Here is a 56271-nt window from a genome sequence, read left to right as displayed (position 1 = left end):
AAAACTCAGTTCGTTGTTGCAAACCACGACTATATTCGCGCGTTGGGCTTTACGGCTGACCATTCGCTGGCACAAGTGGGAAACCGCAACTTCGTCGAAATTTACGGATCTCCTGCTTGGGATGACTTAACATTTCAACGGTTGCAGCAAGCCCTGGGCAGTACTAACGGGCACTAAATGCCGACAAGAATCTGTTTGATTAAAAACAGTCTGTTCAGCCCAAAATAAAATATACTATAGTGGAGTTTCATTAGGGCAGAAGATGACACTCCACTATAAGGCATGCAGCTTCCTGCTTTTATCCCGAACGCTGTCGGCTAAACAGGAGCCTGTGCTCGCCAAATGTCCGCAACATCAAAAAAGCTTGGGTTTGTAGAGCAAATCATCCTGCTCGCATTCATGATTTCCATGGTCGCGTTGGCGATTGATGTGATGCTTCCTGCCCTTTTCGATATTAGTCGGGATCTTCAGGCGGAGAACCCGAACGACCGCCAGTATGTCATTGCCGCCGTTTTTCTGGGCCTCGCAATAGGTCAGCTGTTTTATGGTCCACTCTCCGACAGCATCGGGAGAAAGCCCGCTATTTATATGGGGTTTGGCCTGTTTCTCATAGGCTGTCTCTTATCCATTTTTGCCCAGAACTTTACAATCATGCTGGTCGGCCGCTTGTTACAGGGACTAGGTGTCGCTTCGCCGCGGATCGTCTCACTCGCCCTTATACGTGATCAATATCAGGGGCGTGAAATGGCGCGCTTTGTCTCCTTGGTAATGACAGTGTTTATTCTGGTGCCGGTATTGGCGCCGGCGCTTGGCCAACTCATCCTTTATTTTGCTGAATGGCGGATGATTTTTGTCGCTTTATTTGTCCTCGGACTGGCGACACTCATTTGGTTCGGCCTGCGGCAGGAAGAGACACTGGCGCTCGAACATCGCGCGCCGCTCTCTCTCAAGCGTATCTGGCGGGCGGTCAAGGAAGTGGTTCGCACGCGCGCTGCTTTTGGCTTTACCATGGTTGGCGGCTTTATTTTTAGCGCTTTTCTTGGCTACCTCACCATGTCACAGCAGATTTTCCAGGACCAATACGGTGTGGGCGATATGTTTGCCGTTTATTTTGGAGTGCTGGCCTTGGCGCTAGGGACAGCCTCGTTCGTGAACGCCCGCCTGGTGATGCGTTTTGGCATGCGCAAGCTCTCCTATCACGCACTAGTCGCGCTGACCGTGCTGTCCATGCTGTTTATGGTGTACACCTATCTTTGGAACGGCCAGCCTCCGCTTTGGGCGCTGGTTTCCTTCTTTATGGTGATCTTCTTCTGCATCGGCATCCTGTTCGGGAATTTCAACGCCATGGCAATGGAACCGCTCGGACATATTGCCGGTGTTGCCGCAGCCGTGATCGGCTCCATTACAACTTTTGTTTCCATGGGCCTTGGTACGGTGATTGCGCAGCTCTATGATGGCACTGTTCTTCCGCTCGTCGCCAGCTTTGCCGTGCTCGGCGCTTTATCGATCGCTGCGATGGCTTGGACCGTGCGGACATCACAAACCGTTACCGGATCCGGCTGATGATATGGAGCTCAATTAAATCCGTCGCCTCCCTTCTGGCAAGCTATGGCCTGCTGATGGTCGCCAACGCGATGTTCGGGACTCTACTAGGTCTGCGCAGCAAGCTTGAAGGGTTTTCGACGGAAATTACTGGCTTGATCATGGCCGGATTTTTCATTGGCATGTTGCTGGGCGCCTTTTATGCCGTGCGGGTAGTGGCAAGCGCGGGTCACATCCGAAGTTTTGCCGCCTTCGCCTCTGTCATGTCTGTTGCCGTGCTCGCGCATGTACTTATCATCGATCCGGTTGCCTGGTTCATTTTGCGGGCAATTACCGGGTTTTGCATGGCCGGCATGGTGATGATCGTTGAGAGCTGGCTGAACGAACGCTCGACCAACGCGACGCGCGGCCGTGTTCTCTCGCTATATATGATCACGAACTATCTTGGCGCCGGCTCCGGCCAGTTCCTGATCACGATTGCGAACCCCGACAGCTTCCAACTCTTCTCCGTCGCATCAATTATTTTCTCCATCGCGCTTGTCCCCATTCTTCTGACCCGGGCAACCGCGCCTAAACCATCAGCTCCGGAGAGGATGAAATTCCGCGATCTGGTCAGGATTTCGCCTGTTGGCGTTGCAGGTACCCTTGTTGCGGGGCTCACAAATTCCGCCATCAACAGTATGGGCCCTATCTTTGCGGCCACCATCGGCTTGACCCTTGGCCAGATATCCACCTTCATGGCGACGATCCTCCTGGGGGGCATGCTCCTGCAGTTTCCGGTAGGCCGGCTGTCTGACCTCTTTGATCGGCGGACAATCCTGATCAGTTCCGCGCTTGCCACCGCGCTCGTCAGCGGCGGCATTATTTGGGCCGCCGAAGAGCACTATATTCTGGCCCTGTTTGGCTTTTGCCTTATCTATGGTGGCTTTTGCTATACCATTTATCCGATGTCGTCCGCACAGGTGAATGACCTCGCGGATCAGGATCGGCTGGTCCAGGTTTCCGCGGGTCTCTTGCTGGCCTATGGTACGGGTGCCAGCATCGGACCGATTGCCGCCTCGCAAATCATGGGGCAGGTCGGACCGAACGGCCTGTTTTACTATATAATGGGCTGCACATTGTTTCTTACGGCATTGACAATTGTCCGTGTCATTCAGCGTCCCTCCGGCAAGAAAAAAGCGGAGTTCTTGCCTCTTGGCAGCCTCGGCTCATCAAGCAAGCAGCTCTACAGTTCTGTCGCACAGAAGGCCTATGGGCGGAAGGAAAATCCTGATGACGATTGAGCAGCTGAATAAATTGCGATTGCCCTGCCCGCAAAAGCGCATACACTTTTCAACGCCAATGAATATCTAATACGGGAAAATACCATTATGAGTGTCAGAAACGGCCGCCAATTTTTGAGCATACCTGGTCCAACAACCGTTCCCGATGAAGTCTTGGCGGCAATGCACCGTCCGGCTGTGGATATTCGCAAGGGCGAGCTCGTCAATGTGACCGCCCGCCTTAAAGATGATCTACGCATGATCAGCAAATCCAATGGTACACCCTTCATTTACATCGCCAACGGCCATGGTGCATGGGAAGCTGCACTCAGCAATGTTCTCAGCCGGAATGAAAAAGTGCTGGTGCTCGAGAGCGGCTCATTTGCTGCTGGCTGGGGACAATCTGGCGGCACCATCGGACTGGATGTGGAAGTCCTGCCCGGTAATTGGCGAAAAGCAGTCGACCCAGATGCGGTCGAGGCCCGGCTAAAAGCGGACAAGAGCGGCGACATCAAGGCCGTCCTTGTTGTACAGGTCGACACAGCCTCCAGCGTATTTAATGATATCCCGGCGATTCGCCGCGCAATTGACAATGCCGGTCATGACGCCTTGCTGATGGTGGATACAATTGCCTCCCTGGGAACGATGGACTATCGGATGGATGAATGGGGGGTCGACGTTACCGTCGCCGCCTGTCAAAAGGGCTTGATGATGTCACCAGGCGTTAGCTTCACAATCGCCAATAAAAAGGCCATGGCACGCCACCAAAACGCCAATCTTCGAACGGCCTATTGGGACTGGACCAGTCGACAGGGCGCAGAGCATTACCAAAATTATGCCGGCACCCCACCCGTCCACATGCTTTTCGGCCTGCAAAAAGCGTTTGAAATAATCCGCGAGGAAGGGCTGAATCAGATTTTCACCCGTCATCAACTGCTTGCGGGCGCGACGCGAGCGGCCGTTGAAAAATGGTCCGAACAAGGCGAATTCGCTTTTAATATTACAGAACCGAAGGAACGGGCGAATTCTGTTACGACTGTCCTTGTCAGCAACGAGGAAAACCTCGGCCCCATCCATGACTACTGCAGTGAGAAATGCGGAGTTGTGGTAGGCGTCGGTATCGCGGCCCTTTCGGGAAAAGCACTTCGGATTGCGCATATGGGACATATCAATGCGCCGATGCTACTGGGGACGCTAAGCTCCATAGAAATGAGTCTGAAAGCCCTGAAAATTCCCCATGGAACGGGCGGAACGCAGGCAGCAATCGAATATCTCGCGGCCAATGTTCCGCAATAGCAGCCGTTTGTGACGCGCGACACGGATACATTGCCTCTTTTTTGCTAATATTAAGCAGCTTATAAGGGAGGCACCGATGTCTAAACCTGATAACGCCGGAGTGAAAATTCCTCCGCCGCTTTGTTTCCTGGCATTTCTTGCAGTTGGGATTCTTTTAGATTCAGCCTGGATTGATAGCCGTCTTTCCTCAAATTACCTGACCATACTCGGCGGCGTAATTGCTGTCCTTTCCGCCATCTACCTGTTCGTCGCGGCACGAAAACACAATACCGCCGGTTCTAATGTCGAACCCTGGAAACCCACCACGACCATTATTTCCGATGGAGCCTATAAATACTCCCGCAATCCTATTTACCTCGCTATGGCCGTGCTATATGCCGGTATTGCCATTGCCGCTGGCAGTTGGCTGGCCGTTATTCTTCTTCCCTTCTGTCTCGTCGTAATTCGCTATTATGTCATTGCCCGGGAAGAGGCCTACCTTGAAGATAAGTTTGGCAAGGAATATCTAGACTACAAGGCAAGGGTTCGGCGCTGGCTTTAAGCAGCCTGAAATGCGTGGATATTCCTGCCGCAACTTATTGACCATCTCAAGGGGTGCTACCGATGACGGATGACGTAAAGAAACACGTTAAATCGAAAACGACATGGACGAGATTAATTTACCTGATCCTCTACGCGATCATTTTCCGGGTGGCCAGCATTGTCCTTTTTGCTATCACCATCATACAATTCCTCAAGGCCCTGCTGACCGGCTCTCCTTTTGAACGCGTACAATCCTTTGGCGGGGCACTTGCAGAGTATAACAAGCAGCTCGTCGCCTTTTTGTCCTACCAGAGCGATGAAAAGCCTTTCCCCGTTGGGCCCTGGCCGCCGGAAACACCCCCTGCAACCGGGAATGACACTAGTGATGACGTGATCATCGTGGCCGACGAAGCGTCTGATAAGCCGAAACCATCAGAAGACGCAAATAATGACAAGGGCTCAAATAATGCGTAGTCTTTCTGGAGCTTTTTCATAGGACAAAAAGATGGTCAATAAACTTCAACAGCTTCTGGACAGCAAGCCCTTCTTGCTGGCTGATGGCGCGGTCGGAACAAATCTTTTTGCCGTCGGCCTCCAGTCGGGGGACGCGCCGGAGCTGTGGAATATCGACGCACCGGAAAAAATCCATGATTTGCACCGGGGTTTTGTCGACGCCGGCTCGGATATCATCCTGACCAACAGTTTCGGCGGAACAAGTTACCGGCTCAAGCTTCATAATGCGCAAGATCGCGTTCGAGAGCTAAATCTGTCGGCCGCAATAATTGCCCGCGCGGAAGCGGACCGAATTGACCGCACCGTGATTGTGGCAGGGTCCATGGGACCGACAGGAGAGTTGATGGAGCCAATGGGCGCATTGACGCATGACAGCGCCGTTCACGCCTTCAAGGCGCAGGCCGATGCATTGGTTGAAGGCGGTGTCGATGTGCTCTGGATTGAGACGATGTCCTCCAAAGAGGAAGTTGCCGCCGCCGTTAAAGCAGCCGAAGCCACGGGACATCCCTTCGTCTGCACCATGTCATTCGATACGAACCGGCGGACGATGATGGGCATTAAGCCCGCTGACTTTACAGAGTTTTGTCATGAGCTGCCAGCGCGCCCGATTGGCTGGGGCGCCAATTGCGGGGTTGGCGCGGGTGAGTTGCTGGAAACGGTCCTGGGACTTAAATCCACCGCGGAAGAAGGCGATGTCATTGTTGCCAAAGCCAACTGCGGCATTCCGGAATTCAAGGATGGCAAGCTTCATTATAGCGGAACGCTGGACGTGATGGCTGATTATGCGCGTCTCGCGGCGGACGCTGGCGCGCGGATCATTGGCGGTTGTTGCGGGACCAGCCATGCGCATCTGAAAGCGATGGCCGATGCCCTTGACGGGTATACGCCTCAGCGGGACATCAATATCTCGGATATAGAGGCGCGCTTCGGTCCCGTTTGGCAGGTGAAGCTACCGGCGGAAGCGTCTCACGGAGCGGCCCCTGCAAGTGGCAGGGGTAGTCGCCGCGGTCGCCGCCGCCAGAGTTAGTTTACATTATGCGCTCGCGCTCGGACGGGCGGACACTGCATCGTGCCAGCGTTTGAGATTGTTCAGACCGTCCGGCATCTCGATCTTTGCCATGCCGGTTGCGAAGTCCACGACAACCATGGCACCGATATCTGCGACGGAATAGTTGTCTCCCGCCACAAACTCCTGCCCCTCAAGCTGCTTGTTCATATCCTCGAAGAAATAAACTACGCGTTGACGGCCGCGTTCCGCGAGTTCAGCGATCTGTTCAACATTTCGTGGTCCGGTTATGGCCCGATGGGCGAGCCGTGGCGCGGAATTTCGGAGGGCTTCCGCAACAGCCATAAAGCCATTAACATTGACATAATGATTACAATCATTGATACGCGCCCGCTCCTCCGGTGATTTACCGAATAGCGGCGGTTCGGGGAATTTTTCCTCAAGATAGCGATTGATCGCGTCGATCGAGGAGATCCGGCTGCCGTCGTCCAATTCCAGTACCGGTACAGTACAGTGCGGATTTATTTTCTTGAATTCCTCGCTCAATTGCTCTCCATCGCGCATATTGACGATCACTTTTTCAAGATCAATACCCTTCTCCGCCATAAAGATTCGTACACGACGTGGGCTCGGCGGTCCCGGACAATCATATAATTTCATTTTTCTTTTTCCTCATCCAGTGTTGCGCCCCGGACTATTTAGCTATCCTGTAAATTGAGAAATCCTTCAAAAATTTCATCGTCGCCAATCATACCGATAAGTTTTTCTTCCTCAACAAACAATACCGGCGAACCTGAACGACGTCTAATCTCGATCACATCCCTCAGCATGATATCCGCGGGCGCGGTAACAAACTGGTTATACTGAATGCCCTCTATCCCCTCCGGACCGGAAAAAGAGATTATTTCCGAGGGCTCTCCATTAGACGTCGCAGACAAAATGGCAGACTTCTCGTCTATTTTCAGCCGGCAGTATCCCGCGCGATCCAGAATAAGTTCCTCAGCACGTCTTGGAATTTTATCTGTTGTCGTCATCAGTGTCCTGCCTTTCAGAACATTGAGCGGATTCATATGCCCCACAAAATCGGCAACATACTTATTCGCCGGATTACGGACAATTTCTTCCGCGGTGTCATACTGGACGATACGTGCCTGATCCATGATCGCAATTTTATTGCCAATTTTAAGCGCCTCATCAAGATCATGGCTAACAAAAATGATGGTCTTGTGCATTCTCTCCTGAAGTTGCAGAAGTTCATCCTGCAACCGGTTACGGATCAATGGGTCAAGCGCGGAAAAAGGCTCGTCCATCAGCAGAATATCGGCATCGGTTGCGAAAGCCCGGGCAAGGCCGACACGCTGTTGCATACCCCCAGAAAGCTCATGGACGAACTTGTCCTTCCATTGGTCGAGCTGCACCAGTTCCAGCTTTTCTTCGACAATACGGTTTCGTTCTCGCTTGGTCACGCCCCGCAGTTCCAGGCCAAAGCCGACATTTTCCGACACGGTTCGCCAGGGCAGCAACGCAAATTGCTGAAAGACCATCGAAATACGGTGCATTCTGAGATACCGAAGTGTCACAGCATCACATTCGGGCAGATTTATCTGGCGTCCCTCATGCTCTACCAGTACCTTTCCGCGTGTGACCTTGTTCAGCCCGTTGACGGCACGCAGCAAGGTTGACTTGCCCGATCCGGACAACCCCATCAGGACACATATCTCCCCTGCTTCAACGGAAAGCGACGCCCCCGCCACACCAAGCACATTTCCCGTTTCCGTGAGAATATTTTCCCGGTCCGCGCCCTGATCCAGGAGCGTGAGAGCCGGCGCCGGATTCGATCCGAAAATAATATCGACATCCCTGAATTCTACGACGGCCATGTTATTTCTTCTCCGTCTTGGAGGGTTGCTTGCAGAGGCGGTCGAGCAATATGGCGATAATCACGATAGCGAGGCCAGCCTCAAACCCTTTCGCAATATTCACCGTATTGAGGGCGCGCAAGACAGGAACACCAAGCCCCGGCGCGCCGACCATTGCCGCAATGACCACCATTGATAGACACAGCATTATGCATTGCGTCACGCCGGCCATTATGGTCGGTGCCGCATGGGGCAGCTCAATTTTCCAGAGTATCTGCCGCTTCGTCGCGCCGAAAGCCTCCCCCGCCTCGATGAGGGGCTTGGGCACGTTGGAAACGCCCAGATATGTAAGACGGATGGGCGCGGGGATGGCGAAGATTACGGTAGAAATCAGGCCCGGCACCACACCTAGACCAAACATGATCATTGTCGGAATTAGATAGACGAATGTCGGTATGGTCTGCATGAGATCGAGGATGGGCCGCAATACCGTATAAAATCCCTGACGATGCGCGGCCAATATTCCAAGCGGTACACCAACAATGACGCAGCTTAACGTCGCGAATATTATCAGGCCCAGTGTTCGAACTGTTTCCTCCCAATATCCGAGATTGATGACAAGCAGCAGGGAAATCAGGATCAGGAGAGAAAGCTTCCAGCTTCGATGCAGCGCATAGGCCAATCCTGCGAAGATTGCCACCAGAAGAAGTGGTGGGCACCAAAGCATCAGATCCACCAGCGCGTTGATCAGAAATGCCAGCCCGTCGGCAAAACTGTCAAATATCCACGCCCCGTGATCGAGCAGCAGATCAACGCCGTCGCTGATCCATCTTCCGAGTGGAATTTTATGATCGGTAAGCCACTCCATCTCACGCCCCCCTATTCTACGCGGTCAGAATACGCCGAATAACGAAAATGGCGGCAGGGTGATTACCCTACCGCCATTTTTCAATTACATACCGAGATCCTTGTTGAGGGCCGCGGCTGCATCTCCGCCATCGAATGTGGTGACACCCGCCACCCAAGCCGCAGGAACGTCCGGATGAGCTTTCAGCCAGGCCTTGGCTGCCTTTTTCGGATCCTCGCCATCATCAAGGATCGCTCCCATAATCTCGTTTTCCATTGCCAGCGTGAATTTCAGATTGGAAATGAGCTTCCCGGCATTCGGACAGTCAGCGAGATATCCCTTGCGCACATTCGTATAGACTTCTGCACCGCCGAAATTCGGCCCGAAATAATCGTCACCACCCGCAAGATAGGTCAGCTCAAAATTGGCGTTCATCGGATGGGGTTCCCAGCCCAGAAATACGACCCATTCGTCTTTCCGGTCTGCACGGGCAACTTGGGCCAACATCCCCTGCTCGCTCGACTCGACGACCTCAAAGCCTTTCAGCCCGAAAGCATCCTTATCGATCATGTCCTGAATCAGGCGATTACCATCGTTACCGGGCTCGATCCCATATATCTTGCCATCCAGCTTGTCCTTAAACTTGGCAATATCGGCAAAACTCTTGATACCGCCGTCTGCTGCCGCTTTATTGACGGCAAGGGTATATTTCGCGCCGGAAAGGTTCATCCCCGTCGTTTCTACTGAACCATCTGCGCGATAAGGCGCTATGTCCGCCTCCATTGTCGGCATCCAGTTTCCAAGAAATACGTCAATATCCCCGTTCTTCAGGCTGGCGTATGTAACCGGAACGGATAGAACCGTCGCAGTCGGTTCATACCCCAAGGCATCCAGGACAACAGATGCTGCCGCCGTAGTTGCCGTAATATCCGTCCAGCCAACGTCGGAGAATCTTACTTTCTTGCATGCTTCAGAATCCGCTGCATACGCAGCCGGGCTGAATGCCAACGCTGCCACGGCGGTAACAAATAGAGTCCGTGAAATTTTTTTTAGCATATTGTCGCTCCCTGTTTTTATACATCTAAATATCTGCACGCGATAATCTGTATCTCCCCTCCCTTACCGCCAGATACTATAAAGAAGTCGACGTCCGGGCTCTTGTTATGTTTTCAACCAATACTCTCCGTTTTCTTTCTTTTTAAGATGCCCGGCTGTCGGCGTCGCAAAATGAGTACCAATAATCAGTGTATCCGAATTGCCGTATTTCTCCAAAAATGCTTCCCGAGTTGCCTGAGCGGCACCTGCATCGGCATCCACGGCGCTCGACCACTCCGGATGTGCAATCTGGCAGGGGTGGTGCATGCTGTCGCCGGTAATGATTGCTTCTTCTCCAGCGGACCGGATTTGGACGCAGACATGGCCCGGCGTATGACCGGGTGACGGGAACAAACTTACCTCGTCGCAAATTTTATGATCCATCGCCACCAGGTCAGCAAGACCGGCGTCAACAACTGGTGCAACCGAATCGCCGATCACATCCCCGAATTCCTCCTGTGCCGTGGCTTGCCAATATTCCCATTCCTTCGCACCGAACAGATAGCGCGCATTCGGGAATGTCGGGACCCATTGACCGTCAACCAACATCGTGTTCCAGCCAACATGGTCGACATGAAGATGTGTACAGAGAACGGTGTCAATACTTTCCCGCGGATATCCAGCCGCTTCAAGATCTTCCAGGAAGGTAGTTTGCAGCATGTTCCATGCGGGAATTTCACGTTTTTTATCATTGCCCAAACAAGTATCGACGATTATCCGGCGTTCTCCCGTGTCGATGATAAGCGCATGGATACTCATGATCAGCTTGCCTTCCGCCGTCGCAAAATGCGGGACGAGCCAGTCGATTGGCTGTATTGCATCTGGGCTTGCCTGCGGCAGAAGGAATCGAGTGCCGCCCGTTGCCTCCACCTCAACAACACGGGTAATCTTTACATTGCCAACTTGCCAATTGCCCATTCAGGATCCTCCTTCATTTTTATTATTCTTTTACTGTCGGTTGAGTATAGCGGTTCCGGGCCGCCAAACAATGCCGATCAGTTGGATTTACCAAAAGTCAGCCAGGCGGCATAGATCCGTGTAACTGTCGTAATCCAGCACATGGCGCCAAATACGAGCGCGATGATCAAAAAATAATCCGGGAATACGCACATCAACAACATTGCTGCAATTGTCTCCCCGCCTTCAGCAAGACCGCCGAGATAATAGAGCGATTTGCGCCCCTGAATATCCGTCGATATGCCGTATTTTTCTGCCATTATTGCGTAAGTCAGAAAGCTCGAACCTGTTCCCATAAAACTGAAAATGAGAAAGGCTGCATAAAGCGCATTTTCGGGGCGGGCCAGCGCAAACCCAAAAACAACCGCCGCGTAAAAAATGAAGTCACAGACAATATCAAGATAGCCCCCGAAATTCGTCAACAGCGAATGGCGCGCAACAGCGCCATCCAGGCCGTCGAATACCCGGTTCAGCACAATAAGTATAAGGGCTACGCTATAATACTCTGTCGCAATAAAGGGGACAGACAACATGCCGAGGAGAAAGCCAACGACCGTGACAGTATTCGCGGAAACTCCAATGGCGGCAATTTTCGTTCCCATCGCATTCAGGGGCGGATCAATGATATTTCGCAGCGCTGCATCAAACATTTTTTCTTCGAAATACCCTATTGATTCACCCAAATAACCGTGAGATCGTGAATTCAAAAGTTACATAGTTGTATTCTAATAACAAGGCAAAGCGATATCGCTCCTGCTCCCGATAATGTGAATTAGCGTGAAACGGTTAAACAATGGCACATACACATGAATTTGTTGCGCTTATTGACTGGAAAGGCGCGGTCAACGGCCCAACGACGGACTATAAAAGCTATTCCCGCGACTATGATATTGCAATCGGTGGACGACCGGTCATCAAGGGATCGGCGGCCCCTGTATTTCTTGGTACGGATGACCGCTACAATCCGGAAGATCTGCTGGTTGCGTCGCTTTCCGCCTGTCACATGCTGAGCTATCTGGCACTCTGTGCGCGAAAGAATATCTCTGTCACCGCGTATCACGACGAAGCCTGGGGAAAAATGGAAATGCTTGACGGTAAACTTAGGTTCTCTGAGATTATATTGCGGCCTGTTGTGACCATTACCAAGACAAGCAATCTAGACAAGGCAAGACGTCTTCATCACGACGCTCATGAAACTTGTTTTATCGCCAATTCAGTGAATTTTCCTGTCCTCAATGAAGCAATTGTGGAGTACGCTGACTAACCAAATTTTAATTCAAAAATGCAAGAATCTTTGAAGTAATAACATTAGGCGAGACCGGGAATGCAGCTGAAATTTGAAGCAGCTATTTTTAACGAGGAAGTTCTTGACGCACTCCAGGAGGGCGAGCACCATAAAAACCTCTCAGATAGCTGGGCAGAAACGCATTATTTTGACGTCTATGCGGAAAGTCTCGAACAGGCATGGGAAAAAATGCGCCGCAAATATAGTGCGGAGCGCGGCTTCGTTATCAAATCCATAGAAGAAGTTGACTAGGCGTCGCGGCGCTTAATATCCCACATAATAGGGATTTGCGCCGCCTGCATGATCAGTGACATCCAAAACCCGTTCGATTGCCGGTACGGCGGATTTGATTTCCACTTCCACACCCTGCTTTAGCGTCGCATCGGCCATTCCACACCCTTGGCAACCACCCGCCATTTCAACAAAGGCGGTGTTGTCCTTAATGTCGATGAGGGTGATGTATCCGCCGTGCGCCGCAATCGCGGGATTGATCCGTGTCTCTAGAAGGACGCGGATTTGATCCGCCTCTTCAGTTTGAAGGCCCGGTCGATCCGTCGCAGATGCGGCCTCTTCTTCGACCATGCGTTCAAACCGCACCCGGTGAATTTCGGGGACATAGTGCTTCAGCGTATTTTCGATTTTGATTTGCGTGCCGAATGCGGGCGTTGACAGACCGGAACTGTCCATCTCCAACACGACAACGCCTTCCGTGGGATCAAAGGATTTAAACGCGACTTCACCTCCGTCCTCACGAAGCTGCGGCTGGACACGTGTGTCGATCAGATCAACTATGGAATCAACGATCTTCTGATCATCTTCAGAATAGCTGGCGCTTGCTACCTGCTGATCCCCGTTCAAAACGGGCATACCACTCATATAATGATCCATGATTGCGGCCAGAACCATCGGCTTGAGCTGTATCCACAGAGTCTTGTGCTCGTCGTCTGTCAGTTTAACGATTGTCACATAATCTTCCCCAAGCTCCACAGAGCGGACGCCGGGGATATCAAATAGACGTGCCGCAAGGGGAGAGCGCGCGCGCCCTTCCTTTTCGTCCTCAAACAGAATGGATCCTGTCGCCAGAACCTGACGCCCAGGCAGAAACTTCATCCTGTCTTCATTTTCATGCGGCAAGGTCTGAATAAACATTAAGAACTCCTGTTCCCTTTGTCGGGGAAATTGATATACGGCCGTCAGCTAGCAGAATAAATTTGCGTGGGCAAGCTACAAGGGTAACATAATGCGCCCGCCCACACATGCAATAGCCGTAGAAATCGCAATTTACTATACTGTTGCGACCGGATTGGCAGGAGACCCAACCGCGCCCGGCAAGCGGATTGGTGGTGCAGTCAACATGAAACGTGAACGTTTATTTGCCTTTAGCCAATTATTCAAGGGCGTCAGATACCAAAGTTCCCCAAGATGTATGCCGAGCTTGAACAGGCAATGCTCATGGATCGGAAGGAAGGCGCAGCTTCCCTGTCCGGGCACAGACGGGTGCGCCTCAACCGCATAGTTATCAGCGATCAGCAGGGAAAGGCCTGAATCAGTGATCCAGTTAAGAAGCTTGCCGTCGCGTCCATTGAGCGCGGCACAGGACCCGTGTAGCTTGTCCTTATCCGGATTTCCGTTCATCTCCATAATCATCTGGGCAAATCCGGTATGCAGGCAAACCATATCCCCTTCCTCGACCGTCACATTGTCTTTTTCCATGACACGCATTAGGTCGTCATAACCGACAAGCGTCTGGGCCCGACCGAATTCGCCTTCCAGATCAATCATCACGCCGCGTCCCTGAACGCCGGCGGCAGCCATATTCTCGATACCAAGGGCTAATGCGCGCGGACCGCCCTCATCTTCCGGTCCCTGGATATGCTCCCCACCACGATAGCCGTTATAATAGACAATCTCTGCCACGCCATCGCCATCGGCGTCGAACTCCTGCCCGACATGAGCCAGACTATCCCACTGCGACGAATATTGCGTATGCAGGACAACCAAGTCATCACAGATCACATCAATCATGTTTGGGTCATCTTGTGACAGGTTATAGTTCATGTTCGGCCGGTCACCGGACCTGACGGTCGGTGAAATTTTCGGAGGGTGACGACGGGGATTGAGGAGATTCCCACCCGGCAGATCAAGGGGCAAACTAAGGCAGAAACGCTCTCCTGTTTTAATTTCTGCCGCGGCAGCGCGAATTTTCTCTGGCGTAATAAGGTTCAGGCGACCTATCTGATCATTTTCTCCAAAATCGCCCCAGTTTGATCCATCCGGTCGTTTCTGCCATCTAGCCATCTTTTTTTTCCTTATGTTATTATTTTCCCGTCAGCATACCTGCAAGACGGTCGCCTGCAAAGCCCTACTGCGACACGAATTGACCTTGGGCGCGCAACCTGCTAGCTCTAATAAAAAGTAGGTTCGGGCGCGATAAAAATGAAGAATGAAACGGCGAACGCCATCAAGCTTATCACGACACTGTCGATTGTTTATGTCGCGAGTAATTTTTACCGTTCTTCCATTGCCGTAATTGCGCCAAATATGATGGATGAGCTCGGGCTCACTCACGAGCAACTCGGTGTTGTCGGCGGCACCTTCTTTATTGCCTTTGCAATTTTTCAGGTACCAGTCGGCATTTTCCTTGATCGCTATGGCCCCCGAAAAACCATCTGCGGGTTGATGCTGTTTGCCGTCCTCGGGTCGGCTGGGTTCGCTTTGGCGACGGATTTCCTTGAACTTACCGCGGCCCGCTTCTTTATCGGTGTAGGGTGCGCCCCGGTTCTGATGGGATCGCTCGTCATTATATCGAGATGGCTATCGGCGGAAAGGTTCGCCCTCTATATGTCACTAATTGTTGGCATGGGAGGGCTTGGCAATATTCTGGCCACAACACCAACAGCAATCCTGACCGATATGATCGGTTGGCGTGATGTTTTCTGGATCGCCAGCCTGTTCAGTGCGGTTTCTATCATTTTCGGATATCTGATCATCAAGGACGCCCCAGAGGGTCATGCTTTCCACGCCAGAAAAGTAGAGAGCATGAAGGACACATTGGGAGGGGTGATTGGTATTATTAAGGATCGGCAGTTTCAGCTGGTTTTTACTATTAACCTAGTCATCTACGGAACGATCATGTCGATCGTCGGTTTGTGGGGTGGAAATTTCCTGCGGGACGTTTACGGGCTCGACCTGACGGCACGCGGCAATATTCTTTTCTGGATGACTGTTGCGGTCATTGGCGGCGCGTTCTTTTATGGATATCTGGATGGTGTGTGCAAATCCCGCAAAAAGCTGGTTGCAACCGCTTCCATCACAACAATAATTCTGCTGGTCGTACTGGGATCAATTCCCGTCGTTTCGGTCTGGCAGATTTCAGCGCTTTTGATTCTTTTCAGTTTTTTCGGGAACTATGGCGTGCTGATAATGTCCCAGGGACGTTCGATTTTTCCGGAGAGGTTATTGGGCCGCGGAATTGCAACACTCAACACAGCCGTGTTTCTCGGAGTGTTCCTGCTCCAGTCGATGGGCGGATTTATAATTGGCACCTTTGCCACTGCAGATGGCACTGCGCCGCTTGAGGCCTATCGGGTTCTCTATTTCAGTCTGGCGGCAATTGTCGCCGTCGCGTTACTGATCTACAGCCGATCAAAGGAATCAAAGACGCCCAAAGAAAAAGCGCCGGAAACTGCTTGAAGAAGCAGGCCCGGCGCCGGTAACTGTAAGCTTAAAAGCCCCTGATCAGTCGCGGTAATTTGCTCCCTTGCGATCGAGAAGACGCAGCAGGCCCGGCCATTCAAGGCCCGACTGTGATGCGCTGATTTTAAACTGGCCGGCGGCATGTTCACAAACCTCACGGGAAGGAAGAATTAATTCGGAATCCCCCGCAAGTGCCTTGATCTGCGATTCGCATGACTTCTCAAGATAGAAGATCCGGCGGAAAGCTTCTGAAACCGTCGTCCCAACTGTGAGCAGGCCGTGATTACGCAGGATCATTGCGATGCTGTCGCCCATGTCGCGAACCAGACGTTCCCGTTCATCAAGGTCCAGCGCAATGCCTTCATACCCATGATAGGCCAGACGGCCATAGAACATCATCGAGTGCTGGCTGATCGGCAGCAGGCCCTGCTTCTGCGCGGCAACGGCCATACCGGCCGTCGTATGCGTATGAAGCACACAGCCTACATCCTCGCGCGCGGCGTGAATGGCGCTGTGGATTGTGTATCCCGCCGGGTTAATGAAAAACGGTGTTTCGTCGAGAATATTCCCGTCAATGTCCACCTTGATCAAGCTTGACGCCGTAATTTCGTCAAAGAAGAGGCCATAGGGATTGATCAGGAAGTGATGATCACTGCCCGGGACACGTGCAGAAATATGGGTGAAGACAAGATCACTCATGCCGTAATGAGCGACGAGATGATAGCAGGCCGCGAGATTGACGCGCGTTTCCCATTCCTCATCGCTGACCTTGCCTTGCAGGCTGGGTACCATTTTATTTATCTTATCAACACCCATATCGATATTCCCTTTTTCAGTTTATTAATTCGTATGCGATTTCAGCATGTTGCGAGCGATGACAAGCTGCTGAATTTGCGTTGTTCCTTCATAGAGCCGCAGCAACCGGACATCCCGGTAAAAGCGTTCGACTTTATATTCCGCCATATAACCCGCACCGCCGTGAATCTGCACTGCGCGGTCAGCTATCCTTCCGGCCGCCTCCGTCGTAAACATCTTGCAACAGGCCGCAAGCATCGAGATATCTTCACTATTATCATATTTCTTTGCTGCATCCAACGTCATTGCCTTGCCCGCGAAAAGTTCGGTCTGGCTGTCAGCGAGCAGCGCTTGAACCAACTGGAACTCGCCAATCACCGTTCCGAACTGTTTACGTTCCGCCGCATAGTTGAGGGCCTCTTCCAGGATTCGCTCCGAAATACCTGTCGACACAGAGCTCAAATGCAACCGCCCACGGTCCAACACTTTCATGGCAGTGTAGAAACCCTGACCCTCAACACCGCCAAGCAACGCGGAGGCAGGAATGCGGACATCCTCAAAAATAACATCGCTTGTTTTTGTACCCCGCTGACCCATTTTTTCGTCCGCCTTGGCAATGGTTATGCCTGGTGTACTGGGATCGACAAGAAAGGCTGAAATGCCCGCGGCGCCCTTTTTCGATGGATCGGTGCGCGCCATGACAGTCAGCATTCCCGCACGGAGCGCGTTCGTGATAAAGCGTTTCGTTCCGTTCAGAACATAATCATCACCATCCCGGACGGCCACGGTCCGCAATGAGGCCGCGTCTGAACCGGCTTCTGGCTCAGTCAGGCAGAAAGATGACATGATCTCACCTGTGGCGAGACGCGGCAGATACTGTTTCTTTTGCTCATCCGTCCCGGTCATGACGAGGCCCTGGCTGCCGATGCCAACCGTTGTCCCGATCACAGAACGAAATGCCAGCGATGCATTGCAAAGCTCATGTATGATATGGCATTCCTGCTCCATGTTTAGGCCCAACCCTCCGTATTCCTCAGGAATAGAGAGACCGAAAAGGCCCAGTTCCCGCATTTCCTGGATAATTTCTTCGGGCACGTCGTTCGTCTCTTCCACTACATCCTCAGCCGGGATGAGTTTCTCGCGCACGAATCGGGAGACTGCATCTTTCACTAATTCAAATGTCTCGGTATCCAGAGCCATCTTCTATCCTTCTACTTTCTTGTTATTTTTTAAATTTAAATTCAATCCAGCCCACACATTACCTCAACGCTTCTTGCCAGGCTAACAAGGCGGGGGCCGACTTCTTCTCGCAAGGTTGCTTCTGTTACCAGATAAGCAGAGCCTCCGCAATTAAAGGCAACGATGTCACCCGTCGAATTGTCGCGTGCGGCAGCGCCAACCGCGTGGAAGCTTGGCTCCCACCCTCCTATGGAAAGACAATATCCGAAATCTGCGTAATCCCTTTCCGCCGCCTCAAACTCCTTTTTAATTTTTGGCCACTCATCAGAAAATTTTCGCCGAATATGGTCCAGAAGGAAATTTCTTTCCCCCTCAGGAAGTTTACAGAGAAATGCGCGCCCAACAGCAGTACTAGCGATCGGTAAAAAGGAGCCGACCTCCAGTCGAAGTGTACTTTGATCACTGCCACGAGCCGTTTCCACATACATCATGTTCAGTTGCACGCGCGTTGCAAGGGCAACCCCAAGTCCGGCCTGTTTTGCAAGATCAGCCATCAATGGGCGGGACATCAAGCGAATCTTGTTATTTGCGAGAAATGTATAGCCCAAGGAAAGAACCGTCGGTGAAGGTTCGTACTTACCAAGGCTTTTTCTATAGGTAAGGTAGCCCAACTGCAGCAATGTACTCGTCAGGCGGGAAACGGTAGACCTGGGTAGTTTCGTCCTCTTGGCAAGCTCGTTGTTCCCAAGCGGTCCCTCACCAGGACGAAAAGCCTGTAGAATCTCTAGACCACGCGCCAAGGAAGTAACGAAATGCCGATTGTTGTCCGGCATCGCCCCTCCCCCAGATAAAGATTCATCTTCCAGCATTTTCTACCTTCAGTGTAAAAAGTATTTCTCACGAAAAAAACTTGCAGAATACCATTCCACTATGCAGAATGCTGTCCTATTAGAAAACAAAAAAATCTGTATCAAGTTTTCTTAGGGAGACAATAATGGGAATCAATACAAGATTATGCGCGGCTGCAGCGGCAGTGGCGTTTACTTTTTCAACTGCCGCTTTTGCTGACGATGTAAAGCTTCCGAGTACGATTGCCTGGAGCGCGTACAACACGGGCACCACTGGTTATAATCAGTCCGTCGCCATCGGCAAGGCCTTAAAAGATAAATATGGCATTGATCTTCGGGTTGTACCGGGCAAGAACGATATTTCACGTATGGGCCCGCTACGTTCCGATAAGGTTCAGTTCATTGCAAACGGCGCAGGCACTTTCTACGCTTCTGAAGGTGTATTCAACTTTGCGACACCTGACTGGGGCCCACAGAAGGTACAGTTGCTGATGTCAGCAACTTCAGATGCTAACCTGTCGGTCGGCGTTGCTGCCGATACAGGGGTCAAAACGTTTCAAGACCTCAAAGGTAAACGCGTCGGCGTTGTTCGCAGTTCCCCGGCACTCACCATCGGTACTCAGGCTATTATCGCATTTGGCGGATTGACCTTTGATGATGTTGAAGTCGTAGAGTTCGGCGGCTATGGCGCAATGTGGAAAGGCATGGTTTCAGGTCAGATCGACGCAGCATTTGCGTCAACTGTTTCCGGACCAACCAAACAGCTTGAAGCATCCCCTCGTGGCATTTACTGGCCGCCTACTCCGGCTGCTGACAAGGAAGGCTGGGCACGCATTCAGGAAATCGCTCCTTATTTCGTTCCTCATACAGCCACATTGGGTACAGGGAATATTTCCAAGGACACGCCGCATGATGGCGCGGCCTACCCTTATCCGATCCTGATTACCCGTGCAGACCAGGATCCTGACCTTGTGTATTCAATGGTGAAAGCCGTTCACTCGGAATATGACAGCTACAAGGACTCACTGCCGGCGATGTCTGGCTGGGCACTTGAAAACCAGACTTTTGAATGGGCAGTCCCTTACCATCAGTCAGCGGTTAAGTACTGGAAAGAAATCGGCGTCTGGACAGACGACATGGAAGCCAACAACAACAAGATGATTGAGCGTCAGAATGTTCTGGCCGAAGCTTGGGCAACCATGAAAGACAAAGACCTCGACGGCGATGCCTTCAAGGATGAATGGATGAAAGTCCGTGCAGCTGCGCTTGAAGCTGCGGGCATGAATCCGATTTTTAAATAGTCCATATTTGTAGATTTCTAAATGGAAACTCAAAAACAGGAAAGCGGAGCGGTGGTGCAGCCAGAATTGGCGCGCCACCGTCACCTTTCGAGCGTATGGCGTGCAATCGTAATTGCGGTTACCGTCATCGTTACCCTACTGGCTGTCAATCAGCTGTTTAACGCAGGATTTCTAGTCGGGCATACCTGGCTTGACAACGAGTATCAGTACGCATTGTTTGGATTACTGGTGCCGGTTGTTTTCCTCATCTTCCCCGCAACAAGCAAATCCGCCATGGATCGAGTCCCGTGGTACGATATTTTGTTCGCCGTGGTTACCTTCGGCCTGCTTGTGTTTTTCTTCATGAATGCAGAAGCAATTGTCGATAACGGATGGGAAATGGGCGCGCCGGACTATATTGTTATGCTTGGCCTGGTGCTTTGGCTTCTGGTTCTTGAAGGAACAAGACGCGCCGGCGGCACGGCCCTGTTCGCGATCGTGGTAATCATTTCACTCTATCCGCTATACGCCGATATCATGCCGGGCCCAATTTCAGGTCTTGGCAGCACATTATCGGACACAACGGCCTATCATGTTTTAAGTGCGGAAAGTATGCTCGGCATACCCATGCAGGCGCTGGCCAACCTTGTGATCGGATTTTTGATCTTCGGCGTTGCCCTTACTCAAACCGGTGGCGGGAAGTTCTTCATTGATTTGGCGTTTGCTGCTCTTGGGCACGTGCGCGGCGGGCCGGCGAAGGTTGCTATTTTCTCTTCCGGTCTTATGGGATCGATGAGCGGTAGTGTTATCTCAAATGTTATCACAACCGGCGTTATGACCATTCCAGCAATGCGCAAGACCGGTTTTCGGCCCTCCTATGCTGCTGGTGTTGAAGCCTGTGCTTCGACAGGCGGTGTTCTTATGCCACCGATTATGGGCTCAACGGCCTTCATCATGGCTGTGTTCCTGAACATTCCCTATATCACCATTGCTGTGGCGGCCATTATCCCCTCGGTTCTGTACTATTTGGCGCTGTTCATACAGATCGATGCCTATGCAGCTCGAAACAACATGCCGGGCTTGCCTCGGGAGCTTCTGCCAAAGCTGGGAGAAACCTTCCGAAAAGGCTGGCATTTCATTGCCGTCTTCGTTCTGCTTATCGTCATGCTGGTTTATCTTAAGCAGGAAGTGCTTGCGCCATTCTATGCAACAGCATTGCTTATCGTCATCAACCAGATTTTCTCCCCTAACCGTTGGGGAATGAAGGAATTCTGGGAGTTTCTTCTGGCGACGGGCAAACTTCTTGCGGAGATTGCGGCCATTCTGGTAGGCGTCGGCTTGATCGTCGGTGCACTATCCATCACTGGCATGGCGGGCACGCTCGTGAATGATCTGATCTTTATGGCAGGTGGTAACATTCTCGTTCTGCTTCTGATGGGCGCGATTACCAGCTTCATTATGGGCATCGGCATGACAGTGACTGCTGCTTACATCTTCCTTGCCATTGTTCTTGCACCTGCTCTTGTGCAAGGCGGCCTGGATCCGATGTCAGTTCATCTGTTCATCCTTTACTGGGGTATGGTTTCTTTCATCACGCCCCCAGTTGCGCTGGGAGCTTTTGCGGCTGCGTCCATTGCGGGTGCAAATCCGATGCGGACAGGGTTTGAGGCAATGCGGTTGGGATCAATCATCTACTTTGTTCCCTTCTTCTTCGTTCTTGATCCGGCCTTAATTTTCCGCGGAGAGTTGAGCCAGACTGCCCTGTTGTTTGTCTCTGCTGTAGCAGGCGTCATTCTGGTCGCCAGCTCGCTTCAGGGATATCTGATATGGATTGGTAATCTGCACCGCCATCCTGTGCTAGGTTGGCCAATCAGAGCGTTTATTCTTATTGGCGGGCTCGCGTTAGCGACTCCGGGCGGAAGTGCGCTCATTCCATTCAGCAATCTGGAACTGGCACTCTTTGCGTTGGTCACAGCGGGTTCTGCTGCGGCGCTCGCCTTCATGATTGAACGACGTGCTAAAGCAGCTGCTGCGATTTAGGTAAAATCCTAACTCAGGAAAGCGCCCGCCTGGAAATTTCCGGCGGGCGTTTTTTATTGTAACCCTTTAATATTCATCTAATCCCGCTTGCGCTTGCGGTGCCGTATTCGTCATCGTATGGTGCGCCCGAAATTTTAACTATTACGAACGGTGATCTATATGAGACGTGGACTGACTATCGCAATGATCGGGATCGTCATACTTTTCTGCGTGGCAATTATTACTGTTTATCTTTCGATAGGATCCGTTATCACAACAACCGTGGAAAGCTACGGATCCGCAATTACCCAAACTAACGTCACTTTACGTGAAACTGAGTTCTCTCCAACCACCGGGGAGGCCGAGTTGCTCGATCTAACTGTGGCAAGCCCTGCGCCCTACACCGCGCAACCCGCATTTTTATCCCCTCGTATCAAGATGCAGATCGATCCACAAACCGTCAATAATGACACCATTGTTATTAAGCGGATAGAAATCGAGGCGCCTGAGATTACCTATGAAATTACGAAATCCGGCGACAATTTACGTACCATTCGCGCCCACATCAAAGAAGCCATAACAACGGAATCCGGCGGCGCCTTCCCCACCGACCGCCCGGGTCCGGTGAAGAAGTTTATTGTGAATGACCTGTATATTACGAACGCAGTTGTTATTGTTCAGGCGGATGCTCTTGTCGGCAAAAAGGCAACGGCGGTCCTGGAAACGCTTCATCTGGAAGATTTGGGCCGGGATGAGGATGGGCTTTACCCGGCGGCACTGATCGAGAAGATTTATGGGCCACTCCTTCAGGCAACTACCCTTGCCGCGCTTTCGACAGACCTTAATCTTTCTGATCAGGCCCTCAATATTCTGCGTGGCGCGAGCGATGAAACGGAAGAAGTCATAGATCGCTTAAGAAACCTCCTCGAAAAATAGGGTTGCCGCCCATCGTTCCAGCGGGCATAACAGACATTATAACAACTGTTTGTTAGGACCAGCCCGTGACTGAAAATATACGCGCACGCGAGGAAGGTCTCCATCGGAGCGATAATCGCCGGCAGGAATTGATGGCGGCGGCGGCGCATTTGTTTAACCAGCGCGGATATGACGCAACATCGATGCGGGACATCGCCCGTGAAGCCGGTATGCTGGCCGGATCCATGTATTATCACTTCTCGTCCAAAGATGATTTGATCGTAGCGACCTATGAAGAAGGCAAACGTCTTATCAGTACGGCTGTAGTGGAAGCAATTGACGGGGTCGATGATCCGTGGGAGCGGCTGACACAGGCGGCAATCGCTCATATGAACACTTTGTTCGGCGGCAATAATTTCTCCATTCTGCTTTGCGCCGATATATCCCGGACGGCTCCCACCCTAAGAAGCAGGCTAATCGAAATTCGGGACAGCTACGACAAGCTCTTCATGGATCTGATTGAGGATTTACCACTTCCGGACGATATAGATAAAGGGTTGCTGCGCCTAAGTCTGCTGGGATCACTCAACTGGTCGAGCAGTTGGTACCGTCCCGGAGGCCAGACACCGGCACAAATTGGAGCCTTCTTTGTGCGCATTATGAAAGACGGTCTGGCCTAACGGCGAGACAGATATATTTCACATAATTTTTTTGTTATTAAATTATTTTACACTGTAATTTAGAAAATAATGTTGCGTTCCGATCAAAATCCCCTATATCTAGCCTTAGAGTGACGGTGGGCATCCACGTCAAACGCCAGCAAGAGTGATAGGGGCAGTTTAAGGCCCAAGAAATTGTTGTCGTTACAGCAAATGGTGATATAGGCCGTTGATTGCTGCTTCAAAATATGGCTAAACTAAAGGCAATAACGGGGTTAAAAACAAATAAACCCCCTCTTTTGCTTAATGCGGGTAAGAAAGTTGAACGAATTAAAAATTAAGTCGGACCCTGCGTCGAGGAAAGAAGTCTCCTCAGTCGTTATTCGGTTCGCGGGCGATTCTGGTGACGGCATACAAATTACCGGCAGCCGGTTTACAGACACAACTGCGCTGGCTGGAAACGACCTTGCCACATTTCCGGATTTCCCTGCTGAAATCCGCGCCCCTATTGGAACGACCTTCGGGGTTTCCGCTTTTCAGATCAACTTCGGCTCGCGGCGAATTGAAACGGCCGGCGATGACCCGGATGTTCTGGTTGCCCTGAACCCTGCCGCGCTGATGGTGAACCTAGCGCGGCTGAAGCCCGGCGGAATGATCATCGTCGACAGCGGCACCTTTACCGACAGGAACCTTAAAAAGGCCGGGTATCTTGAGAACCCGCTCGAAGACACGTCGCTTGAAGCCTATACCGTCCTGGATATCAATATTACCAAGCTGGTGCTTGAGTCGGTCAAGGAATTTGGCCTCTCACAGAAAGAGGGCCTGCGCTGCAAGAACTTCTGGGTTCTTGGCCTTGTCTACTGGATTTATGGTCGTGACCGGAGTGATACGGTTGACTGGCTCCGGCGCAAGTTCGCAAAGCGCCCTGACATAGCCGATGCCAATATTGCCGCCTTGAATGCGGGCCATATCTATGGCGAAGCGTCTGAAGTTGGCGGCCTGACGCAGCTTTATGCGATTCCGGCGGCAACCATGCCTCACGGGCTTTATCGCACGGTAACAGGTGGTGAAGCGCTGGCGTGGGGCCTGGTTGCAGGTGCAGAACTTGCGAATCTGAAGATTTTCTTTGGGTCATACCCAATTACGCCTGCCTCCCCTGTATTGCACGCGCTGGCCAAGATGAAGCAGTTTGGCGTAAAGACATTTCAGGCTGAAGATGAAATCGCGGCAATTTGCTCGGCAATCGGCGCCTCCTATGCAGGTTCTCTCGGCATCACCTCCTCATCCGGCCCCGGCATTGCCCTGAAGGGCGAAGCGATCGGGTTGGCTATCTCGACGGAACTTCCCCTGATCATCGTGAATTCGCAGCGTGCCGGTCCGTCAACCGGATTGCCGACGAAAACAGAGCAATCTGACCTTTATCAGGCTGTTTATGGGCGTAACGGCGATGCGCCGCTTGTCGTTCTCGCTACGCATGGCCCGTCAGACTGCTTCGAAGTTGCAATTGAAGCCTGCCGCCTTGCCACAAAATATATGACGCCTGTCATGCTGCTGACCGACGGATATATTGGAAATGCGGCGGAGCCTTGGCTGATCCCCAATGTGGCGGATCGGGAAGCGTTTCCGGTAACATTTGAAACGACTGCAGAAGGGTTTCAGCCGTATAACCGCGACCCTGATACGCTCGCACGTCATTGGGCCGTTCCGGGCACGCCGGGTCTCGAGCATCGCATTGGCGGGATCGAGAAGGAAGATGGCTCAGGCAACATTTCCTATGAACCTGCAAATCATCAGAGAATGACTGATTTGCGGCGGGATAAAATCCTGAATATCGCCAACGATATACCTGAACAGACGGTCGAAAACGGCAAGACAAGCGGTAAACTCGCAATTGTCGGATGGGGCTCTACGTATGGGCCAATTAGCCGTGCGGTCGACAACAAGCTCGCGGAAGGCAAGGAAGTCTCCCACATCCATCTCCGCCATATCTGGCCCTTGCCAAAAAACCTTGGCGAGTTGCTTCGCGGATTTGACAAAGTCATTGTCCCGGAAATGAACGATGGACAGCTTAAAACGGTCCTGCGAGATCAATATCTGATCGATGCGCAGCCCCTGACCAAGGTGACGGGGCAACCGTTCAAGATTTCCGAGATTGAACGCGCCATCGACGCAGCATTGGAGAACTGACATGAATGTTGCCGTTACAAAAGATAAACTGAAACCTGCCGACTTTGCCTCAGACCAGGAAGTACGCTGGTGCCCCGGCTGCGGCGACTATGCGATCCTCAAGGCGGTACAAAGAACCCTGCCTGACCTTGAAACGCCGAAAGAAAACTATGTGTTTGTTTCGGGGATCGGCTGTTCATCCCGCTTTCCTTATTATATGTCGACCTACGGGTTCCATACAATTCATGGTCGGGCGCCTGCCTTTGCTACCGGGATCAAGATTGCCAACCCGGAGTTGGATGTCTGGATGGTGACCGGTGACGGTGACGGATTCAGCATTGGTGGCAATCACATGCTCCATGTGTTGCGCAGAAACGTCAATTTGCAAATCCTGCTCTGCAACAACGAGATTTACGGCCTTACCAAGGGACAGTATTCTCCGACTTCGGAAGTCGGACTTCGGACCCCTTCTTCTCCGGATGGATCGGTTGATACCCCGTTGAAACCTCTCGTTTTCACGCTCGGCGCCGGCGCGAGATTTGCCGCCCGTGCCTATGATACGCAGAAGACACTTCCCGAAATTCTCAAGCGTGCACATGAGCATAAGGGAACGTCGCTGGTGGAAATCCTGCAAAACTGCATTGTTTATAATGATGCAGTTTTCGATAATGTCCTCGCACGCGATGTGGCCGCTGAAAAGCAGCTGCATGTGGAACATGGCAAGCCGATGATCTTCGGCGCGGAAAAGAACAAGGGTATTCGGCTTAACATGCAATCCCTGACGCTGGAGACCGTGACCATCGGCGAGAATGGAGTCACGGAAGAAGATATTCTGGTTCATGACGAGACGAACCGCTCGCTTGCGACCTTGATCGCCGATATGGATGGGCGAGACCTTCCTGTCGCTTTTGGCGTGATCTACTGTAACCCGGCGGCCACTTATGAGGACGGCATTACCCAAAAACTGGAAGCTGCGGAAGCCAATGGCAAGCCGTCGCTGGATGCCCTTCTCCGGCAGGGTCATACCTGGGAAGCCTAAAAATTAACATTTCCGTTATCAGGGCCGGTCTGAAAGGACCGGCCTTTTCTTTGCATCGGCGCAAATTTTGACGTAGCCTTTCGTCATGACAAATTCGGATCCAAAGAATGATCTGCTTGCCCGCCGAGAGGAATTGCTCGCGGTCATGAAGGCGAGTGTTGAAGGCAGTCGCCCCGTGGAGCTCGACCAGACCCGCGTAGGACGGCTCTCCCGTATGGACGCGCTGCAGGGGCAGGCAATGGCCCAAGAGACGGAGCGTCGGCGTAATAACGAATTGCAACGGATCGATGCGGCTCTCGCCCGTGTCGACACGGGTGACTATGGATATTGTGTCACCTGCGGTGAAGAAATCTCCTCAAAGCGTCTCGCTCTGGATCCGAGCACCCCGCTTTGCATAGACTGCGCAAGCGGATAACGGAAAACCTTCTAATCCTGGCGCTTGGACGAAGAGGAAGACATATTCCGGCGGCTTTTCCGCTGGAGATAGTTCAGGCCCGAAACAATCGCCCAGATAGGAATGACGATAACGGCCCCGAGCAGAATATAATCTGCTGCCCAACGCACCGTGCTAAGCGCCGTGGAGTAGATCTGGCCAATCGTCCCTGTCAAATCTTTTAAAAGATCAAGCGGGGTAATATCAAACAGGGTCAGGGCCCATCCGACAATAAAAGAAAACAAAACCAATTTTATAATCAGTGAACCGATATTTCTTGGCATTCAATATCCTCTAAAATGGCGGTAGAACGCTAAAGTCCGGGGCGCTCCGACATGAGCAATCATATAGTCCACCCCGAGGTCAAGGCCAGAAATTATTTACTTTTCGCTGATTAGCGCGTTAAAACTCATTTATCATCAGTCAGAATACATTCCTATTTTGCACAATTTGTGACTATCGTTATAGTGAAACGTGTGGTCCCTATCTGGAGACGAATTCCATGTCGTTAAAGTTTCGTATTCCTGCCGGCGAGAAAATTGTCGTCAATGGCGCAGTTCTTACAAATACAAGCAACAAGGCTATGCATTTTTCGCTGGAAAATGATGCGTCAATCATGCGCGAGCGCGACATCCTCCTGCCAGAGAACGTTAAAACCCCGCTGGAAAATGTATATCTCTATGTTCAGCTCATGTATATCGAGCCGAGCAGTCACGAGACGCATCACAAAAGCTTTCAGGATGCCTCGCAGATAGCATTTCTTTCCACGGTCGATAACGATGAACGAAACCTCGTTTTTGAAGTTGTCGGCCTTGTGGGCGAGAAAAACTATTATGCGGCCCTTAAGTTGCTTCAAAAGTACTTTAAATCCGCGGACACTGAATCGACGGAATCAGTTAAATAACCGCATTTCCAAGAGACTACCTTATTGATTCAGTCATTTTTGCGATTGAATACAGGGGTGACCAGCGCCTGTTAGGATCAATAGTAACTTTATCCAAAAAATTTTTCGCCTCCCCATCGGATCAAAAAATAGCAGTTTTCCAGCCTTTCCAGACCCCATATCTGCGCCCAAGGCACAATTAGCCCTGCTTAATATCACCAATGAAGCCCTCATTAATCTTTTGTTAGGATTTCACAGAGATAGTCATTCCACGGTTTCGAAGTAGACCGGGGCTCAGAAAGAGCCGATGCGTCGCAGATGCGACAACTCTAGAATGAGGAATTATATTATGGCTTCTATTAACACAAACTCCGCTTCCATGGCTGCCCTGCGTACTCTCAACATGACGCAGAACGCACTTGGAAAAGTTCAGTCTCAGCTAGAAACCGGCCTACGCGTCAACAGCGCAAAAGATGCTCCAGCAACCTTCGTGATTGCCCAGGGCATGCGTGCTGACATCGGCGCTCTGAATGCTGTTTCTGAAGGTATTTCCTTTGGTCAGGCTACAATCGGCATGGCTATGGCGGGCGCAACCTCCATTTCCGACCAATTGACAACCCTAAAAGGTCTTGTCACACAGGCGAAAAATGAAGGTCTCGACGGGTCTGTTATTCAGGACCAGGTTACTGAAGTTCTTGCACAGATTGATGCGATTACCAGCACGTCGGCGTTCAATGGCGTCAATCTTCTGACGGCAACCGCCACTACCCTGACTGTTGCTACAGGCCTTGGTGCGGCGGACAATGTTACGTTTACCAACGTTGACTTGACGTCAACTACAGGTCTTGCTCTTAACACTGTTGACGCAACTGATACTGCAAACCTCGATACGCATCTCGCAACAATTGATGCCGCTATCGCTACAGTTGGTGGGGCTTTGACCAGCATCGGTACATTCGCCAGCCGGCTTGACGACCAGGGTGAGTTCACCCAGCTTCTGACCGACACGATGAAAGAAGGTCTCGGCGTTCTTGTTGATGCCGACATGGCAGAAGTTGCAGCAGAGCTGACTGCTTTGCAGACCAAGGAACAGCTCAACATTAACTCTCTTAGCATTGCGAACTCCGCACCGCAGAGTATTCTGGCTCTGTTCCGTTAAGAAACATCCCTACTTGGAAAGGCGGCTCTTATGGGCCGCCTTTTCTGTTAACCTCCTGTTCATAATCTCTCCCGTATAATAAGCGATATGGAATATACATTTCCTCAGGAATGACGATGCAATTATCGACCGACAGTTCCCTCCTCTGGTACAAGCTTGCGAATAGCTTAAAAGACTCGCACATGAAGATGTTCGAGGCGCAGCCGACGGTTACCCGAGACGTGGCAACTTTCAAAGAAAAAATCGGCGATATTAAATCTGTCGATGATCTGATGAAAAACCGTACTGTTCTGACAATGGTTATGTCTGCTTTTCAGTTGGAAAGCGAAGTCGGCAAAACGGCGATGGTCCGGAAAATTCTGACCGAAGATCCTGCTGATAAAGATAGCCTGGTCAATAAACTGGTGGAGCCGCGTTGGGCAAAACTGGCGAGCGCCCTGTATGGCCTGAACAGCGACCCCGATTTTTTCCAGAATCAATCGAATGTCGACACGATCCTCGCTGGCTATAAAACCAACGAATTCGAGAAATTTGAAGGTGAAAACGCGGACGGCGTGCGAGAGGCACTCTACTTCAAGCGGCTGGCCGGAGACGTCGACCAACTGTCACAGATTATGGCAGACCCTACATTGATGCATGTCGTCCGGGTCAGCCTGGGACTGCCGGAAAGCTTTCAAACACTGGAATATTCTCAGCAACGAGACCGGCTTGAAAAGCAAATTAACGTAGAAGACCTGAAAGACCCCGAAAAAGTGGAAAAGCTTATTCAACGCTTTCTAGTCTATACGGAGATCAATAATACTGATCCCACGAGCAACCCGATATTATCGCTATTTCAGCCAATATCATCGGACAAATTTGTTGGCCCCCAGCCGATCCAGATAGATTTATTCGTCTAGTCTCACCGCTGATCTTCTTTGGCATACTCTCTTTATGCCGGGCATTTTTTTCATAGCTAAGCAATAAATTCCTATTCAAGGCAGATTTGACGCCTTTCCTTCCCCGCTTCTAAAACATAAAACATCGACGAAATCCGCAGTTTTTCGCGGATTTTTAAGTTGGCACGCCCCTTGCTTCTGTAGCGTTGAGTGAATTTGCGTTTTTGGTAACGCAGGAATCTACAGGAGAAACATAATGACTTCTTTTTCTATTAATACCAACGCGACTGCGATGGCGGCGCTTCGCACATTGTCTATGACTCAGTCAGCATTGAGTCACACCCAGCGCCAGGTCGAAACCGGGTTGAAAGTTGCCGAGCCTAAAGACAATCCGGCATCCTTTACAATCGCCCAGACGATGCGCGGCGATATTTCTGCTTTGGACGCCATTGAAGAAGGCCTGACGTTCGGACAGGCAACGGTCAGCATGGCAAACGCCGGTGCGCTGCAAATTTCCAACATTGTCATCGATATCAACCAGAAAGTAACCCAGGCGTTCAACGATGGTCTTGACGTTACGGTTCTGCAGGAAGAAGTCGATGCTCTCCTTGCCCAGATCACAGCTGTCGTTGGCTCAAGTGTCTTTAACGGAGTTAACCTGATTGACGGCGTAAGCGCCGATCTTGACGTTTTGACGGGACTTGGCGGTGTTACGCAGACAATTGCCGCTCAGGATTTACGCTTGGCCACTTTGGGCCTCGTCGGGCTTGATCTGACGGACCCGGCCACTGCTCTCGCTGCCGTTGACGGTGCAGAAGCTGTTATCGGTGATGTTATTACGACTTTGGGTACCGCGGCAAACCGTCTCGACAGTCAGGCTGAATTTACCCAGCTCCTGACGGATAAGCTCAAAGAAGGTCTGGGAATCCTGGTCGACGCCAACCTTGCGGAAGCCAGTGCCGAATTGCAGGCATTGCAGACCAAGGAACAGCTTGGCATCCAGTCTCTTTCGATTGCCAACTCGCGGCCACAGTCAATTCTTCAGCTATTCCAGTAATTAGTAAGAGTATCGTAAGGATTTTCGTAAATAATATCCCTTACTATCGGAAATGGATGAGAAAAAGATATGTCTGTAGCTGCTTACCAAAAAGCCAACCAGAATGCCGAAAGTCCCCGACAAACCGAATACCGGGCTTTCGCAATATTCACTCGTGCTATGGAAGAAGCTGACAAAGAAGATAATGTAATGGAGCGAATCCGCGCTGTCGCCAATAACCGACGGCTCTGGCTCACCATGCAGATGGATCTACTGTCAGAGGAGAACGCCCTCCCCGACGATTTAAAAGGTCGGCTTCTCTCCATCGCATTCTGGGTTGGACGCTACAGCCTGCAGGCCATGAAGGGCGAAGCGTCAGTTGGCCCCCTCGTTGCAGTCAACAAGCAGATCATGGAAGGCATGAAACCTCAGAATCCAAAGAAAGTGCCTGAGGCAAGTCCGCCGGAATCCCGGCTAGGGACCAAACTGTCCCTCTAGTTGGCGGCCCAAAAATAAACTTTGGCTTTCTCGATACCTATCTCCCTAACGCGACAGCGGTTATACTCCGTGACTAATGATAGTTACGCGGAGAACAAAGCCTATGAGCTGGGAAAAAGAAGCCGAAGAAATAAAAAGAATGCGCATCGCGGCCCGCGCCCAAGGCGGCAAGGAAGCGATCGAGGCCCAACATGCCAAAGGACGCCTCACAATCCGCGAACGGATAAATAGCCTACTCGATACAGACAGTTTCCAGGAACAGGGCCGCATTGCAGGATCGGCTGAACGGGACGAGCAAGGCAATATCACAGATTTCTCACCGGCGAACTATGTTACCGGGCTTGGTACCATAAAGGGCCGGCGTGTTGCCGTTGGCGGCGAGGATTTCACGCTCAAAGGCGGCTCACCCAATGCCGCGGGACTGCGGAAAAGTGTCTTCGCAGAGGAACTGGCCTCCCAGTACCGAGTACCTCTCATCCGCCTGCTGGAAGGTGGCGGCGGGAGTGTGGCGAAGGGCAAGGGTGGCGGCACCGTCGGCAGCCCGGCCTATGAAAAGCCGAGGTTTCTTTCCATTGCAAAATTGATGGGAGAAGTTCCGGTTGCCTCTGCCGCGCTTGGACCGGTTGCCGGTTTTCCTGCGGCACGCTTTGCTGCCTCCCATTTCTCGGTGATGACGCGCGAGACGGCACAGCTTCTTATTGCGGGTCCGGCCCTGGTGGACCGGGCACTCAATATCAAAATCACGAAAGAAGAGCTTGGCGGCGCCAACGTCCATAGTCGCAATGCTGTTGCTGCCAATATTGCAAAAGATGAACTGGACGCTTTCGCCCAGATCCGTGCCTTTCTGAGTTATCTTCCCAGTAATGTCTGGGATCTCCCTGCCCGTGCGTCATCAGAAGATCCCACCGATCGCATGGAAGAGGAACTGCTCAGTATCGTGCCCAAAAACCGGCGCCTGCCCTTTAATATGCGAAAGCTGGTCCAAATGGTCATGGATGTCGACAGTTTCTTTGAAATGGGAAAAAATTACGGTCGCAGCCTCATCACCGGATTTGCCCGCCTCGACGGGCAATCGATCGGGGTAATTGCCAATGACTGTCGAATTTATGCTGGGGCCATGGGAGCCGACGCCGCCCAGAAAGTCCGGCGGTTTATCGAGCTATGCGACACTTTCCATATTCCTATTGTCAATTTCACCGATGAACCCGGCTTCATGATCGGCCCGGACTCGGAAAAGGACGGTACCATTAAATTCGGGACGTCTGCGGTTGCCGCTGCCGTCATGTCCGTTGTTCCCTGGGCGACTGTGATCGTGAAGAAGGCTTTTGGCGTCGCCGCCGCCGCGCATTTTAGCGAAAACGGCTATGTCCTCGCCTGGCCCAGTGCAGAGATGGGGCCTCTTCCTGTCGAAGGGGGTGTGGCCGTTGCCTACCGCCGGCAGCTGGCAGAAGCGGAAGAACCAGAAAAATTGAGGGCAGAACTTGAAGAACAACTCGCGGCCCAGCAATCCCCCTTTCCTCGCGCAGAAAGCTTCAGCGTGCATGACATTATTGATCCGCGGGAGACCCGCCCCGCGCTCTGTCAGTGGGTCGACTGGATTCAACCCCAGCTCGAAAGCCTGAAAGGACCGGTTAGCTTTTCCTTCCGGCCTTAAACCATTTACCTCCGTTGGTGGCTTTGTTAAAATCAGCCGCCCATAACATAATAAAATGAGGAACGACATATCATGACGGCAGCATTAAAAGTGAAAATCGACGGTTGGGAAAATGGCGGGACTATCCCGGGCAAATTCGCCTTCGGTATTCCTGCCGAGGAAGGGCATGTCGCGCTTAGTGACAACAAAAGCCCGGCCATCAGCTGGTCTGACGTCCCTGAAGGAACCAAGTCATTCGCCATTATCTGTCACGATCCTGATGTCCCCTCCTCTGGAGAGGATGTGAATCAGGAAGGAAAGACAGTTCCTGCTGATCTGCCGCGCGTTGATTTCTATCACTGGGTTCAGGTTGATATTCCCGTTGAGTTCACCAGCCTGGCTGAAGGAGAAGTCAGCGACGGGATCACGGCCAAAGGCAAGGCCCCCGGCCAGCGCGCCTATGGCGTCACCGGGATCAATAACTATACCGACTGGTTTGCCGGCGATCCTGATATGGCGGGGAACTATGGCGGATATGATGGCCCCTGCCCGCCCTGGAATGACAGTATCGTCCACCACTATCATTTCACGGTCTATGCCCTGGATGTGGAAAGCCTGGGGCTGTCAGGTATATTTGGCGGCCCGGAGGCGCTCTCTGCGATGGAAGGACATATACTTGCAAGCGGGTCTTACGTGGGTACCTATAGCCTTAACCCTGATGTCCCGGCCTAATCTGACTTAGTCGGCATACGGCGCCTAAACCAGTGCATTCACTTGTATTTTTGATGGCATTTCCTATTTAAGGCAAAATAGGAAAAGGATATTTGCTGCCTTGGACGTACGATCGGGAACTGATTTTGCCACAAAAACTTCCGACTTTGATCTGGCTGTCCGCCAGGTTGAAAACTGGATTGTTCAGCGTATGTTTGAAGACATTTCGTTAACGGATGTGTTCACCGAGCTCAGCCAAAAAATAGATCGAACCCTGTTTCCGCTAGTACGCTCCCATGTCACGATGCGTCAAATGCACCCCTTTATCGATCATACGGATCACACATGGAACCGGACAGGAGAGTTGCTTACCAACTCCCGCCCCCGAACGCAGGTGGCGGAGCCAAACTGGACGCAAAGCCCTCTCTTTTACATGATTGAAAATGTTATCGACGAGTATCGCTGCGACTTAACTAGCGATGAAGTAGTTCGAAGATTTCCGATTTTTACAGAGTTCAAAGCCATTGGTGGTACCGACTACCTTGCCATACTTACCCCCTTTGGGAACCAGGAAACCGCGATCAAACAGCAGGATGGCATTATCTCATCCTGGCTCACGGACCGAAATGGCGGGTTTACCGACAGAGAAATCAGAGCCTTAAAGCGACTGGTCAAACTGTTCCATGCGACTGCGCGTATTTTTAAACGAGAGCAGACATTACAGGATGTCTTGAGCGCCTATCTCGGTCCAGTCGCTGCACGGCAAGTGATGGAAGGTAAAAATCAGCGCGGGGATGGCGACGTTATCCAGGCCGTCATCTGGATTTGCGATCTCCGTGGGTCCAGCGCCCTTGCCGATCAAATGGAGATGGCCGAATATTTGACACTGGTAAACCAGTTCTTTGAGTCCATGGCGGAGGCCGTTATGGCGGAAGGTGGGGAAGTGCTCAAATTTATGGGTGACGGTTTCCTCGCCATTTTCCCGACATCGGATAGAGCGGGCATTGCAGATGCGGCGCAAAGAGCCTTGAAGGCGGCGCGAGACGGTGCTGCATCCCTCGCCCGGCATCCCTCCGAAGCGTCGAAATTACAGTTTGGAGTTGGCATTCATCATGGTGACGTCATGTTCGGCAATATCGGCGCGACGGAACGCCTCGATTTCTCGGTTATCGGCCCGGCCGTCAATATGGCCAGCAGGCTTCAAGACCTGACCAAGACACTCGATGCTAGCCTGCTGGTATCATCTGCAATTGCCGATCATCTCCCGATTGACTGGCGACGGTTCCCGCAACAATCCGTTCCGGGGCTTAAAGACCCGATAGACGCCTTTACGCCCGCTTGAGGATGTTATTTCAGACTATAATCAGTGATAGTCCATTCTTCCTGCTCGGCGGCCTCTCGCCACTCCACAAATTCCGGTAACGCCCAAAGCGTATTGAAATAGTTCTGGCAGATATCATCGAGAGGTATGGAACGGCTGTAAAACCGCACCAGAACCGGCGCGAAAAAGACATCGGCAATTGAAATCTTGCCGAAGAGATAGGGTCCCTTATCAGCGAATTTCGAGCGACAGTCCCGCCAAATCTCGCATATGCGGGAAATATCTGCCTCGACATCCTCAGATAATGGCGCGTAAGGCATCTTTTTCAACAGATCCATTGGCACATGCTCGCGCAGGGCCTGAAAGCTGGAATGCATCTCCGCCACAATCGACCGCGCATACGCGCGCGCCAAGGTGTCCTCCGGCCACAAATGGGCCTCCGGATACTGCTCCGCGAGAAACTCACTGATAGCGAGAGTGTCCCAGACGGCCCAGTCCCCTATTTTCAGCGAAGGAACTTTTGGGGGCGCTGTGGGGTTCACTTTCTTAAGCTCTTCGTGGCAGCCTTCCTGGTACAGGGGGACCAGTACCTCTTCAAACTCCATGCCTGATAACTTTGCCGCGAGCCAACCCCGCAAGCTCCAGGAGGAGTAACGCTTATTCCCGATAATCAAGACATTCTGAGACATTTTATCACTCTCTCTTTGCGAATGGACCAGCCAAAAACCCTATATTGTATCTCAATAGCATCTACGCCCGCTCGGTCAACGCAAGCCGTATCGCAAGCCCGATAAATATTGTCCCGGATATCCGCGAAACCCATTTGGCTGTTCCCGGCCGTTGCAGCAGAAGCCGTCCCGCTCCACCGGAAAAAAGGCCAACACCGCCATTGCAGAGTAACCCTGTCAAATTGAACAGAAGACCCAAAATCAGGATTTGCAAAGCGATTGAACCCGCGTCTATCGACACAAATTGCGGCAAGAAGGCAATAAAAAAGAGCGCCACCTTGGGATTGAATATATTGGTGAGCATGCCGCGTCGGAAGACAACGACCATATCCGCGGACTTCACATTTGGTCGGCTGAGGTCTCCACCGTGCGCCGAAAAGCTACGGATCCCGATCCACAAAAGATACGCCGCACCCGCAAATCGCAGGACATCGAATGCAAACTCCGATGTCTTGAATATGGCCGTCACTCCGATGATCGCCAGCAGGACATGAACCAAGGAACCCGCGGAAATACCCAGTGCTGCAACCACACCGGCGCGGGGCCCCTGCTTAAGCCCGCTCGCTGTCGTGAACAGCATGTCCGGTCCGGGCGTCAAATTAAGCGCCAGCGCAGAGAGTATGAATAGCCCCAGTGCCGCTGACTCGATCAACATTTCAGGCGCCTCTCATGACGTCCGGCCTTACCACGGCCTGCGCGACAAGCATTCGGTTTGTAGTGGGGTCAAACGTCGCCGAGGGAGAGCCATACAGAATATATCCATCCGCGAGGGCCTTGCTCACCCGGACACAGAATTCATGCGTATCCTCGCCCGTCAGTAACCGGTAATCAGGTTTTTCGTCCGCCATACTGTCTACTCATCCCTCAATCGCTAAATGGACTTTCTTCGCTTCCTAATCAGGAGAAGAACGCCAAGGCCAAAACATGCTACTCCCGCAATCAGGTACGGAATTCTCAAGGGCTCTACATTTCGCCGAAGGGAAATCGACCTGCTGGTAATCCTGGCTTTATCCGGCACAATCCGCCAGTCCAATAAATATTCGCCGGGTGCCGGAACTGCAAATGTTTTAATGACCTGTTCCGATGTTTTTGTCGCATATTCGGGGGTATTGTCATCACGTTTATCCCGTTGCTGCCCCTCTGCAGTGAACACAGTCAGGCTGCCTGGTCCGGTCATCATTATGGAATAGTCGAATGCGGTCGCACTGCCAGCCAAAAGCTCGATTTCATACGTCACACTCAACAGTGCCCGCATCGAATTCAAGGAGGGTTCAAGACTAATGAGATCCGTGCTTCCCGCCTCACCTGCCAGTTCAAACCGTGCAATCTCCTCCCCGCTGGTGGTGTAGTCATACCCAACCCAGCCGATCAGGCCTAATCCGACGAGGATAAGTAAGACAGGTAATTTGCGCATTTGAACTGATGCCCTTAACTAAAATGGTGAATTGTCCGCCAGATACAATTTACCATTCATTTTATAGCACGCAGTCCGCATCAACCAGCAGCGATTTCAACGTCTAGGTTTTCAGGTCTCGGAACTAGGATATGTTTGAGCCAACAGATTGCCTGTCTTTGATTTTTTTTGAGACCGACGGCATTCGTATTCTCATATTGTTGAACGGCGTTTCCAGATATCGGTAACTTAAATGCGCCAGGTAAACTGTAAGGACCATGCCTAACAGCAACAATGCCGTCCCTAACATTGGATCCACCAGCAAATATGGATTACCTGTCTCTGGATCTTCAACCATTCGGTACATGAATATTTTTTCCATCACGAGCGCAATTGCATAATATACGGCCGCATGGATCATATAAATTCCGTAACTTACAGTCCCGAGAAACACCAGTTTTGGTGCACTCAAAATCCTTTTTATTATCGAGTCACCCGACCACAATAATGATAGAAAGATAAATGAATAGGTGAATGGCGTCAGTAAGCTAGAGACAAAATTTCCATAATACCAGCATGTGAACATTAAGATAAAACTCAAGTAAACAAATACTGGCGCCACGTTTAATTTGAAATTATTATAAATATAAAATAGCAGAACACCCAAATAATAAGAATACATGCATCTGAATATTGCAGTTTGAGTTTCTGGATAAACGCTATTTGTAAAATACAGAATTAATCCCGAAGCAATAACAAGCACGATGCTCGTAACAATTCTTAACGGCTTGGACGCAAAGAGAAAGAAGATCAGTGCGAATGTGGCATAGGTATAAAACTCGATAGATACCGACCAGCTCGGATAGTTATAGCTCAGGCATTTTTCGAAAATGCCGTTTGTCAGAAGTATATTGTTGATAAACTCTGAGGCATCAAAGCTGGTAAAACTATGGCTCAGACAAACTTTTGCTTCTTCATTAAAAGAAAAAAGCTCGTTCCAAACACCGGAAAAATCAAAATTAGAAAACGCGGACTGATCTCCTGTTTTCCCGGTCACCAAATCCTTGATAAACTTAATAAAGGGAAATCCTACCGCAAAAACCAAAAATGTTACGATATGGAGCGGATAAACTCTCAGCAACCTGTTGAACTGAAATACAGCAGCAGAAGAAAAACTGTGGATGCGGTCAGCATAGTTGTAGGCAATTACAAATCCGCTCAATTGAAAAAACAGGTCGATTAACATCCTGCTGTTTTCAAAAAACATGCCCCCCAATAAGAAGGACGTGTGTCCGACAACATCGCCATGCACGAAAACAACGACAAGCGCGAAAATGCCCCGTAGAGGCTCTAGGAATAAAAACTTTTCTTTAGACGCCATAAAAATCTCTTAACACGCGAACGCGTCGCCTCTTGCGGGCACCTCCACCCAGGTTGCAGCTTATGTCATACAAACAATACAATTGATGGTCTTAAAAAGATATTACGATGGGGGAAAATTATCGCAGCCAGAGTCTGGGCCTAATGGTGCCGCCGGACAGATTTGAACTGTCGACCTCTCCCTTACCAAGGGAGTGCTCTACCCCTGAGCTACGGCGGCAAAATGGGTGCGAACGCGGCGGAATATATAGGGATTTCAAACCATGTCAAAGAGTTTCATCGGATAAGGTAAAAAACCCCGGCAATTCAGATCACGTGGTCGGCGGTTTGTAATGAAGCCTCTTTGTCCTCGCCGGAATGGGCAGCAACCAAATGCTGCTCGCCGACCCGGAAACCGGAGAGATCAAGCGTTTCCTTGTGGGGCCGCAAGAAAGCGAAGTTACAGGCTTCGCCTGGAGTGCCGACAGGAAGACCGTCTTCGTCGCTATCCAGCATCCCGGCGAAAAAGGGAATAGCCACTATCCGGACGGCGGCACAGCCGTCCCCAGGTCAACGATACTGGTATCACGCGCAAAGACGGCAGCGCGATCAGCTAAACAATAACAAAATTGCGATTTACAAACTGGGGAGCCATTCGGCTCCCATTTTTTGATTATTTGCGTAAACGGAAAATACGGTTTATTGAAACGGTGAATAAATTGTCTGGCGCGAACACATGACCGAGCATAAAACGGATAGCAAGACTTCCAAGGAACGGCAAAAGGCGGAGAAAGCCGAGCGTCTCGCTGCGGAATTACGGAACAACTTACGAAAACGCAAAGATTTGCAGCGTAATCGCGGAACGGCCGCCCCAGACGCCATCAAGAACCGTGACCGACTGACCGATTAACCAATCAAGCATTAAATCTTGGCCCGCAAAGCCACAGTCTGTAGTATGCCGGTCAAATTAGGCTGTTTGAGCGGAGAAATTTAGTATGTCCATTCTGTCCGATAAATGGATCAGGTCACAAGCCCTTGAAACGCAGATGATTGAGCCTTTTGTGGAGAGCCAGAAACGAGAGGGAACCATCTCCTATGGCCTTTCATCTTATGGCTACGACGCGCGGGTCTCTGATGAATTCAAGATTTTCACTAACATCGATTCGGCAACCGTGGACCCAAAAGCGTTCTCCAGCACCAGTTTTGTCGACAGAAAAACCGATGTGTGCGTTATTCCACCGAATTCTTTCGTTCTTGCCCGCACCGTCGAGTATTTTCGAATTCCGCGTGACGTTCTCGTAATTTGCCTTGGTAAATCTACATATGCCCGCTGCGGAATCATCGTCAATGTCACGCCACTGGAACCCGAGTGGGAGGGGCATGTTACCCTTGAATTTTCGAATACGACGCCGCTGCCTGCAAAGATTTACGCAAATGAGGGCGCCTGCCAGTTCCTTTTCCTGAAAGGGAACGAGCCCTGCGAGGTTTCCTATAAGGACCGCGCCGGTAAATATATGGGCCAGGAAGGCGTTACACTTCCCAGACTATAATATCGCGCGGAAAGCATTTGATTGATGATGTGAGCATCAAGTAATGACAGAATCAATATGCCTTATACTCTTTCCTTTCCTATGAAAAATGAGATAAGAGCCGCTCTTTTGACAAATTTTATGGCCATATCACCGCAATCGGAAATTGACCCGCTGTAGGTGGGCAGAATATTAAAGAGAATTTCAGTATGGATAGCATTCGCATTAGAGGTGGAAAACCGCTTCAGGGAAAAATTGAGATCAGCGGCGCGAAAAACGCGGCGCTGCCGCTGATGGTCGCCAGTCTCCTGACAGAAGACACCCTCACCCTTTCCAATCTGCCGCATGTGGCAGATATCTCGACGCTCATCACATTGCTTTGTCAGCATGGTGCGACCGCTGTTATGAACGGGCAAAGCGCCAATGGCGGCGGAAGCGACGGACGCTCTCTCTCGATCAATGCAAAATCGATCACCAATACTGAAGCGCCCTATGACATCGTTCGGAAAATGAGGGCTGGGGCCCTGGTCATGGGTCCGCTGCTCGCCCGTATCGGCAAGGCAAGGGTCTCCCTGCCCGGCGGATGCGCCATTGGCACCCGTCCAATGAACCTGCATATCAGCGGGCTAGAACAGATGGGGGCAAATATTACCATTGCCGGTGGTTATATGGAGGCCGAAGCTCCGCACGGCTTGAAGGGCGCGGAAATCCGTTTTGAAACCGTCTCCGTTGGCGCGACCGAAAATTTGCTGATGGCCGCCTCCCTCGCCAAGGGGACAACGATCCTTGAGAACGCCGCGAAGGAGCCTGAGATTTCCGATCTCGTTCGCCTACTTCAGCAAATGGGCGCCAATATCGAGGGTGAAGGTACGGAAAGACTTGTCATTCATGGCGTCGATAAACTGCATGGCACAAGCTATCGGGTGATGCCGGACAGGATCGAAACGGGCACCTATGCGATCGCCGCTGTCATTACCGGGGGCAAGGTTGAGCTGACCAACACGGACCCTGAGTTGATCCGTTCCGTTTTGGATGTACTGATCGAAGCCGGGGCTGATGTTGAAGAGACAGCAAATGGTTTTATTGTCTCCCATGAAAGTGGAACTATTCATGGCGTCGACATCATGACCCTGCCCTACCCTGGATATCCAACGGACATGCAGGCACAGTTCATGGCCTTGATGACGGTTGCCGATGGGGCCGCGATGATAACAGAGACGATTTTTGAAAATCGGTTTATGCATGTTCCTGAATTGGCACGCCTTGGCGCGAACATTACAGTGCATGGACATTCGGCCCTGGTTCGGGGTGTGGATCATCTTGTCGGGGCGCCGGTAATGGCAACCGATCTGCGTGCGTCCGTCTCTTTGGTGCTTGCGGGCTTGGCAGCGAGGGGAGAAACGGTTATCAACCGTGTATACCATCTGGATCGAGGGTATGAACGGTTAGAAGAAAAACTGGCCGCCTGCGGCGCCGACATTGAGCGAATTCATGCGAGTTGAACGAAAAGTGAGCACAGGATAACGAGATGCCCAAATCCCTGAAACTTATTGCGGCTGAAATTGAGGATATGGAAATCCTCTCCGCAGCGCTGGAAGGGATGATCACAAGCCCGGGAGAAATGAGCTACCTGAAATCCGCACGGGCCTTTACTGTCATGGGTTCCCGCTTCAAATGGGAGGATGTGACCAACGGCCCCGAAAAAGAGGACAGTTGGTTCCGCATTCGCTCTGGCTTGTATTTTGGCGATGTAATGAGGGTCAAAGCCGTCGGGGTTTCCCAGAATAATCCGACGGAAGTGCTTGAATTGCTCAGTCTTTCGACACATCTCGGAGAAGCTGGCCAAGCGGAAATCTGTCTTAATTTTGCCGGGGGTGGCACCCTTTGCCTGACGATGGAATGTATTAATGTAACCCTGACTGATACGGGGGAGCCTTGGACTACCGAGCGAAAGCCCGGGCATGACGACGCTCCGTTTACGGAACAGGAAACCTGAAAAAGAATGGAGCAATTGCGTGCCATCAAGTGAAGAGTTGGTCATTGCCCTGCCCAAGGGCCGGATACTGAAAGAGGTTATGCCGTTGATCCGTGCCGCCGGGATTGAACCCGAGCCGGCATTTGACGATCCGGCAAGCCGCCTGCTGCAATTCCGGACAAATCATCCCCATATTTCTATCATTCGCGTCCGGTCATTCGATGTCGCGACATTTGTTGCTTTCGGGGCGGCGCAGCTTGGCGTGGCCGGCAATGACGTTTTGCTGGAATTCGACTATCCAGAGATTTATGCGCCGGTCGATCTCGATATTGGTCACTGCCATATTGCCGTCGCACAGCCGAAAGAGCTTGAAGAGGATCGTGATCCCAGCCGCTGGAGTCATATCCGTATCGCAACAAAATATCCGAACCTGACCCACAAATTCTTTGCCGAAGCCGGCATTCAGGCGGAATGCATAAAGCTCTCCGGGGCGATGGAACTGGCACCGGGCCTCGGGCTTTGCCGGCGGATCGTTGATCTTGTCTCTACAGGAGCAACGCTGGAAGCTAATGGACTGGTCGAGGTTGAGAAAATACTTGATATAACCTCTCGCCTCGTTGTCAATCGGGCTGCCCTCAAAACTCGGTCCGTCGAATTGAACGGCTGGATAGAAAAGTTTCGAGAGGTCGTCAATGCCGCTTAAACTAAATTCAAAAAGCGCAGATTTTGAGAAGTCCTTCACCGCCCTTCTCAATCAAAAGCGCGACGAAGACAGGAATGTCGACGCGGTTGCAGCGGATATCCTCGCCGATGTCCGTGCGCGGGGCGACGCTGCGCTCCTTGACTACACCCGGAAATTTGATCGGCTGGATCTCGAAGATGCTTCTAAGCTGCGGGTAACGGACGCAGAAATAAAAGAAGCGGTAGCCTCATGTGACCAGACAACACTTGAGGCCCTGAAAACTGCGGCAGTCCGCATTGAGGACTATCACCGCCGTCAACTGCCAGCAGACCAGATGTATCAGGATGACGCCGGTGTCTCGCTTGGTTACCGCTGGACGGCAATCGAGAATATTGGCCTCTATGTGCCGGGCGGCCGGGCGACCTATCCTTCTTCTGTCTTGATGAACGCAATACCGGCAAAAGTCGCCGGCGCGTCACGCCTGGTGATGGTTGTGCCGATGCCGGACGGCGATATCAACCCGATGGTTCTGGCGGCGGCGGACCTCTGCGGGGTCGATGAAATATATCGTATCGGCGGGGCGCAGGCTGTTGCGGCGCTCGCCTATGGCACGGAAACCATTGCGCCTGTCGACAAGATCGTCGGCCCGGGAAATGCCTATGTCGCAAGCGCCAAGAAGCAGGTTTTCGGGACCGTCGGTATCGATATGATCGCGGGCCCGTCGGAAATCCTGGTGGTTGCAGACAACCTGAATGATCCGGCGTGGATTGCCGCAGACCTGTTAAGTCAGGCGGAACATGACCCGGTTGCCCAAAGCGTCCTGATAACGGATGACGAGGCCTTTGGCGCCGCTGTTGAAGCGGCGATCGAAAGCCACCTTGCGAGTTTAGGCCGCGCGGAAATTGCGAGAGCGAGCTGGCAGGATTACGGCGCCGTCATCACGGTGAAGGAAATGGCCGAGGCACCAAAGCTTGTTGACCGGATTGCGCCAGAACATCTGGAGCTTTGCGTTGAGGATCCGGAAGGCCTTGCCGCCGAAATTCGGCATGCTGGCGCCATTTTCCTTGGGCGTTACAGCCCTGAGGCCATTGGCGATTATATCGCTGGACCGAACCACGTGCTGCCAACCTCTCGCACGGCACGGTTTTCTTCGGGCCTCTCAACACTGGATTTCGTCAAACGGACATCTCTAATGAAGCTGGATGCGGCCAGCCTCCAAAAAATCGGACCGGCGGCAATTGCGTTAGCGGAATCAGAGGGACTGGGAGCACACGCCCTTTCCGTCTCAATCCGGTTAAACTAGAAATACTGTGTAAAGGAGCCACATAGACATGCCCGACACACAGCATATCGCAAAAATTGCCCTCGACGAAAAAACGGTTGTTCGCCGCAACGCGGATATTGAACATGAGCGCAAAGTGGCCATCTTCGACATTCTCGATCAGAACAGCTTTATCGTAAACGGATATGAAAATGATGGCCCCTATTCGCTCCATCTTAGTATCGAGGATAACCGGCTGATATTTGATATCCGCACGGAGGACGACTCCACAGAACTCGTGCGCATTCCGTTGCCGGTAATTTCCTTTCGCCGCATCATCAAGGACTATTTTCACGTTTGCGAGAGCTACTTCGATGCGATTAAATCCGCGTCCCCGTCAAAGATCGAGGCCATCGATATGGGACGGCGCGGCCTCCACAACGAGGGATCGGAACTCCTGAAAGAGCGACTGAAGGACAAAGCGGAGACAGATTTCGATACGGCGCGGCGCCTGTTCACTCTTATGTGCATCCTCCACATAAGGGGCTAGAAATGATATCCGTCGATATTGCTCCTCTCCACGCCATTATTGTGGCGCGTGAAACCACATGAGTGCATTACCTTTCAGCGACAGCATGCCGGGCAGCGTCCTTTTTGCCTGCACCCACAATAGTATTCGGTCGGTCATGGCGGAGAATATTATGAAGAGCCTGTATGGCCATGCCGTCTATGTGGATAGCGTCGGGGTCCGCGCGAAGAGTGTCGATGGCTTCGCGATTGAAGTCCTGGACGAAATCGGCCTCGATGCATCCAAGCATGTTGCGAAGAACTTCGATGACCTGGAAGATAGTTCATTCGACATGATTATCTCCCTCTCCCAGGAAGCCCACAAGAAGGCGGAAGAAATGACCCGTGCGACAGCCTGCGAAACGGAATTCTGGAACATTATTGATCCGTCGGTCACTGAGGGGAACCGTGAAATGCGGCTGAATGCCTATCGTCATACACGGGATGACCTGTATGAAAAAATTAAAGCGAGGTTTAGAACGGGTCCGGCACCGCGGGTATAGGAATTTCGTGTCCGTTCTGTTGCGAATTGGCCCAAACAACCTTGTTTTTTCAGGTTTTTACCTATCTCCTACAAGGAAATGCTTGCTTTTTAGTTGGTCTGCCCTTTATTTTGCAGCATCCGAAACTACTGGAATAGGATTTTATGGCGAAAGAAGAACTATTGGAATTTGAAGGAACCGTTACGGAGCTGTTGCCCAACGCAATGTTCCGCGTCGTTCTGGAAAATGACCACGAAGTATTGGCCCACACTGCGGGCAAAATGCGCAAACATCGCATTCGTGTATTGGCGGGCGACAAAGTCACCGTTGAAATGACACCTTATGACCTGACCAAAGGCCGCATTACCTTCCGTTACAAGTAAGGTAATCATTTATGGGTGACCGAACAGACCTCCCCAAGTCTACCGGGACGGTAGCAGAGCGAGGCAAAGAGACCGAGCCGCCCTCCTCACCCATTGACCCTCCTCTTGTCCTAGCCTCTGCCTCGCCTCGTCGCCTTGCGCTGCTCGAGCAGATCGGGGTCAGGCCAGACTCAGTTGATCCGGCAGACATAGACGAAACAGCGGCGGCAAAGGAGCTTCCCCGCGATCTCGCCTTGCGTCTTGCCAGGGAAAAAGCGGAAGCAGTCGTCGACCGACATCAGAACGCATTTCTACTTTCTGCGGATACGGTGGTTGCAGTCGGACGCAGGGCGCTTGGCAAAGCTGAAACAGCAGTAGAGGCACGCGCTTACTTGTCCCTGCTGTCCGGCCGCCGACATCAGGTACATACGGGCATCACCCTGATAACGCCGGCTGGCAAAAGGATCGCTCGTGTCGTCTCGACATCAGTAATCTTCAAGGCGCTGGATATCTCTGAGATCAACGCCTATATCGCTTCAGATGAATGGCACGGCAAGGCCGGTGGATATGCCATTCAGGGACGCGCCGCCGCCCTTATCCGACAAATTCAAGGATCCTACAGCAACGTCGTTGGTCTGCCCCTTTTTGAAGTCGCAAATCTGCTTCAGGGCAATGGTTATCCGATCTGGACGGACCGGGAGTGATGCGAGAGACCCTGCTGATCGATGATAACCCGTTCGAAACACGCGCAGCGCTGCTGAAAGGCGATCAACTTCTGGAATTGCAAATAGAGCGGCCGGGAAACATCTCCCGTGTCGGTGATTTCTACTATGGGCGCGTCGCAAAACTTATCCCTGACATGGATATCGCCTTTATTGATCTTGGGACCGGGGACGACGGGTTTTTACAACTTAGCGATATTCTGAGCGACGCCAAGAATGTTAATAGCGCGGTGCATGAGGGCGAAAAGCTGCTTGTTCAGGTGATAAAGGATGCGAAAGGCGATAAAGGCCTGCAACTCGGATGTCGCATTGCCATTCATGGTGCGAACCTCATTTACCGACCCTTCGGCAAGGAGGTTGTCTTATCGAAAAACATTAAGGCACCAAAGGAGCGTAACAGGCTAAAGAATCTGCTTGAACACCACACGGAAGAACATGGCCTGACGGTCCGCACTTCCGCGCAATATGCCTCTGATGAAGAACTAACTGCGGAAGTCGACGCCCTCGTCACTGAGTGGACTGAAATTCTGACTGAGTGGAAAGCAGCGAAGAAGCCTGGCTCGCTTGGACAGAGCAAAACGCCCCTGACAAGTGTCCTGAAAAGTCTCCTCTCCGCAAATATGGACGTGATCGTGAATAACGTCACGGCACTCAACGCGACGAAAGGCTACATCACACGCCATATGCCCGGTATACAGCCGCAGATCACCCTCTGGGACCGGCAAACGCCCCTATTCGAAGAGATGAACATTGAGGCTGAACTGGATACCGCCCTTCAAAAAGCTGTCGCGCTTGCATCAGGCGGAAATATTACGATTGAACCCACGGAAGCTGCCGTCATCATCGACGTCAACTCTGCCGGCCAGACCCAGTCGTCAGGCACGCGATCTGCCGCAGTTACAACCAATCTCGAAGCGGCAATTGAAATCTGCCGCCAGATCCGCCTTCGCAATCTCAGCGGTATCATTATCATAGATTTTATCCAGATGAACGGCAAGGGAGAGACAGAGCACCTCACCAATACCCTGCAGCGCGCACTGGATAAGGATCCCCGGCCATCGCGCCTAATCGGAATGACTGAATTGGGGTTAATGCAGATAACGCGAAAGCGCGGCCGGCCCGCATTGCATGAAACGCTCACTCAATCCTGCCTGTCGTGTGACGGAAACGGATACGTTAAAACCGAGACCACAATTCTCAATGACATTTTTCGTTCCCTGCAGAATGAAGTGCGTTTCTCACATCAGGCCACTTTCAATATTGAGGCTGGCGAAACCCTTGCATCAACCTTGCGACGCCATCAAACTGTCATGGAAAAGGAACTTGCGCGGCGAATTGTCATCTCAACAAATGCGCAGCTCTCCGATCTCGACTATAAAATAGGCTGAAGATAATGAAAGACGCAACAACACCGGCAAAACCCTGCCCTCAATGCGGCAAACCGGCCGTGCACAAATTTCGCCCCTTTTGCTCGCCTCGCTGTAAACAGGTGGACCTCGGCAAATGGTTTAACGAGGTATATGTAATCCCGGGAGAAGAAACCATTCCTGCCAATGATGAAGACGGAGAATAGCAGCATATTTCCATGTGCTTAGTATCCTCTTTCATGCGAAAAACATTCTCTGAAGACTTTTCTGCATTTTTAGATCAAGAGCTCTGGACAGCCCCAATTATTTCTTTTATAACCCTGCTTCCTCGCCCAAACGGCGGCGCAAGCAGCGCGATATGCCCAGGTAGCTCAGTTGGTAGAGCAGCGGACTGAAAATCCGCGTGTCGGTGGTTCGAATCCGCCCCTGGGCACCACTTCTTCAGATACTTACTAGCTGTTGAGATGTTTGGCGTGCTGACGCACTATAATTTGCTCGATGGTTCATTGCCGCCTTTGGACATCATTCCTTACAAAAGCGTCGTGATTGAACGGCAACCTGAATATCGCGCCCGTGTTACGACGACAGTCGCGAAAACAGTTTCTGAGTTTCATCCATTAGGCGTTAGGTGAGCTGCACGGCCGTTTCAGGAAGTCCCGAGACAGCAGGTTGCCCCGCCAAATTCGATTAAAACGTAGTAGATCCTTTGGCGTCAGTTTTTACCTTAACTCTGCAAGAACACCATATCCCATAGGGAAGTTCATAGATTGATCGGTGATTGGCCCGATATATCGGGTGAGCTGGGCCCCAAAACCTAGCGCGGGCTTTCCCGAGAACACACATTGGTCAACCCGGTCCCGTTCTCGCTCGCAGCAAGCAGTTTTCCCCAGTAGAAATCATTGGCCAATTATTCATCATTGAACAAATAGGCGGTGGCAATTTGCACTCTAGTCGCGCCAAGCACAAACGCTGCTGCAATACAACGTTCAGCAGAAATTCCTCTTGTAACAATCACAGGAACATTAACCGCATCAACGACATGCAGCACAAGTGACATGAGATCCGCCTGTTCTGCGACTGCAAAAGATAAAAATAACGGCCAAAGCCATTTTTGCACACCGAGTTAGAAATGATTAGATATGATCGACGGTTTTCGCTCTTCTAGAACGCCCGTTACACCCTTTATTGTGCCTCTAGAGCAACGTTAAAATATGCTTCCGTACGACTTGATACCTCTTCTAAGGTCAACTCTGGCATGAGCTTTACCAAAGTCATGCTGCCTCTATCGAACCTAAACACCGCCAGGTCAGTGATTAATATGTCAACGACACCCTCGGCGGTAAGCGGCAAGTTACACGTACGCAAAACCTTGGAACTGCCATCTTTATTACAATGGGACATGACAACAATGAGCTTCTTGGCACCCGAGGCCAAATCCATGGCACCTCCGACGCCTAAAAGGGGCTTGCCTGGCACTGACCAATTAGCAAGGTTCCCCGCCTCGTCCACTTGCAGCCCTCCCATTATGGCAACATCAATATGACCGCCGCGGATCATAGAAAAAGACACTGCGCTGTCAAAATAGCTCGCGCCTAATAGTGCCGTAACGGGAACCTTTCCTGCATTTACGGGATAGGACATAGCGCTACCACTTACAGGACGGGGTCCAACGCCCAGCATACCATTCTCGGTGTGCATAATGATGTCGTCTTCCGGGCTGATAAAATCCCCCACTAAGGTAGGAATGCCTATGCCTAGATTGACTACATCTCCAGGTTTAATCTCAGCCAAAGCGGCTTCGACCATAGCCATACGTATGCCGTCTACTTTCACGACACTTTCCGAGACAGAGGCAGACGAACCAAGTTCTTCGGGGGTGATACTGGCCTGTACAAGATAATCAACGAAACAGCATTGCGTGTGAACATGCTCCGGCGGGATCGTGCCGATAGATACAATTTCCTCTACTTCGGCGATTACCAGATCGGCTGCAGTCGCGGCGGCAACATTAAAATTGCTCTCGGTCATCCGATATTGCAGGTTGCCCGCTGTATCTGCCCGCCAGGCACGGATTAACGCCACATTACCACGCAAGGGTTCGATGTAAACCATCTCCTTTCCATTAATAATGCGCGTGTCGTGGTTCTTAGCTAAGTCTGTACCAACTGCAGTTGGTGTGTAGAAACCGCCTAGGCCAGCGCCTCCAGAGCGAAGCGCTTCGGCGAGAGTACCCTGTGGTAACATGTCGATCTCTAAACTGCCCGACAATGCGGCTTCGACAACCTCGCGATTAGAAGTGAAATAGGACCCAATGGCTTTTGTAAGCTGCCCATTTCGCAACAACTTTCCGCCACCGAGGCCTGGCTCACCGACATTATTGCCCACATACGTCAAATCTTTAATTTCTGTTTCGGCAAGCGCATGCAGGAGGTTCACTGGATTTCCGGTCATCCCAAAACCACCAACTAGCATTACATCGCCGGAATTGATCTTACTGGCAGCTTCTACGGCTGTGATTTGCGGTATCGATTTCATTGTTGTCTCGGTTTTTATGAAATAGGTTGCGGCGGAAGGCCGTAAAAAGCATTCTCCAGGAGCTTACGCACCCGCTTGGTGCTAACCGGCTCCGGATTCTTAACCGGTACCTCTGTGGCAATAGCTGCTGCGCGATCAAGGTCAGACTCAGTAATACCTATATCCTTCAAAGCCGTCACCACGCCCAGAGTTTTTGCTAGCTCAAAGATACCGAGTCCAGCATTCTCAACATCCAAAGCTTCAGCCAGGCGTCTGGTGCCGTCCTTAGTCGCGGCTGAATTGTAAGCTACACAATGCGGCAGAAGAATAGTGTGAGTTTCCGCATGCGGTGTATTGAAGGTGCCGCCAAAGGTATGGCAAAGCCGATGATGCAGGCTGGTCGCACCAGTACCCAGCGATCCACCCGCTAGACAGGCCCCATAGAGCGCCGCTGACCGGGCTTCAATGTCGTTCGGATTATTGTTCAATTTTTGCAGACCCTTTGAAAGCGCCCGCACTGCTTCCAACGCCATCATCATGACAATGGGATTGGCGTCCGCAGATGCGACGTTAACCACCGCCTGTGCCAAGGCATTTAGACCGCTGGCTCCGGTAAATGCGGCCGGCATGGAAAGTGTCAGTTCCGGATCATAAATGGTCAACGTAGGCACTACGTGGTCGTCACGACCGGTTACTTTGCGCCCATTCTCCGTCATGCCCCAGATATCGGTCATTTCAGAACCGGCGTAACTTGTGGGGATGACGATGTTTGGTAGTCCCATACGTAACGCCAGCGCCTTACTAAGACCAGTAGTTGATCCCCCACCGATAGAAACCGTACAATCTGCGTTTACTTTTTTCGCTTCGGCTTCGGCCTTATAGACGGTTTCCATAGGAACATGCATCGCAGCCTCGCTAAACAGCCCTGCCGCGCGATTGTCAAGAAGCTCACTGATCATTCGTCCTTGATCAGCCTGTTGTGAGGTTGAGAGAACGAGTGCGCAATTATATCCTAGATCATCCAGTTTACTGGGGAGGTGCTGCAACGAACCAACACCAAAGACGATGTTCCATGGAAGCGCCTTATAGTTGAAGTTATTCATAATATTCGTAGTCCTTGTCTTCATATAAAATCAGACCGTCCCGCTCCTCGACATTTAACGCAATGAGTGACAGGCCCTTACAAGGACCATCAGTGCACAATCCAGTATCTGGTGCGTAAGTTGCTCCATGAGATTTGCAGACCAGACGCTCACCGTCGCGGCAGAAATAGTTCCCAGTGCCCGCTTCCAAACGCAGACCTACATGGGCGCAGACATTGAGATATGCCCGGACCTCACCTCCAAACCGGATCAGGAAAGCGGGCCAGATACGCCCTACTCCGTAAACTCGAAAGGCAAATCCATTCCCGCGTTCCACCACATCTTTCGCTTGGCAAAGGTAGGTAGACATTGCGCAAACTAACGGAAAGACGCTTGACCGTCGTTTTGGTCGAACAGCCCAGCGCTCACCTTGTCAGCCTTCGACCTTACCAATTATCGCCAAAGTCTCTTCAATATTTTGCTCTACTTGGGGGGACATCATTAACTTGGTGCCCAAGCTCTCATACGGCTCATCACACTGGAATGACGGGTCATGTGAACAGCAGGCCTCAAACAATGCCCCAGAGGGTGTACGCACGTAGATTGAGTCAAAATACCCGCGATCCTTAGCCTCGGAGCAATCAGTGAATCCCATCCCTTCAATGAAAAACTTGATCTTATCCTGCGCTTCACGGGTAGGTACGGTGAAGGCATGATGGTGAATAGCACCCTGACCGACATGCCAACTACCCGAGGGTCTGCTCGGTTCAATGAAGAAATCGGTATAAGTTCCGGTGCCACCGTCGCCCATCTCGTAGCGTACAACGTTGCCATCCTCACCGACTTTGCGCGACCCCCATGCTACTTCCATGAAGTTACCCATGAAGTCCATGTCACGGGTGGAAACACCGGCGGAATGGGTGCCGCGTATCATAAGCTCCCTGGGGACCGGACCACCAGACCGGGGCATACGGCCATCATCCTCGACACCGACCATAGCAAGCCTGATGCCATGCGGAGAACGGAACTCTAGGTGGGTCTCGCCGAAATATTCCTTTTCCGTCACATCCATACCATGCTCCTTGATCCGATTTTTCCAATAATCCAAGGCATGCATTGGAATGGAGAGTGTGACGTTGGAACATTGACCAACGCCCTCAACGGCCTCAACGCCGACATGTTCCAATGGGAAGGTAGTAAGAAGCGTGCTCTCGTCACCGTGATCGTTACCATAGTAAAAATGATATACTGGTGTGGCGCCGTCGTAGAACAATGTGCGTTTAACGCATTTCAGGCCTAATACTTTGGTGTGGAAATCGAAATCCTCCTGCGGATTACGTACGCCGATGGTGATGTGATGATGACCGGCCAGGGCGACTGCAGGACTTTCCGGTATTTGTATGGATGAATTGCTCACGTTATTTCCCCTTTTTGGATTTGTAAATCAGGCCGATGCATTGACATCGCTGCCGTCTATTACGGCGTGGGTTGAAATCGAAACGGCGGATTGAGATGGCCTCGACGTGTGGTCGGCTCCGGTTTTGTTGAACCAGTGTGAGAGATAAGCATCGAGCGCCTGAGTCTCATTCATGGCTCCCGCGAAGCCGACGAACATATCCGGACGAACAAGAAACATGCGGCTTTCAGCATCTTCACCGTACCACTCACGCAATGCATCCTTGTCATTGACATAGCAGCTATCGCTGCTGATGCCGTCGATGCGTTCTGAGCTGATGATGACCGGCTTAACGGAATGATGATAGTCACGAGATATATTGGCCATCAGCGTTTTCGCCGCATCAATTTCATTTGTGTCACGCGGCATCAAGAGAAGAGTGGCTCTCGCATGATGGAAGATGTCATGAATATGGAATAACGGGAGATCGCTCAACAATACGTTCGGAGCCCGCTCCCCAGGTTTTGGTCCGCCTTTGAGTTCGGCCATACCGTCTGGTATCCAAACCGTGTCTCGATAGTTGTGCGAAATTCCCGAGATACCGTAAACGCAACGGTCGTGCCATTCAGTATCTTGGGTATCTTTTACACGATCCTCCAACGGGCGAGAATGATCGAATAAGACGTTATGCATCTCCTCTGCATAGCCTTGGACTAGTTGCGCGACGGGCTTGCGCTCCTCCCCATATGTCTTGAGGATTGAGTCCGGCGAGTAACCATTGACTACAGAGGCCAGTTTCCAGCCGAGATTATAGGCATCCATCATGCAGCAGTTGGCTCCCTGCCCTCCAGCAGGCGAGCGCACATGGCAGGCGTCGCCGGAAAGGAAGATATTTCCGGTGCTGTAATCGTTAGCGATCTTCTTGTATATTTTCCAGGTCGTCGCCTGTTGCGAATGACGCAGTCTGGCCCCAGGCACAAACATATCGAGACCTTTCTGAAAAACACTGGCATGGTCATCGGTCGCCAACATTTCTTTTTCTAGCCCACCACTGATGTAGACACGATGGTTACCGTCCGGAAGTTTTGTAATAAGCATCCAGTCGCTGGCGGAGAAGTGATAATTTATCCAACTATCATCCCCTACATATCCATCAATTGGTACGTCCATCATAGACATTGTGAAATAGTCATCATCTCCGGATGCACCGTCGGCATAGGCATTGCCTTCCATAGAAAGGCCCGCGAAATTTCGAACCGTACTATGTACTCCGTCAGCGCCGATAACGTAGGTTGGCGTGATAAATTCTTTAGAACCATCGCCATGTTTCAACTCAACCGTTATTCCATTTTCATCCTGATTGAGAGACTTGCACGAGATATCCCATTCCGGTGAAAAATTATGCTGAGCTTCCACATGACTACGCAGAAGCTGCTCAATATGTTGTTGGTTGACTTTGCCGTAGAAATTATACTTGGTGCCTTCAATCTTCCGAAAATCCAGAACCGGCATTTCTTCAGCAAGCATATCGAGCCCCGCGATATGGAACCGGTTGCCAGGGCTGACAGCATTTAGCTCCATAAATCTATGAGCTATGCCGATTTGCTCAAACATTTCGAATGTTCGCGCGTGCACTGTAAATGCGCGAGTCGTACCTAGAGGATTTGATCTCGCATCAACCCAACGCACTGAAACGCCGCGCCTAAGAAGTTCATTTGCCAAGATGATTCCAGTCGGACCCGCGCCGACAACAAGAACGTCGATGTTCGCTCCCATAATATGCTCCCATTATTGCTAATTGCTTTGCGCTAGCGTTTGTTCGCTGAGCTTGGGATGACTATAGATACCGCCGCTTTGCATGTATGATCCGTAGCAAACAAACTTTGATCACTAGGCATTTTTCGCAGAATCGGAGAGTATGGTGCGGTAAGCTTTTTTTAATTTCTAACGCTGCTGAGAGCGAAATTTTCCAGGAGCTTTCCCTGTCCAACGCTTGAACGCTCGAGTGAAATTGGTTTGCTCCGAAAAACCGAGAAGAAAGGCAATCTCACCCAGCTGGATGTTAGTGTTAGCGATATAGTGCAGAGCCAGTTCTTTGCGCGTATTTTCCAGAATATCCAAGTAGCGCGTCTCTTTTTCGGCCAGCCGCCGCCGTAACTGATGTACAGGCATAAGGAGCTTTTCAGCGACCCGATCCTCACTGAGTTCTCCCGAGGGGATTAGCTCGATGAGCAAACAGTAAACGCGGTTGATGATATCTTCTTTCTCCTGAACAGCGAGACGCATGGCAGTGAGCTTTTCCGCCTGGATGGCTGCTTCTGAATCACCCGTCACCAGTGGATCATGCATGGTCATTTTGTTGAAGAACATCCGATTTGCATCGGCCTCGAAAACGACGGGACAGTTAAATAAACTCTCGAAGCTGGCGGGATCTCTGGGCCGCGGTCGTTCAAATTCGACCTTAAGCGGAGCATAGTCAGGATTGAAAATAGCGCGACAGATGCTAATCAACGCCGAAAACAGGGCATCCACTGAATGATAAGAGATTACCGGCCCGTTCTGATCTCGCAGTATCAAAACGGTTAGACAATAACTATCTGCCTGCTCCTCGAAAATCTTGTCCCCGCCATTGCTCATAACCTTGCCAAATCGTGCAAGCCGTATTAGTGCGTCATGCAAAGAGGTGCTTGACCATAGCGCAATGCCGAGGGCATGAAAGGTAGTGGGGGTCACATGACTGCACATTTCCAGGCCGAAAGCGTCATTACCTGTTTTAATTTTAGCAAGCTCCCAGAGCCGAGACATATTCTTCTCTGAAACACGGACATGCGAACTCCGAATCTCCGCAAGAGGCAAGTCGCATTCGGCAAACATGCTCTCTGCGTCGCATCCACAAGTATAAAGCAAGCGTGCCAGTGCAAGCGCCCAACCGCCATGCACCGTAAATTCAACCTGCGTTGGAGGCACACATATTTCCTTCGCCACAATCAATCCCAGCCGGATAGTTAAATTCTAGCACCGTTCCACTTGTCTAATCGTCGCTTATAACAAGCTATGTCTACAATAGAACTTCTGAAAATAGCAAATGCCATCATTTCCTTATATAAATGCCGGGCGGTCTTAGCGGGGTTTTTTGTGTCGTTTGGCTCCGAAAATTAATGGCCCATTCCGGTTACATAGGTTACGTTTTATACTGAAAACATGGGCAGGAATTTTTGCCCAAACAGGTTTTGAAGTTGTTCCATTCTGCAGTTTTCATCATCAAAATACCCAGAATCAGATTTCCCAAAAGTTGTCGTCCACGTATTGCTCGGTCATTCGTCTATCAACATGTCCTTTGATGTCAATGGACACCTGTTTCACAATCCAGAGGAAGATATTGCTCAGATGGCTAAAATGGAGAGTGATCTGCTGGCGGTTTAGTATCGGAATATTTCAGTTTCATCTCTAGAATTCCTTCAGCTTTCGGCGAACATTCACACTCACATTTTACTTGATTAATACAGAATGATATTCTACC

General features: G+C 51.3%; 62 protein-coding genes and 2 tRNA genes (1 of these 64 cut by a window edge). 39 read left to right on the top strand and 25 right to left on the bottom strand.

Annotated elements, in window-relative coordinates; translation table 11 throughout:
* From J0X12_RS10695 to bmt, 7 genes are all read left to right on the top strand, one after another.
* A protein-coding gene (locus J0X12_RS10695; RefSeq protein WP_207045467.1) for a hypothetical protein crosses the window boundary here: on the top strand, nucleotides 1-177 show its end. 366 nt of this gene lie to the left of the window's left edge; only the last 177 of its 543 coding nucleotides appear in the window; the start codon falls outside the window, past its left edge; it ends in the stop codon at nucleotides 175-177.
* A gap of 165 nt (nucleotides 178-342) precedes the next feature.
* Nucleotides 343-1563, top strand: a complete 1221-nt coding sequence (locus J0X12_RS10690; protein WP_207045465.1) for a multidrug effflux MFS transporter — start codon at nucleotides 343-345, stop codon at nucleotides 1561-1563.
* On the top strand, nucleotides 1563-2825 hold the full coding sequence (locus J0X12_RS10685; protein WP_207045463.1) for an MFS transporter: 1263 nt from the start codon (nucleotides 1563-1565) through the stop codon (nucleotides 2823-2825). Before J0X12_RS10690 ends, J0X12_RS10685 begins: the two co-directional genes overlap by 1 nt.
* An 87-nt stretch (nucleotides 2826-2912) precedes the next feature.
* Nucleotides 2913-4100, top strand: a complete 1188-nt coding sequence (locus J0X12_RS10680) for a pyridoxal-phosphate-dependent aminotransferase family protein (protein WP_207045461.1) — start codon at nucleotides 2913-2915, stop codon at nucleotides 4098-4100.
* Between the two features lie 76 nt (nucleotides 4101-4176).
* Nucleotides 4177-4641 (top strand): methyltransferase family protein, encoded by a 465-nt coding sequence (locus tag J0X12_RS10675; protein WP_207045459.1) that lies wholly within the window; start codon nucleotides 4177-4179, stop codon nucleotides 4639-4641.
* Nucleotides 4642-4703: 62 nt separating this feature from the next.
* Complete coding sequence (locus J0X12_RS10670; RefSeq protein WP_207045457.1) at nucleotides 4704-5096, top strand: DUF4389 domain-containing protein; 393 nt, start codon at nucleotides 4704-4706, stop codon at nucleotides 5094-5096.
* A gap of 31 nt (nucleotides 5097-5127) precedes the next feature.
* Nucleotides 5128-6162: a betaine--homocysteine S-methyltransferase gene (gene bmt / locus J0X12_RS10665; RefSeq protein WP_207045455.1), complete on the top strand. Its 1035-nt coding sequence runs from the start codon at nucleotides 5128-5130 to the stop codon at nucleotides 6160-6162.
* 6 nt (nucleotides 6163-6168) lie between these two features.
* On the opposite strand, the gene J0X12_RS10660 is transcribed toward bmt, so the two are convergent.
* The 6 genes from J0X12_RS10660 to J0X12_RS10635 all read right to left on the bottom strand — a co-directional run bounded on the left by J0X12_RS10660 (nucleotide 6169) and on the right by J0X12_RS10635 (nucleotide 11549).
* Nucleotides 6169-6801 carry a glutathione S-transferase family protein gene (locus tag J0X12_RS10660; protein WP_207045453.1) on the bottom strand — a complete coding sequence of 211 codons (633 nt, stop codon included), beginning with the start codon at nucleotides 6799-6801 and terminating at the stop codon, nucleotides 6169-6171.
* Between the two features lie 38 nt (nucleotides 6802-6839).
* Nucleotides 6840-8021: a choline ABC transporter ATP-binding protein gene (gene choV / locus J0X12_RS10655; protein WP_207045451.1), complete on the bottom strand. Its 1182-nt coding sequence runs from the start codon at nucleotides 8019-8021 to the stop codon at nucleotides 6840-6842.
* Nucleotide 8022: 1 nt separating this feature from the next.
* Nucleotides 8023-8868 carry a choline ABC transporter permease subunit gene (gene choW, locus J0X12_RS10650; protein WP_207045449.1) on the bottom strand — a complete coding sequence of 282 codons (846 nt, stop codon included), beginning with the start codon at nucleotides 8866-8868 and terminating at the stop codon, nucleotides 8023-8025.
* Between the two features lie 84 nt (nucleotides 8869-8952).
* The gene (locus tag J0X12_RS10645; protein WP_207045447.1) at nucleotides 8953-9903 is read right to left on the bottom strand and encodes a choline ABC transporter substrate-binding protein; all 951 of its coding nucleotides are present in this window, start codon (nucleotides 9901-9903) and stop codon (nucleotides 8953-8955) included.
* A 105-nt stretch (nucleotides 9904-10008) separates the two neighbouring features.
* Nucleotides 10009-10860, bottom strand: a complete 852-nt coding sequence (locus tag J0X12_RS10640) for an MBL fold metallo-hydrolase (protein ID WP_207045446.1) — start codon at nucleotides 10858-10860, stop codon at nucleotides 10009-10011.
* 77 nt (nucleotides 10861-10937) lie between these two features.
* Nucleotides 10938-11549 (bottom strand): CDP-alcohol phosphatidyltransferase family protein, encoded by a 612-nt coding sequence (locus tag J0X12_RS10635; protein ID WP_207045444.1) that lies wholly within the window; start codon nucleotides 11547-11549, stop codon nucleotides 10938-10940.
* A gap of 143 nt (nucleotides 11550-11692) precedes the next feature.
* On the opposite strand from J0X12_RS10635, the gene J0X12_RS10630 reads away from it, so the two are divergent.
* Both J0X12_RS10630 and J0X12_RS10625 read left to right on the top strand, forming a co-directional pair.
* Nucleotides 11693-12163: an OsmC family protein gene (locus J0X12_RS10630; protein WP_207045442.1), complete on the top strand. Its 471-nt coding sequence runs from the start codon at nucleotides 11693-11695 to the stop codon at nucleotides 12161-12163.
* A gap of 60 nt (nucleotides 12164-12223) precedes the next feature.
* Nucleotides 12224-12436: a hypothetical protein gene (locus J0X12_RS10625; protein ID WP_207045440.1), complete on the top strand. Its 213-nt coding sequence runs from the start codon at nucleotides 12224-12226 to the stop codon at nucleotides 12434-12436.
* A 12-nt stretch (nucleotides 12437-12448) separates the two neighbouring features.
* On the opposite strand, the gene J0X12_RS10620 is transcribed toward J0X12_RS10625, so the two are convergent.
* Nucleotides 12449-13333 carry a NifU family protein gene (locus J0X12_RS10620; protein ID WP_207045438.1) on the bottom strand — a complete coding sequence of 295 codons (885 nt, stop codon included), beginning with the start codon at nucleotides 13331-13333 and terminating at the stop codon, nucleotides 12449-12451.
* A 135-nt stretch (nucleotides 13334-13468) separates the two neighbouring features.
* Nucleotides 13469-14482 (bottom strand): cyclase family protein, encoded by a 1014-nt coding sequence (locus J0X12_RS10615; protein ID WP_207045436.1) that lies wholly within the window; start codon nucleotides 14480-14482, stop codon nucleotides 13469-13471.
* Nucleotides 14483-14620: 138 nt separating this feature from the next.
* Here J0X12_RS10615 and J0X12_RS10610 point away from each other — a divergent pair, with 138 nt between their 5' ends.
* Nucleotides 14621-15877: an MFS transporter gene (locus tag J0X12_RS10610; protein WP_207045433.1), complete on the top strand. Its 1257-nt coding sequence runs from the start codon at nucleotides 14621-14623 to the stop codon at nucleotides 15875-15877.
* A gap of 45 nt (nucleotides 15878-15922) precedes the next feature.
* Here the strand turns inward: J0X12_RS10610 and J0X12_RS10605 are convergent, their stop codons facing one another.
* Genes J0X12_RS10605 through J0X12_RS10595 form a run of 3 tightly spaced genes read right to left on the bottom strand, consistent with a single transcriptional unit; the run spans nucleotide 15923 to nucleotide 18723 of the window.
* Nucleotides 15923-16696 carry a class II aldolase/adducin family protein gene (locus tag J0X12_RS10605; protein ID WP_207045431.1) on the bottom strand — a complete coding sequence of 258 codons (774 nt, stop codon included), beginning with the start codon at nucleotides 16694-16696 and terminating at the stop codon, nucleotides 15923-15925.
* 24 nt (nucleotides 16697-16720) lie between these two features.
* Nucleotides 16721-17875, bottom strand: coding sequence for an acyl-CoA dehydrogenase family protein (locus J0X12_RS10600; protein ID WP_207045428.1), 1155 nt, complete (start codon nucleotides 17873-17875; stop codon nucleotides 16721-16723).
* Nucleotides 17876-17916: 41 nt separating this feature from the next.
* Nucleotides 17917-18723 carry an IclR family transcriptional regulator gene (locus J0X12_RS10595; protein WP_207045425.1) on the bottom strand — a complete coding sequence of 269 codons (807 nt, stop codon included), beginning with the start codon at nucleotides 18721-18723 and terminating at the stop codon, nucleotides 17917-17919.
* A 125-nt stretch (nucleotides 18724-18848) separates the two neighbouring features.
* Between J0X12_RS10595 and J0X12_RS10590 the strand changes: the two genes are divergently transcribed.
* The 7 genes from J0X12_RS10590 to J0X12_RS10560 all read left to right on the top strand — a co-directional run bounded on the left by J0X12_RS10590 (nucleotide 18849) and on the right by J0X12_RS10560 (nucleotide 27195).
* Nucleotides 18849-20003: a TAXI family TRAP transporter solute-binding subunit gene (locus tag J0X12_RS10590; protein ID WP_207045423.1), complete on the top strand. Its 1155-nt coding sequence runs from the start codon at nucleotides 18849-18851 to the stop codon at nucleotides 20001-20003.
* A 21-nt stretch (nucleotides 20004-20024) separates the two neighbouring features.
* Nucleotides 20025-22022, top strand: coding sequence for a TRAP transporter permease (locus J0X12_RS10585; protein ID WP_207045421.1), 1998 nt, complete (start codon nucleotides 20025-20027; stop codon nucleotides 22020-22022).
* Nucleotides 22023-22181: 159 nt separating this feature from the next.
* Nucleotides 22182-22937, top strand: a complete 756-nt coding sequence (locus J0X12_RS10580; protein ID WP_207045419.1) for an AsmA family protein — start codon at nucleotides 22182-22184, stop codon at nucleotides 22935-22937.
* Nucleotides 22938-23002: 65 nt separating this feature from the next.
* Nucleotides 23003-23596: a TetR family transcriptional regulator gene (locus J0X12_RS10575; RefSeq protein ID WP_207045418.1), complete on the top strand. Its 594-nt coding sequence runs from the start codon at nucleotides 23003-23005 to the stop codon at nucleotides 23594-23596.
* Between the two features lie 300 nt (nucleotides 23597-23896).
* Nucleotides 23897-25762 carry a 2-oxoacid:acceptor oxidoreductase subunit alpha gene (locus tag J0X12_RS10570; protein WP_207045416.1) on the top strand — a complete coding sequence of 622 codons (1866 nt, stop codon included), beginning with the start codon at nucleotides 23897-23899 and terminating at the stop codon, nucleotides 25760-25762.
* A 1-nt stretch (nucleotide 25763) separates the two neighbouring features.
* On the top strand, nucleotides 25764-26780 hold the full coding sequence (locus J0X12_RS10565) for a 2-oxoacid:ferredoxin oxidoreductase subunit beta (RefSeq protein ID WP_207045414.1): 1017 nt from the start codon (nucleotides 25764-25766) through the stop codon (nucleotides 26778-26780).
* An 85-nt stretch (nucleotides 26781-26865) separates the two neighbouring features.
* Nucleotides 26866-27195 (top strand): TraR/DksA family transcriptional regulator, encoded by a 330-nt coding sequence (locus J0X12_RS10560; RefSeq protein ID WP_207045412.1) that lies wholly within the window; start codon nucleotides 26866-26868, stop codon nucleotides 27193-27195.
* A gap of 11 nt (nucleotides 27196-27206) precedes the next feature.
* On the opposite strand, the gene J0X12_RS10555 is transcribed toward J0X12_RS10560, so the two are convergent.
* On the bottom strand, nucleotides 27207-27497 hold the full coding sequence (locus tag J0X12_RS10555) for a DUF6460 domain-containing protein (protein WP_207045410.1): 291 nt from the start codon (nucleotides 27495-27497) through the stop codon (nucleotides 27207-27209).
* 218 nt (nucleotides 27498-27715) lie between these two features.
* On the opposite strand from J0X12_RS10555, the gene J0X12_RS10550 reads away from it, so the two are divergent.
* From J0X12_RS10550 to J0X12_RS10515, 8 genes are all read left to right on the top strand, one after another.
* Nucleotides 27716-28117 (top strand): flagellar biosynthesis repressor FlbT, encoded by a 402-nt coding sequence (locus J0X12_RS10550; RefSeq protein ID WP_207045408.1) that lies wholly within the window; start codon nucleotides 27716-27718, stop codon nucleotides 28115-28117.
* 328 nt (nucleotides 28118-28445) lie between these two features.
* Nucleotides 28446-29255, top strand: coding sequence for a flagellin (locus tag J0X12_RS10545; RefSeq protein WP_207045406.1), 810 nt, complete (start codon nucleotides 28446-28448; stop codon nucleotides 29253-29255).
* A gap of 116 nt (nucleotides 29256-29371) precedes the next feature.
* Nucleotides 29372-30154: a DUF1217 domain-containing protein gene (locus tag J0X12_RS10540; RefSeq protein WP_207045404.1), complete on the top strand. Its 783-nt coding sequence runs from the start codon at nucleotides 29372-29374 to the stop codon at nucleotides 30152-30154.
* A 235-nt stretch (nucleotides 30155-30389) separates the two neighbouring features.
* Nucleotides 30390-31190: a flagellin gene (locus tag J0X12_RS10535; RefSeq protein WP_207045402.1), complete on the top strand. Its 801-nt coding sequence runs from the start codon at nucleotides 30390-30392 to the stop codon at nucleotides 31188-31190.
* A 69-nt stretch (nucleotides 31191-31259) separates the two neighbouring features.
* Nucleotides 31260-31667 carry a flagellar biosynthesis regulator FlaF gene (flaF, locus tag J0X12_RS10530; protein ID WP_207045400.1) on the top strand — a complete coding sequence of 136 codons (408 nt, stop codon included), beginning with the start codon at nucleotides 31260-31262 and terminating at the stop codon, nucleotides 31665-31667.
* A gap of 103 nt (nucleotides 31668-31770) precedes the next feature.
* The gene (locus J0X12_RS10525; RefSeq protein ID WP_207045399.1) at nucleotides 31771-33321 is read left to right on the top strand and encodes an acyl-CoA carboxylase subunit beta; all 1551 of its coding nucleotides are present in this window, start codon (nucleotides 31771-31773) and stop codon (nucleotides 33319-33321) included.
* A 72-nt stretch (nucleotides 33322-33393) separates the two neighbouring features.
* Nucleotides 33394-34032, top strand: a complete 639-nt coding sequence (locus tag J0X12_RS10520) for a YbhB/YbcL family Raf kinase inhibitor-like protein (protein WP_207045397.1) — start codon at nucleotides 33394-33396, stop codon at nucleotides 34030-34032.
* Between the two features lie 100 nt (nucleotides 34033-34132).
* Nucleotides 34133-35353 (top strand): adenylate/guanylate cyclase domain-containing protein, encoded by a 1221-nt coding sequence (locus tag J0X12_RS10515; protein WP_207045395.1) that lies wholly within the window; start codon nucleotides 34133-34135, stop codon nucleotides 35351-35353.
* A gap of 5 nt (nucleotides 35354-35358) precedes the next feature.
* On the opposite strand, the gene J0X12_RS10510 is transcribed toward J0X12_RS10515, so the two are convergent.
* The 6 genes from J0X12_RS10510 to J0X12_RS10485 form a co-directional block, all read right to left on the bottom strand.
* Nucleotides 35359-36021, bottom strand: a complete 663-nt coding sequence (locus J0X12_RS10510) for a glutathione S-transferase family protein (RefSeq protein WP_207045393.1) — start codon at nucleotides 36019-36021, stop codon at nucleotides 35359-35361.
* A 61-nt stretch (nucleotides 36022-36082) separates the two neighbouring features.
* Nucleotides 36083-36715 carry a LysE family translocator gene (locus J0X12_RS10505; RefSeq protein WP_207045391.1) on the bottom strand — a complete coding sequence of 211 codons (633 nt, stop codon included), beginning with the start codon at nucleotides 36713-36715 and terminating at the stop codon, nucleotides 36083-36085.
* Between the two features lies 1 nt (nucleotide 36716).
* Entirely contained in the window at nucleotides 36717-36908 is a 192-nt protein-coding gene (locus J0X12_RS10500) for a DUF1737 domain-containing protein (RefSeq protein ID WP_207045389.1), read from the bottom strand.
* A gap of 23 nt (nucleotides 36909-36931) precedes the next feature.
* On the bottom strand, nucleotides 36932-37474 hold the full coding sequence (locus J0X12_RS10495; RefSeq protein WP_207045388.1) for a hypothetical protein: 543 nt from the start codon (nucleotides 37472-37474) through the stop codon (nucleotides 36932-36934).
* A 124-nt stretch (nucleotides 37475-37598) separates the two neighbouring features.
* Entirely contained in the window at nucleotides 37599-38834 is a 1236-nt protein-coding gene (locus J0X12_RS10490) for an acyltransferase family protein (protein WP_207045386.1), read from the bottom strand.
* 144 nt (nucleotides 38835-38978) lie between these two features.
* A tRNA-Thr gene (locus tag J0X12_RS10485) sits at nucleotides 38979-39053 on the bottom strand.
* 137 nt (nucleotides 39054-39190) lie between these two features.
* Here J0X12_RS10485 and J0X12_RS17690 point away from each other — a divergent pair.
* The 14 genes from J0X12_RS17690 (at nucleotide 39191) to J0X12_RS10415 (ending at nucleotide 48195) form a co-directional block, all read left to right on the top strand.
* Nucleotides 39191-39436 carry an alkaline phosphatase PhoX gene (locus J0X12_RS17690; protein ID WP_420497070.1) on the top strand — a complete coding sequence of 82 codons (246 nt, stop codon included), beginning with the start codon at nucleotides 39191-39193 and terminating at the stop codon, nucleotides 39434-39436.
* Nucleotides 39437-39548: 112 nt separating this feature from the next.
* Nucleotides 39549-39722: a hypothetical protein gene (locus tag J0X12_RS10475; protein WP_207045382.1), complete on the top strand. Its 174-nt coding sequence runs from the start codon at nucleotides 39549-39551 to the stop codon at nucleotides 39720-39722.
* A gap of 85 nt (nucleotides 39723-39807) precedes the next feature.
* Nucleotides 39808-40362 carry a dCTP deaminase gene (dcd, locus tag J0X12_RS10470; protein WP_207045380.1) on the top strand — a complete coding sequence of 185 codons (555 nt, stop codon included), beginning with the start codon at nucleotides 39808-39810 and terminating at the stop codon, nucleotides 40360-40362.
* 188 nt (nucleotides 40363-40550) lie between these two features.
* Complete coding sequence (gene murA, locus J0X12_RS10465; protein WP_207045378.1) at nucleotides 40551-41843, top strand: UDP-N-acetylglucosamine 1-carboxyvinyltransferase; 1293 nt, start codon at nucleotides 40551-40553, stop codon at nucleotides 41841-41843.
* Nucleotides 41844-41869: 26 nt separating this feature from the next.
* Nucleotides 41870-42337, top strand: a complete 468-nt coding sequence (locus J0X12_RS10460) for a DUF2948 family protein (protein ID WP_207045375.1) — start codon at nucleotides 41870-41872, stop codon at nucleotides 42335-42337.
* A 19-nt stretch (nucleotides 42338-42356) separates the two neighbouring features.
* Nucleotides 42357-43019 carry an ATP phosphoribosyltransferase gene (gene hisG / locus J0X12_RS10455; RefSeq protein ID WP_207045372.1) on the top strand — a complete coding sequence of 221 codons (663 nt, stop codon included), beginning with the start codon at nucleotides 42357-42359 and terminating at the stop codon, nucleotides 43017-43019.
* The gene (hisD, locus tag J0X12_RS10450; RefSeq protein ID WP_207045371.1) at nucleotides 43009-44301 is read left to right on the top strand and encodes a histidinol dehydrogenase; all 1293 of its coding nucleotides are present in this window, start codon (nucleotides 43009-43011) and stop codon (nucleotides 44299-44301) included. The genes hisG and hisD overlap by 11 nt, the downstream gene beginning before the upstream one ends.
* 28 nt (nucleotides 44302-44329) lie before the next feature.
* On the top strand, nucleotides 44330-44809 hold the full coding sequence (locus J0X12_RS10445) for a UPF0262 family protein (RefSeq protein WP_207045369.1): 480 nt from the start codon (nucleotides 44330-44332) through the stop codon (nucleotides 44807-44809).
* 58 nt (nucleotides 44810-44867) lie between these two features.
* On the top strand, nucleotides 44868-45329 hold the full coding sequence (locus tag J0X12_RS10440) for an arsenate-mycothiol transferase ArsC (RefSeq protein ID WP_207045366.1): 462 nt from the start codon (nucleotides 44868-44870) through the stop codon (nucleotides 45327-45329).
* Nucleotides 45330-45472: 143 nt separating this feature from the next.
* Nucleotides 45473-45691 carry a translation initiation factor IF-1 gene (gene infA / locus J0X12_RS10435; RefSeq protein WP_161315948.1) on the top strand — a complete coding sequence of 73 codons (219 nt, stop codon included), beginning with the start codon at nucleotides 45473-45475 and terminating at the stop codon, nucleotides 45689-45691.
* Between the two features lie 11 nt (nucleotides 45692-45702).
* On the top strand, nucleotides 45703-46374 hold the full coding sequence (locus J0X12_RS10430) for a Maf family protein (RefSeq protein WP_207045364.1): 672 nt from the start codon (nucleotides 45703-45705) through the stop codon (nucleotides 46372-46374).
* Nucleotides 46374-47780 carry an Rne/Rng family ribonuclease gene (locus tag J0X12_RS10425; RefSeq protein WP_207045361.1) on the top strand — a complete coding sequence of 469 codons (1407 nt, stop codon included), beginning with the start codon at nucleotides 46374-46376 and terminating at the stop codon, nucleotides 47778-47780. The genes J0X12_RS10430 and J0X12_RS10425 overlap by 1 nt, the downstream gene beginning before the upstream one ends.
* Nucleotides 47781-47785: 5 nt before the next feature.
* Nucleotides 47786-47965: a DNA gyrase inhibitor YacG gene (locus tag J0X12_RS10420; protein WP_207045359.1), complete on the top strand. Its 180-nt coding sequence runs from the start codon at nucleotides 47786-47788 to the stop codon at nucleotides 47963-47965.
* Between the two features lie 154 nt (nucleotides 47966-48119).
* Nucleotides 48120-48195: transfer RNA gene (locus J0X12_RS10415), tRNA-Phe, on the top strand.
* A 471-nt stretch (nucleotides 48196-48666) separates the two neighbouring features.
* On the opposite strand, the gene J0X12_RS10410 is transcribed toward J0X12_RS10415, so the two are convergent.
* The 7 genes from J0X12_RS10410 to J0X12_RS10380 form a co-directional block, all read right to left on the bottom strand.
* Nucleotides 48667-48876: a nitronate monooxygenase gene (locus tag J0X12_RS10410; protein ID WP_337925149.1), complete on the bottom strand. Its 210-nt coding sequence runs from the start codon at nucleotides 48874-48876 to the stop codon at nucleotides 48667-48669.
* Between the two features lie 65 nt (nucleotides 48877-48941).
* Nucleotides 48942-50294, bottom strand: a complete 1353-nt coding sequence (locus J0X12_RS10405) for a 3-oxoacid CoA-transferase (RefSeq protein ID WP_207045347.1) — start codon at nucleotides 50292-50294, stop codon at nucleotides 48942-48944.
* A 14-nt stretch (nucleotides 50295-50308) separates the two neighbouring features.
* Nucleotides 50309-51376 (bottom strand): maleylacetate reductase, encoded by a 1068-nt coding sequence (locus J0X12_RS10400; protein WP_207045344.1) that lies wholly within the window; start codon nucleotides 51374-51376, stop codon nucleotides 50309-50311.
* The gene (locus J0X12_RS17685; RefSeq protein ID WP_207045341.1) at nucleotides 51369-51725 is read right to left on the bottom strand and encodes a Rieske (2Fe-2S) protein; all 357 of its coding nucleotides are present in this window, start codon (nucleotides 51723-51725) and stop codon (nucleotides 51369-51371) included. The genes J0X12_RS10400 and J0X12_RS17685 overlap by 8 nt, the downstream gene beginning before the upstream one ends.
* Before the next feature lie 63 nt (nucleotides 51726-51788).
* Nucleotides 51789-52772, bottom strand: coding sequence for a VOC family protein (locus J0X12_RS10390; RefSeq protein WP_207045327.1), 984 nt, complete (start codon nucleotides 52770-52772; stop codon nucleotides 51789-51791).
* A 27-nt stretch (nucleotides 52773-52799) separates the two neighbouring features.
* Nucleotides 52800-54527, bottom strand: a complete 1728-nt coding sequence (locus J0X12_RS10385) for an FAD-dependent monooxygenase (RefSeq protein WP_207045324.1) — start codon at nucleotides 54525-54527, stop codon at nucleotides 52800-52802.
* A gap of 168 nt (nucleotides 54528-54695) precedes the next feature.
* A complete protein-coding gene (locus J0X12_RS10380; RefSeq protein ID WP_207045323.1) occupies nucleotides 54696-55736 on the bottom strand; it encodes an AraC family transcriptional regulator ligand-binding domain-containing protein in 1041 nt (346 codons plus the stop codon).
* Between the last annotated feature and the right edge of the window lie 535 nt (nucleotides 55737-56271).

Source organism: Sneathiella sedimenti (assembly GCF_017313765.1).
Taxonomy (GTDB): Bacteria; Pseudomonadota; Alphaproteobacteria; order Sneathiellales; family Sneathiellaceae; genus Sneathiella; species Sneathiella sedimenti.
Note: the sequence above shows the minus strand (reverse complement) of the source record. Positions and strands in the feature narration are given on the sequence as shown.

Coding starts and splice junctions, on each gene's coding strand:
- J0X12_RS10690 (WP_207045465.1), top strand. CDS start 343: ATGTCCGCAACATCAAAAAAGCTTGGGTTTGTAGAGCAAATCATCCTG.
- J0X12_RS10685 (WP_207045463.1), top strand. CDS start 1,563: ATGATATGGAGCTCAATTAAATCCGTCGCCTCCCTTCTGGCAAGCTAT.
- J0X12_RS10680 (WP_207045461.1), top strand. CDS start 2,913: ATGAGTGTCAGAAACGGCCGCCAATTTTTGAGCATACCTGGTCCAACA.
- J0X12_RS10675 (WP_207045459.1), top strand. CDS start 4,177: ATGTCTAAACCTGATAACGCCGGAGTGAAAATTCCTCCGCCGCTTTGT.
- J0X12_RS10670 (WP_207045457.1), top strand. CDS start 4,704: ATGACGGATGACGTAAAGAAACACGTTAAATCGAAAACGACATGGACG.
- bmt (WP_207045455.1), top strand. CDS start 5,128: ATGGTCAATAAACTTCAACAGCTTCTGGACAGCAAGCCCTTCTTGCTG.
- J0X12_RS10660 (WP_207045453.1), bottom strand. CDS start 6,801: ATGAAATTATATGATTGTCCGGGACCGCCGAGCCCACGTCGTGTACGA.
- choV (WP_207045451.1), bottom strand. CDS start 8,021: ATGGCCGTCGTAGAATTCAGGGATGTCGATATTATTTTCGGATCGAAT.
- choW (WP_207045449.1), bottom strand. CDS start 8,868: ATGGAGTGGCTTACCGATCATAAAATTCCACTCGGAAGATGGATCAGC.
- J0X12_RS10645 (WP_207045447.1), bottom strand. CDS start 9,903: ATGCTAAAAAAAATTTCACGGACTCTATTTGTTACCGCCGTGGCAGCG.
- J0X12_RS10640 (WP_207045446.1), bottom strand. CDS start 10,860: ATGGGCAATTGGCAAGTTGGCAATGTAAAGATTACCCGTGTTGTTGAG.
- J0X12_RS10635 (WP_207045444.1), bottom strand. CDS start 11,549: ATGTTTGATGCAGCGCTGCGAAATATCATTGATCCGCCCCTGAATGCG.
- J0X12_RS10630 (WP_207045442.1), top strand. CDS start 11,693: ATGGCACATACACATGAATTTGTTGCGCTTATTGACTGGAAAGGCGCG.
- J0X12_RS10625 (WP_207045440.1), top strand. CDS start 12,224: ATGCAGCTGAAATTTGAAGCAGCTATTTTTAACGAGGAAGTTCTTGAC.
- J0X12_RS10620 (WP_207045438.1), bottom strand. CDS start 13,333: ATGTTTATTCAGACCTTGCCGCATGAAAATGAAGACAGGATGAAGTTT.
- J0X12_RS10615 (WP_207045436.1), bottom strand. CDS start 14,482: ATGGCTAGATGGCAGAAACGACCGGATGGATCAAACTGGGGCGATTTT.
- J0X12_RS10610 (WP_207045433.1), top strand. CDS start 14,621: ATGAAGAATGAAACGGCGAACGCCATCAAGCTTATCACGACACTGTCG.
- J0X12_RS10605 (WP_207045431.1), bottom strand. CDS start 16,696: ATGGGTGTTGATAAGATAAATAAAATGGTACCCAGCCTGCAAGGCAAG.
- J0X12_RS10600 (WP_207045428.1), bottom strand. CDS start 17,875: ATGGCTCTGGATACCGAGACATTTGAATTAGTGAAAGATGCAGTCTCC.
- J0X12_RS10595 (WP_207045425.1), bottom strand. CDS start 18,723: ATGCTGGAAGATGAATCTTTATCTGGGGGAGGGGCGATGCCGGACAAC.
- J0X12_RS10590 (WP_207045423.1), top strand. CDS start 18,849: ATGGGAATCAATACAAGATTATGCGCGGCTGCAGCGGCAGTGGCGTTT.
- J0X12_RS10585 (WP_207045421.1), top strand. CDS start 20,025: ATGGAAACTCAAAAACAGGAAAGCGGAGCGGTGGTGCAGCCAGAATTG.
- J0X12_RS10580 (WP_207045419.1), top strand. CDS start 22,182: ATGAGACGTGGACTGACTATCGCAATGATCGGGATCGTCATACTTTTC.
- J0X12_RS10565 (WP_207045414.1), top strand. CDS start 25,764: ATGAATGTTGCCGTTACAAAAGATAAACTGAAACCTGCCGACTTTGCC.
- J0X12_RS10560 (WP_207045412.1), top strand. CDS start 26,866: ATGACAAATTCGGATCCAAAGAATGATCTGCTTGCCCGCCGAGAGGAA.
- J0X12_RS10555 (WP_207045410.1), bottom strand. CDS start 27,497: ATGCCAAGAAATATCGGTTCACTGATTATAAAATTGGTTTTGTTTTCT.
- J0X12_RS10550 (WP_207045408.1), top strand. CDS start 27,716: ATGTCGTTAAAGTTTCGTATTCCTGCCGGCGAGAAAATTGTCGTCAAT.
- J0X12_RS10545 (WP_207045406.1), top strand. CDS start 28,446: ATGGCTTCTATTAACACAAACTCCGCTTCCATGGCTGCCCTGCGTACT.
- J0X12_RS10540 (WP_207045404.1), top strand. CDS start 29,372: ATGCAATTATCGACCGACAGTTCCCTCCTCTGGTACAAGCTTGCGAAT.
- J0X12_RS10535 (WP_207045402.1), top strand. CDS start 30,390: ATGACTTCTTTTTCTATTAATACCAACGCGACTGCGATGGCGGCGCTT.
- flaF (WP_207045400.1), top strand. CDS start 31,260: ATGTCTGTAGCTGCTTACCAAAAAGCCAACCAGAATGCCGAAAGTCCC.
- J0X12_RS10525 (WP_207045399.1), top strand. CDS start 31,771: ATGAGCTGGGAAAAAGAAGCCGAAGAAATAAAAAGAATGCGCATCGCG.
- J0X12_RS10520 (WP_207045397.1), top strand. CDS start 33,394: ATGACGGCAGCATTAAAAGTGAAAATCGACGGTTGGGAAAATGGCGGG.
- J0X12_RS10510 (WP_207045393.1), bottom strand. CDS start 36,021: ATGTCTCAGAATGTCTTGATTATCGGGAATAAGCGTTACTCCTCCTGG.
- J0X12_RS10505 (WP_207045391.1), bottom strand. CDS start 36,715: ATGTTGATCGAGTCAGCGGCACTGGGGCTATTCATACTCTCTGCGCTG.
- J0X12_RS10500 (WP_207045389.1), bottom strand. CDS start 36,908: ATGGCGGACGAAAAACCTGATTACCGGTTACTGACGGGCGAGGATACG.
- J0X12_RS10495 (WP_207045388.1), bottom strand. CDS start 37,474: ATGCGCAAATTACCTGTCTTACTTATCCTCGTCGGATTAGGCCTGATC.
- J0X12_RS10490 (WP_207045386.1), bottom strand. CDS start 38,834: ATGGCGTCTAAAGAAAAGTTTTTATTCCTAGAGCCTCTACGGGGCATT.
- J0X12_RS17690 (WP_420497070.1), top strand. CDS start 39,191: ATGGGCAGCAACCAAATGCTGCTCGCCGACCCGGAAACCGGAGAGATC.
- J0X12_RS10475 (WP_207045382.1), top strand. CDS start 39,549: ATGACCGAGCATAAAACGGATAGCAAGACTTCCAAGGAACGGCAAAAG.
- dcd (WP_207045380.1), top strand. CDS start 39,808: ATGTCCATTCTGTCCGATAAATGGATCAGGTCACAAGCCCTTGAAACG.
- murA (WP_207045378.1), top strand. CDS start 40,551: ATGGATAGCATTCGCATTAGAGGTGGAAAACCGCTTCAGGGAAAAATT.
- J0X12_RS10460 (WP_207045375.1), top strand. CDS start 41,870: ATGCCCAAATCCCTGAAACTTATTGCGGCTGAAATTGAGGATATGGAA.
- hisD (WP_207045371.1), top strand. CDS start 43,009: ATGCCGCTTAAACTAAATTCAAAAAGCGCAGATTTTGAGAAGTCCTTC.
- J0X12_RS10445 (WP_207045369.1), top strand. CDS start 44,330: ATGCCCGACACACAGCATATCGCAAAAATTGCCCTCGACGAAAAAACG.
- J0X12_RS10440 (WP_207045366.1), top strand. CDS start 44,868: ATGAGTGCATTACCTTTCAGCGACAGCATGCCGGGCAGCGTCCTTTTT.
- infA (WP_161315948.1), top strand. CDS start 45,473: ATGGCGAAAGAAGAACTATTGGAATTTGAAGGAACCGTTACGGAGCTG.
- J0X12_RS10430 (WP_207045364.1), top strand. CDS start 45,703: ATGGGTGACCGAACAGACCTCCCCAAGTCTACCGGGACGGTAGCAGAG.
- J0X12_RS10425 (WP_207045361.1), top strand. CDS start 46,374: ATGCGAGAGACCCTGCTGATCGATGATAACCCGTTCGAAACACGCGCA.
- J0X12_RS10420 (WP_207045359.1), top strand. CDS start 47,786: ATGAAAGACGCAACAACACCGGCAAAACCCTGCCCTCAATGCGGCAAA.
- J0X12_RS10405 (WP_207045347.1), bottom strand. CDS start 50,294: ATGAAATCGATACCGCAAATCACAGCCGTAGAAGCTGCCAGTAAGATC.
- J0X12_RS10400 (WP_207045344.1), bottom strand. CDS start 51,376: ATGAATAACTTCAACTATAAGGCGCTTCCATGGAACATCGTCTTTGGT.
- J0X12_RS17685 (WP_207045341.1), bottom strand. CDS start 51,725: ATGTCTACCTACCTTTGCCAAGCGAAAGATGTGGTGGAACGCGGGAAT.
- J0X12_RS10385 (WP_207045324.1), bottom strand. CDS start 54,527: ATGGGAGCGAACATCGACGTTCTTGTTGTCGGCGCGGGTCCGACTGGA.